Source organism: Amycolatopsis sp. NPDC033938 (assembly GCF_055575975.1).
In genome coordinates, this window is sequence record NZ_JBVIRO010000004.1 from 148,238 (window position 1) to 193,166 (window position 44,929).

Annotated in this window: 45 protein-coding genes; 25 read left to right on the top strand and 20 right to left on the bottom strand. The window is 67.6% G+C overall.

Translation table 11 applies throughout. From position 1 onward, the window contains the following. Positions 1-162: 162 nt before the first annotated feature. Positions 163-1,350 (bottom strand): beta-1,3-glucanase family protein, encoded by a 1,188-nt coding sequence (locus tag ACZ5ZX_RS13505; protein WP_465502289.1) that lies wholly within the window; start codon positions 1,348-1,350, stop codon positions 163-165. Positions 1,351-1,652: 302 nt separating this feature from the next. Between ACZ5ZX_RS13505 and ACZ5ZX_RS13510 the strand changes: the two genes are divergently transcribed. Then, positions 1,653-2,279, top strand: a complete 627-nt coding sequence (locus ACZ5ZX_RS13510; protein WP_465502290.1) for a sigma-70 family RNA polymerase sigma factor — start codon at positions 1,653-1,655, stop codon at positions 2,277-2,279. Between the two features lie 271 nt (positions 2,280-2,550). Beyond that, positions 2,551-3,465 (top strand): LysR family transcriptional regulator, encoded by a 915-nt coding sequence (locus ACZ5ZX_RS13515; RefSeq protein WP_465502291.1) that lies wholly within the window; start codon positions 2,551-2,553, stop codon positions 3,463-3,465. On the opposite strand, the gene ACZ5ZX_RS13520 is transcribed toward ACZ5ZX_RS13515, so the two are convergent. Then, positions 3,447-4,439 (bottom strand): small ribosomal subunit Rsm22 family protein, encoded by a 993-nt coding sequence (locus tag ACZ5ZX_RS13520; RefSeq protein ID WP_465502292.1) that lies wholly within the window; start codon positions 4,437-4,439, stop codon positions 3,447-3,449. The genes ACZ5ZX_RS13515 and ACZ5ZX_RS13520 overlap by 19 nt on opposite strands. Positions 4,440-4,589: 150 nt before the next feature. Between ACZ5ZX_RS13520 and ACZ5ZX_RS13525 the strand changes: the two genes are divergently transcribed. Both ACZ5ZX_RS13525 and ACZ5ZX_RS13530 read left to right on the top strand, forming a co-directional pair. Continuing rightward, positions 4,590-5,003: a YciI family protein gene (locus ACZ5ZX_RS13525; protein ID WP_465502293.1), complete on the top strand. Its 414-nt coding sequence runs from the start codon at positions 4,590-4,592 to the stop codon at positions 5,001-5,003. A 30-nt stretch (positions 5,004-5,033) separates the two neighbouring features. Next, the gene (locus ACZ5ZX_RS13530; RefSeq protein WP_465502294.1) at positions 5,034-6,317 is read left to right on the top strand and encodes an RNA polymerase sigma factor; all 1,284 of its coding nucleotides are present in this window, start codon (positions 5,034-5,036) and stop codon (positions 6,315-6,317) included. Here ACZ5ZX_RS13530 and ACZ5ZX_RS13535 read toward each other — a convergent pair. From ACZ5ZX_RS13535 to ACZ5ZX_RS13560, 6 genes are all read right to left on the bottom strand, one after another. Continuing rightward, positions 6,314-6,709, bottom strand: a complete 396-nt coding sequence (locus tag ACZ5ZX_RS13535) for a sigma factor-like helix-turn-helix DNA-binding protein (RefSeq protein WP_465502295.1) — start codon at positions 6,707-6,709, stop codon at positions 6,314-6,316. The genes ACZ5ZX_RS13530 and ACZ5ZX_RS13535 overlap by 4 nt on opposite strands. A 133-nt stretch (positions 6,710-6,842) precedes the next feature. Next, positions 6,843-7,715, bottom strand: a complete 873-nt coding sequence (locus ACZ5ZX_RS13540) for a thermonuclease family protein (protein ID WP_465502296.1) — start codon at positions 7,713-7,715, stop codon at positions 6,843-6,845. A 94-nt stretch (positions 7,716-7,809) separates the two neighbouring features. Beyond that, positions 7,810-9,498: an L-lactate permease gene (locus tag ACZ5ZX_RS13545; RefSeq protein WP_465502297.1), complete on the bottom strand. Its 1,689-nt coding sequence runs from the start codon at positions 9,496-9,498 to the stop codon at positions 7,810-7,812. 1 nt (position 9,499) lies between these two features. Next, positions 9,500-10,282, bottom strand: coding sequence for an IclR family transcriptional regulator (locus ACZ5ZX_RS13550; RefSeq protein ID WP_465502298.1), 783 nt, complete (start codon positions 10,280-10,282; stop codon positions 9,500-9,502). Positions 10,283-10,562: 280 nt separating this feature from the next. Continuing rightward, positions 10,563-10,970: a CoA-binding protein gene (locus ACZ5ZX_RS13555; protein ID WP_465502299.1), complete on the bottom strand. Its 408-nt coding sequence runs from the start codon at positions 10,968-10,970 to the stop codon at positions 10,563-10,565. 34 nt (positions 10,971-11,004) lie between these two features. Continuing rightward, positions 11,005-11,577, bottom strand: coding sequence for a hypothetical protein (locus ACZ5ZX_RS13560; protein ID WP_465502300.1), 573 nt, complete (start codon positions 11,575-11,577; stop codon positions 11,005-11,007). A 130-nt stretch (positions 11,578-11,707) separates the two neighbouring features. Between ACZ5ZX_RS13560 and ACZ5ZX_RS13565 the strand changes: the two genes are divergently transcribed. Both ACZ5ZX_RS13565 and ACZ5ZX_RS13570 read left to right on the top strand, forming a co-directional pair. Beyond that, positions 11,708-12,505, top strand: coding sequence for a 2-keto-4-pentenoate hydratase (locus tag ACZ5ZX_RS13565; RefSeq protein WP_465502301.1), 798 nt, complete (start codon positions 11,708-11,710; stop codon positions 12,503-12,505). Further along, positions 12,502-13,263 (top strand): 2-keto-4-pentenoate hydratase, encoded by a 762-nt coding sequence (locus ACZ5ZX_RS13570; RefSeq protein ID WP_465502302.1) that lies wholly within the window; start codon positions 12,502-12,504, stop codon positions 13,261-13,263. The genes ACZ5ZX_RS13565 and ACZ5ZX_RS13570 overlap by 4 nt, the downstream gene beginning before the upstream one ends. On the opposite strand, the gene ACZ5ZX_RS13575 is transcribed toward ACZ5ZX_RS13570, so the two are convergent. Next, positions 13,244-14,128, bottom strand: a complete 885-nt coding sequence (locus ACZ5ZX_RS13575) for an alpha/beta fold hydrolase (protein ID WP_465502303.1) — start codon at positions 14,126-14,128, stop codon at positions 13,244-13,246. The two genes, ACZ5ZX_RS13570 and ACZ5ZX_RS13575, sit on opposite strands and share 20 nt — an antisense overlap. Before the next feature lie 32 nt (positions 14,129-14,160). Beyond that, the gene (locus ACZ5ZX_RS13580) at positions 14,161-14,352 is read right to left on the bottom strand and encodes a hypothetical protein (protein WP_465502304.1); all 192 of its coding nucleotides are present in this window, start codon (positions 14,350-14,352) and stop codon (positions 14,161-14,163) included. Positions 14,353-14,522: 170 nt separating this feature from the next. Here ACZ5ZX_RS13580 and ACZ5ZX_RS13585 point away from each other — a divergent pair, with 170 nt between their 5' ends. Further along, complete coding sequence (locus ACZ5ZX_RS13585) at positions 14,523-14,945, top strand: hypothetical protein (RefSeq protein ID WP_465502305.1); 423 nt, start codon at positions 14,523-14,525, stop codon at positions 14,943-14,945. On the opposite strand, the gene ACZ5ZX_RS13590 is transcribed toward ACZ5ZX_RS13585, so the two are convergent. Next, the gene (locus tag ACZ5ZX_RS13590; RefSeq protein ID WP_465502306.1) at positions 14,942-15,397 is read right to left on the bottom strand and encodes a cupin domain-containing protein; all 456 of its coding nucleotides are present in this window, start codon (positions 15,395-15,397) and stop codon (positions 14,942-14,944) included. The genes ACZ5ZX_RS13585 and ACZ5ZX_RS13590 overlap by 4 nt on opposite strands. A gap of 60 nt (positions 15,398-15,457) precedes the next feature. On the opposite strand from ACZ5ZX_RS13590, the gene ACZ5ZX_RS13595 reads away from it, so the two are divergent. Genes ACZ5ZX_RS13595 through ACZ5ZX_RS13610 form a run of 4 tightly spaced genes read left to right on the top strand, consistent with a single transcriptional unit; the run spans position 15,458 to position 20,687 of the window. After that, positions 15,458-16,012, top strand: a complete 555-nt coding sequence (locus ACZ5ZX_RS13595) for a TetR/AcrR family transcriptional regulator (protein WP_465502307.1) — start codon at positions 15,458-15,460, stop codon at positions 16,010-16,012. A gap of 38 nt (positions 16,013-16,050) precedes the next feature. Beyond that, positions 16,051-17,643: a 2,3-epoxybenzoyl-CoA dihydrolase gene (gene boxC / locus ACZ5ZX_RS13600; protein WP_465502308.1), complete on the top strand. Its 1,593-nt coding sequence runs from the start codon at positions 16,051-16,053 to the stop codon at positions 17,641-17,643. 5 nt (positions 17,644-17,648) lie between these two features. Continuing rightward, positions 17,649-19,070: a benzoyl-CoA 2,3-epoxidase subunit BoxB gene (gene boxB / locus ACZ5ZX_RS13605; RefSeq protein WP_465502309.1), complete on the top strand. Its 1,422-nt coding sequence runs from the start codon at positions 17,649-17,651 to the stop codon at positions 19,068-19,070. A gap of 18 nt (positions 19,071-19,088) precedes the next feature. Continuing rightward, entirely contained in the window at positions 19,089-20,687 is a 1,599-nt protein-coding gene (locus tag ACZ5ZX_RS13610; protein ID WP_465502310.1) for a benzoate-CoA ligase family protein, read from the top strand. 35 nt (positions 20,688-20,722) lie between these two features. On the opposite strand, the gene ACZ5ZX_RS13615 is transcribed toward ACZ5ZX_RS13610, so the two are convergent. Then, positions 20,723-21,172, bottom strand: a complete 450-nt coding sequence (locus ACZ5ZX_RS13615; RefSeq protein ID WP_465502311.1) for a MarR family winged helix-turn-helix transcriptional regulator — start codon at positions 21,170-21,172, stop codon at positions 20,723-20,725. Positions 21,173-21,271: 99 nt separating this feature from the next. On the opposite strand from ACZ5ZX_RS13615, the gene ACZ5ZX_RS13620 reads away from it, so the two are divergent. The 4 genes from ACZ5ZX_RS13620 to ACZ5ZX_RS13635 are packed head-to-tail and all read left to right on the top strand — an operon-like array spanning position 21,272 to position 24,428. Further along, positions 21,272-22,237, top strand: coding sequence for a ring-cleaving dioxygenase (locus tag ACZ5ZX_RS13620; protein ID WP_465502312.1), 966 nt, complete (start codon positions 21,272-21,274; stop codon positions 22,235-22,237). Next, positions 22,234-22,839, top strand: a complete 606-nt coding sequence (locus ACZ5ZX_RS13625; protein WP_465502313.1) for an alpha/beta hydrolase — start codon at positions 22,234-22,236, stop codon at positions 22,837-22,839. The genes ACZ5ZX_RS13620 and ACZ5ZX_RS13625 overlap by 4 nt, the downstream gene beginning before the upstream one ends. A gap of 36 nt (positions 22,840-22,875) precedes the next feature. Beyond that, positions 22,876-24,024: a dipeptidase gene (locus ACZ5ZX_RS13630; protein WP_465502314.1), complete on the top strand. Its 1,149-nt coding sequence runs from the start codon at positions 22,876-22,878 to the stop codon at positions 24,022-24,024. A gap of 38 nt (positions 24,025-24,062) precedes the next feature. Continuing rightward, positions 24,063-24,428, top strand: a complete 366-nt coding sequence (locus ACZ5ZX_RS13635; protein ID WP_465502315.1) for a LapA family protein — start codon at positions 24,063-24,065, stop codon at positions 24,426-24,428. 89 nt (positions 24,429-24,517) lie between these two features. Here ACZ5ZX_RS13635 and ACZ5ZX_RS13640 read toward each other — a convergent pair whose 3' ends face one another. Beyond that, a complete protein-coding gene (locus tag ACZ5ZX_RS13640; RefSeq protein ID WP_465502723.1) occupies positions 24,518-25,360 on the bottom strand; it encodes a maleylpyruvate isomerase family mycothiol-dependent enzyme in 843 nt (280 codons plus the stop codon). Between the two features lie 80 nt (positions 25,361-25,440). On the opposite strand from ACZ5ZX_RS13640, the gene ACZ5ZX_RS13645 reads away from it, so the two are divergent. From ACZ5ZX_RS13645 to ACZ5ZX_RS13655, 3 genes are all read left to right on the top strand, one after another. Next, positions 25,441-26,223 (top strand): Abi-alpha family protein, encoded by a 783-nt coding sequence (locus ACZ5ZX_RS13645; RefSeq protein WP_465502316.1) that lies wholly within the window; start codon positions 25,441-25,443, stop codon positions 26,221-26,223. Between the two features lie 7 nt (positions 26,224-26,230). Further along, the gene (locus ACZ5ZX_RS13650) at positions 26,231-27,475 is read left to right on the top strand and encodes a DUF445 domain-containing protein (RefSeq protein ID WP_465502317.1); all 1,245 of its coding nucleotides are present in this window, start codon (positions 26,231-26,233) and stop codon (positions 27,473-27,475) included. 191 nt (positions 27,476-27,666) lie between these two features. After that, positions 27,667-28,347 (top strand): transposase, encoded by a 681-nt coding sequence (locus ACZ5ZX_RS13655; RefSeq protein WP_465502724.1) that lies wholly within the window; start codon positions 27,667-27,669, stop codon positions 28,345-28,347. Between the two features lie 91 nt (positions 28,348-28,438). On the opposite strand, the gene ACZ5ZX_RS13660 is transcribed toward ACZ5ZX_RS13655, so the two are convergent. Then, entirely contained in the window at positions 28,439-29,695 is a 1,257-nt protein-coding gene (locus ACZ5ZX_RS13660; protein ID WP_465502318.1) for an HNH endonuclease signature motif containing protein, read from the bottom strand. Between the two features lie 259 nt (positions 29,696-29,954). Beyond that, entirely contained in the window at positions 29,955-30,326 is a 372-nt protein-coding gene (locus ACZ5ZX_RS13665; protein ID WP_465502319.1) for a winged helix-turn-helix transcriptional regulator, read from the bottom strand. Positions 30,327-30,451: 125 nt separating this feature from the next. Between ACZ5ZX_RS13665 and ACZ5ZX_RS13670 the strand changes: the two genes are divergently transcribed. The 7 genes from ACZ5ZX_RS13670 (at position 30,452) to ACZ5ZX_RS13700 (ending at position 41,051) form a co-directional block, all read left to right on the top strand. Further along, positions 30,452-31,435: a zinc-dependent alcohol dehydrogenase family protein gene (locus tag ACZ5ZX_RS13670; protein ID WP_465502320.1), complete on the top strand. Its 984-nt coding sequence runs from the start codon at positions 30,452-30,454 to the stop codon at positions 31,433-31,435. Positions 31,436-31,539: 104 nt separating this feature from the next. After that, on the top strand, positions 31,540-34,512 hold the full coding sequence (locus tag ACZ5ZX_RS13675) for a patatin-like protein (RefSeq protein ID WP_465502321.1): 2,973 nt from the start codon (positions 31,540-31,542) through the stop codon (positions 34,510-34,512). Positions 34,513-34,735: 223 nt separating this feature from the next. Next, on the top strand, positions 34,736-35,227 hold the full coding sequence (gene ectA, locus ACZ5ZX_RS13680) for a diaminobutyrate acetyltransferase (RefSeq protein WP_465502322.1): 492 nt from the start codon (positions 34,736-34,738) through the stop codon (positions 35,225-35,227). A 38-nt stretch (positions 35,228-35,265) separates the two neighbouring features. Further along, positions 35,266-36,516 carry a diaminobutyrate--2-oxoglutarate transaminase gene (gene ectB, locus ACZ5ZX_RS13685; RefSeq protein ID WP_465502323.1) on the top strand — a complete coding sequence of 417 codons (1,251 nt, stop codon included), beginning with the start codon at positions 35,266-35,268 and terminating at the stop codon, positions 36,514-36,516. A 34-nt stretch (positions 36,517-36,550) separates the two neighbouring features. Next, entirely contained in the window at positions 36,551-36,940 is a 390-nt protein-coding gene (locus ACZ5ZX_RS13690) for an ectoine synthase (RefSeq protein WP_465502324.1), read from the top strand. A 23-nt stretch (positions 36,941-36,963) separates the two neighbouring features. Continuing rightward, complete coding sequence (gene thpD / locus ACZ5ZX_RS13695; RefSeq protein WP_465502325.1) at positions 36,964-37,863, top strand: ectoine hydroxylase; 900 nt, start codon at positions 36,964-36,966, stop codon at positions 37,861-37,863. A 392-nt stretch (positions 37,864-38,255) separates the two neighbouring features. Beyond that, on the top strand, positions 38,256-41,051 hold the full coding sequence (locus ACZ5ZX_RS13700; RefSeq protein ID WP_465502326.1) for an AfsR/SARP family transcriptional regulator: 2,796 nt from the start codon (positions 38,256-38,258) through the stop codon (positions 41,049-41,051). Positions 41,052-41,261: 210 nt separating this feature from the next. On the opposite strand, the gene ACZ5ZX_RS13705 is transcribed toward ACZ5ZX_RS13700, so the two are convergent. The 5 genes from ACZ5ZX_RS13705 to ACZ5ZX_RS13725 all read right to left on the bottom strand — a co-directional run bounded on the left by ACZ5ZX_RS13705 (position 41,262) and on the right by ACZ5ZX_RS13725 (position 44,702). Continuing rightward, positions 41,262-41,912 carry a DUF4190 domain-containing protein gene (locus ACZ5ZX_RS13705; protein ID WP_465502327.1) on the bottom strand — a complete coding sequence of 217 codons (651 nt, stop codon included), beginning with the start codon at positions 41,910-41,912 and terminating at the stop codon, positions 41,262-41,264. Between the two features lie 161 nt (positions 41,913-42,073). Next, a complete protein-coding gene (locus ACZ5ZX_RS13710; RefSeq protein WP_143104888.1) occupies positions 42,074-42,958 on the bottom strand; it encodes a hypothetical protein in 885 nt (294 codons plus the stop codon). Continuing rightward, a complete protein-coding gene (locus tag ACZ5ZX_RS13715) occupies positions 42,955-43,431 on the bottom strand; it encodes a DUF6932 family protein (protein WP_061985089.1) in 477 nt (158 codons plus the stop codon). Before ACZ5ZX_RS13715 ends, ACZ5ZX_RS13710 begins: the two co-directional genes overlap by 4 nt. A 92-nt stretch (positions 43,432-43,523) precedes the next feature. Beyond that, the gene (locus tag ACZ5ZX_RS13720; protein WP_465502328.1) at positions 43,524-43,967 is read right to left on the bottom strand and encodes a hypothetical protein; all 444 of its coding nucleotides are present in this window, start codon (positions 43,965-43,967) and stop codon (positions 43,524-43,526) included. A gap of 6 nt (positions 43,968-43,973) precedes the next feature. Next, positions 43,974-44,702, bottom strand: coding sequence for an OmpA family protein (locus tag ACZ5ZX_RS13725; protein WP_465502329.1), 729 nt, complete (start codon positions 44,700-44,702; stop codon positions 43,974-43,976). Positions 44,703-44,929: the final 227 nt, after the last annotated feature.

The following is a 44,929-nucleotide window of genomic DNA, read 5'->3' on the forward strand; positions in this document are numbered from 1 at the left end:
GACTCCTGGGGTTATGGTGCGGCGCCCGGGGTTCGCATGGGTAATGTGGGGTCTTGTGTCGCTAGGGGGTTTAAAACCATAAGCCCCACTCACGACCACCTGTACCGACCCCCTAGACAGCGGTCAGACCACCCGCTCTAGACAGCGGTCAGACCACCCGCTCTAGAAAGCGGTCAGGACGATCCGCGCCGAACGCGGGTCACCGTCGTGCACCAGCGACTCGAAGTGCCCGACGTCGTCGAAGGCGAACCCGTACGCCTTACCGTCGACCATCTGCTCGTGCACGATCCGCGAGTAGTGGTCGCTCACGGACTGCTTGTAGAACTGGCCCGCGTCGTAGGTCGGCTGCGTGTGCAGGAAACCCAGGGTCGACCGGTGCAGCGCCGCGCACAACGTCCGCGCGATCGGCCCGACGACCTGGTCGTTCGGCGCCTGCAGCCGCCCGTCGCAGTTGAAGACGTCGCGGGTGCTCGGCTTGCTGAACGACGCCACCGTCGCCCCCGAGGTGTCCGTGAACCGCATGACGTCGTCCCCGCCGGTCCGGCCGGTGAACTTCTTGCCGGGCTCGGCCTCGAACGGGACCACGGTCAGCGGCGTCGACTTGTAGGTGTTCCAGGCGTTCGTGACGTAGCCGTCGAGGTAGTTCCCGCTGAACTTGCCGGAGTCGAGGCCCTTGCCCGGCGCGAGTACCCGCAGCCGGTTGTAGGCCAGGTTCGAGAAACCCGACTGCGCTTGGACGGCGTTGAAGATGTTCTCACGGCCGTTCGCCTTGAGACGACCGGCTTCCTTGTTCGCGCCGGCGCCGTTGGTCAGCCCGACCGCGTGCGGGACGCTGAACATGTCGACCTGCGAGCTGTTGATGAACAGGCCCGCGTTGTCGTAGGTGAATTCGCTCCAGTCGAACAGGATGTCGCGGTTCGGATCGCCGTCCGCCCACGGCGCCGGCTGCACCAGTCCGTCCGGGGTCAGGAAGAACTTGATCTTCTGCCCGAACGACATGTAGACGCGGCCCGAGAGCATCCGCGGGATCCGCAGCGTGGTCGAGCCGCCGTTGCCGGGGCCGGCGATCGCGACGTCCGGCGCCGGGCTCGGCGGGTTCGCGCCCGGCGGCCACGGGGTGAAGGTGCCGCCCGCGTTGACGTAGCCGAGCCTGCCGGTGTTGAGGTTCGTGCCGAGCACGTAGAGGTGGACCGCGTCGGAGCGGTTCGAATTGTTGGTGACGGTCAGCGGCAGCGGATCGGGACCGGCGGCGACCGCGGCGGGTGCCGAAAGCGCCGAAACCCCGGTGACCAGTGGGAGAACGACCGCCAACGCGGTCAAGACGCGCCGGATCTTCTGACGGATGCGCACAGTTCACTCCTCGGCTGAATCCCGCCGCGGAGCGCGAACACGCCACGGCGGTGCTTGCGGATGTCGGCAGGGGGCGCGTTCCCGGCCTGGCCGAGACCTTGGCGAGGGGTCTCAGCACGGAAAGTTACGTCCCGGGTACTAACTTGTCTAGACCAACAGTGGGGATCTGTCCGGTTTGGCGCCGAGGCGGACAATTTGTCTCGGACTTTCGTCGATTGAGGTGGGCGGAGCACTCGACTACCGTTGTCCGCGTTCCGTCCTGGACCCCGGCGGCCGGTTTTCTCATCCGTGGGGAGCGGGACATGGGCGACGGCGACGATTTTCCGGTGCGAAGAACCGGCGAGGGCGAGACCTGGATCTCCCCGGCCGATTGGGACGACCTGGCCAAGGCCGCGGCGGACGGCGAGCCGCACGGCATGGACGATCTCATGGCCGCCCTCTCGCCGTGGGCCCGGCAGTACGCCGAAACCCGGCTCGGCGGTCGCGACCTGACCTATCTCGAACCGGCCGACATCGCGCAGGAGATCTGCCTCGCCGTCCTGGTCGCCGTTCCCGGTTACGGTCTCCGCGGTGGTTCTTTCCTGTTCCTCCTGCGCGCCATCGCGGCGAACAAGGTCGCCGACGTCTTCCGGAAGGCGGCGCGGAGCAAACAGGTCCTGACCGGTGAACTCCCGGAGTATCCGGCCGTCGCCGCGGACGAGCCGGAGCAACGCGCTCTGCGGACCGACCTCGGTGTGCGGCTCGGCAGGCTGATGCGGATGCTGCCGGTCTCCCATCGCGAGGTGCTGGGAATGCGGGTGATCGGCCAGTTGACGTCGAACGAGACCGCGGCGGCGCTCGGCACGACGTCGTCACGCGTGCGGGTGACCAAACACCGGGCGATCAGCAGGCTGCGCGCCTGCGCTCAGCGCCAGGACGCCTTGAGCTGAATGCGGACCAGCAGCCGGAGAAAGAGATTCTCCCGCTTGGCCCGGGTTTCGAGAATGCGAACGCACATGGCCCCTCCAGAGCTCGCCGTCGGCGCCGTCGCCGAGGGCCGGAGCCACGGACGCCGATGCCAAGCCTAGGTGCGGATGGGCAGGCCGAAACCGGCTGAACGGACGATTGGCGTCCACCTGTTCGGGTCCGGTGGGGGAATACCGACCGGAACAATACCGATTCAGCGCTTGTTCGACCTCGATTGATACCTAGACTGAATAGGTGTTCTCCCTGGAGCAGCTGGTGAGTTTCGTCGCGGTGGCCGAGGAACTGCACTACGGCCGCGCGGCGGAACGGCTTTCGATGACCCAGCCGCCGTTGAGCAGGCGGATCCAGCTGCTGGAGCGCGAACTGGGGGTCGAGCTTTTCGACCGTACGCACCGCGCCGTCCGGCTGACACCCGCCGGACGGGTCTTTCTCGCTGAGGCAAGGAAAATACTGCGTTCGTCGCAAGAGGCGACGCTGTATGTCCGCCGGGCGAAGAAAGGTGAGGTCGGCGTCGTCACGCTCGGGTTCACCGCCACCGCCGCGTATTCGTACCTCGAACGCGTGCTCGCCGCGGCGAACGCCGAAGTGCCGGGCGTCGATCTGGTGCTCCGGGAAATGGTGACGTCGGCGCAGGTGGCGGAACTGCTGGCGGGTGGGATCGACCTCGGCATGATCCGGCCGCCGGTCACCGGCGCCGACATCGTGACCCTGCCGCTGTGGCGTGAGCCGCTGCTGGCGGCGTTGCCGTCGGCGCATCCTTTGGCGCGGCGCAAGAAGAATCCCGGCATCCGCGACTTCGACGGCGAGCCGTTCATCATGTATTCGCCGTCGGAGGGCCGGTATTTCCACGACCTGCTCGTGGCGGTGTTCCGCGCGGCGCGGATGCTGCCGGAATACCGGCAGTACCCCAGTCAGGTGCATACGGTGCTCGCGCTGGTCAAAGCGGGTCTCGGGGTCGCGCTGGTGCCCGCGGCGGCCGCCGCGCTGCGATTCGAGGGCGTCGTGCTCCGTCCGGTGGACGGTATCGAGGGCCGTCCGGTGGAACTCGAACTGATGTGGCGGCGCGGCAACGACAATCCGGCGCTCGGCGCGCTGCTCACCGTCATCGGCGGCCTGGCCCGGCGCGGTCATCAGTCCACTGTGGACTGAGCGGGCGGCCAGGCGTCGCCCCATTCCGCGTCACGGGCCACGCGGTAGGCCGCGCCGTGCCGTTTGGTGACGATCGTTTCGGTGAGTCCCTCTTCGGCGCACAGGGAAAGGCTGACCATGCCCTTGCGTTTGACCGGATGCCGCAGGATCCGGCCCGCGGCCCGCTCCGGCGCCGTCCGGGAGGCGACGACGTAGGAGAACTTCTCGTCCTCGAACCCGAGCGTTCCCGATTTCAGCTGGCGATGCAGGCCGGTGCGCGGGAGGCGGGCGGAGAAATGGCACCAGTCCTTGCCGCGCGGGATCGGGCAGGCTCCTTCGTGCGGGCAGGGCGCGACCAGGGAGAGACCGAGTTCGACGAGCCTGTCCCGTGCCTCGACGATCCGCTCGTAGCCAGCCGGGGTGCCGGGTTCGATCAGCACCAGCATCCCGGCCTTGGCCGCCAGCCAACCGACGACGTCGGCCCGGCGGGTCTCTGGCAGTTCACCGAGGACATAGGAGAGGGTCACCAGATCGGCGTCCGGCGCGGGCGCGTCCGGGTCGATCAGGCCGCGCTGCCAGGTCGAGCCGCGAACCGCCTGGCCACCGGCGTTCCCCGCGAGCCGCCGCCCCAACGCGATCGCGCCGGGAACCTGCTCGACGACCGTGCTGTCCTCCAGCGACGGCCACACGTCCGCGGCGGCCCAGATCGCGGCACCGGTGCCGCCACCGACGTCGATCTGCGTCCGCGGAGCGAACCCAGGAGCGCGAAGGGCGGCTTCGGCGAGAACAGCGTGGATGGCCGCGTAGGTGGCTGGCATCCGGTAGCCCGCGTACGCCGCGATGTCGACGTCGGAGGACAGGATCGGAGCCGTCGCCGGGTTGTTCTCGCGGTAGCGCGAGCTGAGCCGCTCGACGGACTGCGTCAGCCTGTTCGGCGGGTACTTGCCCAGCTCTTCGTCGAGGGCTGAGCGGAGATCTGGGGGGAGAGCGGCCACGGCCGAATTCTGGCATGGGCGGTTGACCTGGGATTTCCCGGCTGCTCGAATACTCGCGGAAAAAAGTTCGAGGACCGTGTCGAAACCCGGGATGCCCGATCGACGCGTAGATGTGGCAGGGACGAGCCCCGCCGGGAACGGAGACGCGAGATGCGGTTCATGGTGATCGTCAAGAGCAACGACGAGGTCGAGGCCGGTGCGCAGCCGAGCGCCGAGGACCTGCAGGAGATGGGGAAGTTCAACGAGGAGCTGGTCAAGGCCGGCGTCATGCTCGCGGGTGAAGGCCTGGTCAACAGCACGGACGGGGCCCGCATCCAGTACAACGGCACCGGCGAGGCCAGGGTCATCGACGGCCCCTTCGCCGAGACCAAGGAACTCGTCGCGGGCTTCTGGATCCTCCAGGCGAAGGACAAGGCCGAGGTCGTCGAATGGATGAAGCGCGCGCCGTTCCGCGAGGGCGAGATCGAGATCCGCCGTGTCGCCGAAATGGACGACTTCGACCACGCCACCCCCGAGATCGTCGAGCACGAGCAGAACCTCCGGAAGCAGGCGGAGAAGAACTAGTGGTTGCGGTCGTCGCGCCGACGATGTTGATTGGTCGGCGTGACGGCAACAGCAGACCCTCGTTCGGCGATCGACGCGGTGTGGCGGATCGAATCGGCCCGCCTCATCGCCGGCCTCGCGCGGATGACGCGCGACGTCGGCCTCGCGGAGGAACTGGCGCAGGACGCCCTGGTCGCCGCACTCGAACAGTGGCCTGAGTCGGGTGTCCCGAGGAATCCGGGCGCCTGGCTCATGACCACGGCCAAACGCCGCGCCGTCGACACCTTCCGCCGCAACGAGCGGTACGAGCGGAAACTCGGCGAGATCGGCCGCGAGCAGGAATTCGAGGAGGAGCCCGACTTCACCGCGGGTCTCGACGACCATATCGAGGACGATCTGCTGCGGCTGGTGTTCACCGCCTGCCACCCGGTGCTCTCGACCGAGGCGAGGGTGGCGCTCACGCTGAAGATGATCGGCGGGCTGCAGACGCACGAGATCGCGCGGGCGTTCTTGGCCAAGGAAACCGCCATCGCGCAACGGATCGTCCGGGCGAAGAAGACACTCGGCGACGCCAAGGTGCCGTTCGAGGTGCCGGAGGGCACCGACCGGGTCGCGCGCCTGGAGTCGGTGCTCGAAGTGATCTACCTGATCTTCAACGAGGGGTATTCGGCGACGGCCGGCGAGGATTGGATGCGGCCGGGGCTGTGCGAGGAGGCACTGCGGCTCGGCCGGATCCTGGCCGGTCTCATGCCGAAGGAACCCGAGGTGCACGGGCTCGTCGCGCTGATGGAGATCCAGGCTTCGCGGTCCGCCGCGCGCGTCGGGCCGAACGGTGAACCCGTGCTGCTCATGGACCAGGACCGCGCCAAATGGGACAGGCTCCTGATCGGCCGCGGCCTCGCCGCGCTGGAACTCGCCGAATCGCTGACGGACGGCGCTTTCGGTGTCTACGCGGCGCAGGCCGCCATCGCCGCCTGTCACGCACGGGCGCGCACGGGCGAGGAGACCGACTGGGGACGCATCGCCGTCCTGTACGAAGGGCTCGGGAAGCTGAACCCGTCACCGGTGATCGAACTGAACCGCGCGGTGGCGCTGTCGATGGCCTTCGGGCCGGAAGCCGGGCTCGTGGTCGTCGACAAGCTGACGTCGGAGCCCGCGCTGAAGTCGTATCACCTGCTGCCGAGTGTGCGCGGTGATTTCCTGGCGAAACTCGGCCGTCTCGACGAGGCCCGCGTCGAGTTCGAGCGGGCGGCGGAGATGACCGGGAACGACCGGGAACGCACCCTGCTGCTCAACCGGGCCGCCGAGTGCGCCGACGGCACCGACCGCGGTTAGGCCGGGGTGGGGCGCAGGGTGGTCAGGGCGCGGTGCTGGCCCAGCCGGACGGCCTGGACGGAGCAGCCGAGCGCCAGCGCGGTGTCGTCGGCGGAAAGCCCCACGAGTGACCGCAGCACCATGATCTCGCGCTGCTGCCCCGGCAGTATCGAAAGCGGGTTCGGCAGTTCGGCGGCCGTCCGGTGGAAGTCGTCGACCAGGCCGCGCGTGACGTTGTAGGCGAACGTGAGCAGCGTGGTCGCTTCGGCCGCACCGGCGAGGATCTCGCGGCAGCTGTTCGTCGCGACGGTGTCCGCGGTCTCGTAGCTACCCGCCCGCCGTCCGATCCGCGCCCGGCAGTAGCGCACGACAAGGACGCGGACCGCGTCGATGAGTTTCGAGGCTGTCTCCATCCGCCCGCCGGCCTCCTCCAAGCGCCGCGAACCGTGTACTCGCATCGGCTCCCTCTCCCACCTTTCAGATGAGCACGCCGGAGGGGGAGGGAGGTACGGTCTTTTTGCCCACACCGAGGTGTCGGGCGGCGGTTCAGGCCTCGATGAAGACGATTCGCTCCGGCTCGACCGTCAGGTTCACCGTCTGTCGCTTCACGCTCACCAGGGTCTCGAATTCCGTGGCGTGCCCGTCCGGCACGGTGAACAGCCGGTCGTCGCGGGAATCGAGGAAGTCGGAGAACCCGGTCAGCGAGACCCCGCCGCTCTCGTCGAGCGCGAGGTAGTCGACGAGCCTGCGGAACAGTTTCGGCAGGATCACCAGTTCGTCGGAGAGTTGCCGCCGGGAGGAGAGTTTGAACCCGGAATTCGTGACGTCCCGCGGCCACAGCCCGCGCCCGTCTTGGCGCGCCTTGCCCGCGGCTTCGGCCAAGGCGTCACGGAGATCGGGGTAGAGCAGTGAATAGAACGTCGGGTAGGCGAGGCCGTCCACGATCTGCCGGTAGTTGGCGGAGTTCTTCAGCGTTTTGACGTCGAGATGGACGCGGGAAAGGTCCGCCGACCTGCCCGGTCGTTGTCCGGGAAAGGCGAACGCCACCGCTCGTCCGTATTTGTCCGCGAATCGCGTCAGTATGTGGCCGGGTACCTTGGCCGGGGCCGACGAAGTGACCCTGCCCCGTTCATCGCGTTCGACCGTTTTGAACCCGAGCGCCTTCACCAGGTTCGCCGAGGCGGCGTCGGCGAATTCGGCGGGCTGATGCCACATCCCACCGGTTCCCCTGGCCTGGTAATGCGTTTCGAGCGCGTCGATCGCGTCGAGCCGCAACTGCATCCCGCCCCGCGAATTGAGCCGGACCTTGAGGCCCGCCTTCTTGGTCGCCTGGGGATCTTCGGGATAGAAGCGCACCGAATCGCCGTCCGGTGAGGCTCCGACAAGCTGGAACGTACCTTTGATCAGCGTCATGGGCATGGGACAACGGTAGTTCTCATTCCGGTGAACGGATGCGGTGTTCATCCATCCAGAGCAGTCACGGGTAAAGATCAGGTGACCATTGTGGACATACTCACGACGGGATCATGAATTCCAGCACGGTCGCCTGCAGCAAGGCGATGACCCCGACCACGAAGGTCAGCGCGACCGACCACAGGAACGTCTGCCGCAGCAGCGCCCCTTCCTTCCCGGACTGTCCGATCGCGGTGGCACCGATGGACAGATTCTGTGGCGAGATCATCTTGCCCATCACGCCGCCGGAGGTGTTCGTCGCGCCGGCGAGGATCGGGTCGACGTGCAACTGCTGCGCCGAAATCACCTGCATCGGCCCGAAGAGACTGTTCGTCGACGCGTCCGAGCCGGTGAGGAAGACCCCGAGCCAGCCGATGTAGGCGGAGAACAACGGGAACAGCACGCCGGTGGTCGCCAGCGCGAGGCCGAGTGTCTGTGTCGCGCCCGAGTAGTTCATGACGAACGCGATCGCGAGGATCATGAAGATCGTCGCCAAGGCCCACCGCATCTGATGCAGCGTCCGGCGGTAGGTGGCCAGCAGCAGTCGTGGTTTCGCGCCCATCGCGAAACCTGCCGCGATTGCCGCGATCAAGGCCACCGTTCCCGGTGAGTAAAGGAAGTCGACGGTCAACGTCGCCGCGTACGGCGTGTCCTTCGGCGTGATCGGCGCGTGCTGGACGACCTCCTTGTGCAGTCCCGGCCACGCGAACATCCAGTCGGCCTTGTGCAGCAACGCGGTCAGGTCCAGCCAGCAGGGCAGGTTCTTGAAGATCGTGCCGACGCGGGAAAGGAAGATCGCCACGATCAGGACGATGTAGGGCGCCCACGCGTACAGCGCGCCGCGTCCGGCCTTCGCCGCGCCGAGACTCCTTCCCGCCGCGACCGGTTCTTCGCCGTCGAAACGCCAAACCGTCGACGGCTGCCAGAAGCGGGTCAGTGTCCACAGCGAGGCCATCGCGGCGAGCGCGGCGACGACGTCGACGAGGCTCGGGCTGATGAAGTTCGAGGTGACGAACTGCATGACGGCGAACGCCAGACCCGCCGTCAGCACCGCGGGCCAAACCTCGACCATCCGCTTCCAGCCCGCGAGGACCACGATCAGGAAACCGGGGATGATCAAGGCCAGCAAGGGAAGCTGACGTCCGACCATCGACGAGAACAGCTCCGTCGCCTGTTCTTGTTTCATGCCGAGGATCGGTGCCGTCAGCCTCCCCAGCACGATGAGCGGATTGCCGAGGCCGCCGAACGCGACCGGAGCGGTGTTCGCCAGCAGCGCGAGCACGACCGCTTTGACCGGCGGGAAACCGAGCGCCGCCATCATCGCCGCGGTGATCGCGATCGGCGAGCCGCCACCCGCGATCCCCTCCAGCAGCGCGCCGAAGCCGAACGCGATCAGCAACGCCTGCAGGCGGCGGTCCTCGCTGAATCCGGCGAGGACGGCCTTGATGTCGTCGAACCGTCCGGTCGCCACGGTGACGTTGTGGAAGTACACGGCGTGGAACGCGATCCAGGCCACCGACCACACGCCGAAAACCAGGCCCATGGCCGCCGCGTCGAAGGCGAGCCCGGCGGGCATCCGGTACAGCAGTGTCGCCACCAGCAGCGCGGTGATCAGCGCCAACGCCGCCGAAAGGTGCGCGGACCGGCGCAGGACGCCCAGCGTCACCAGCAGCACGATGATCGGCAACGCCGCCAGCGCCGCGGACAGCCAGAGCCCGCCGGCGGGCTGGTAGTCCTGGAGCCAGCCCACGTCAGCCCCTTTGCGCCCGCACGTAACCGAGGCGAAGGGAAAGCGCGGCGGCCGTTCCCGCCACGGTCGCGCCGAGTTCGTCGGTCCGGCGGAGCACGCGGCCCGCCGGGCCCGCGATGCTGATCGCCGCGATCGGCCGTCCGGTGTGGTCGCGGACGGCGGCGGCCACACAGCCGACGTCGGGTTCGTTCTCGACCTCGTCGACGGCCCAGCCGCGACGGCTCGTCCTGGCGAGGTCGTCGAGCAGCCTGGCCGGATCGATGATCGTCTTGAGGGTGAGACTGTCGAGTTTCATCCGGCGGATGCGTTCGAGCCGGTCCTGTTCGGGCAGTGCCGCCAGCCAAGCCTTGCCCAGCGACGTGGCGTGCTGCGGACGGCGGGTGCCGAGACGGCAGGCCAGCGTGACGGCGTTGGCGCTGCGTTCGGTGGCGACGTAGACCATGGTGTCGTTGTCCGGGACGGCGAGGTAGGTCGTCTCCCCGCTCCGTTCGGCGAGCGACGCGAGATAACGCGGGGCGCAGCGGTGGAGGTCGGTGGCCGCCATCGCGCGGGCGCCGAGTTCGACCAGCCGGGTACCGAGCCGTACGCGGCCGGTGGCGCGATCGGCTTCGAGGTATTCGAGGTTCTTGAGGGTGCCGACGATGCGGTAGGCGGCGCTCCGGGAGAGACCCAGTTGCCTGGCGATCGCGTTGGTGGAAATTTCCTGGTTCTTGCCGACGTGCTCGAGTACCGCGAGTCCGCGCTCGAGTGTGCCACTGGAATCCAGGCCGCGTGGTGTACCCACTTCGCCCTCCGTTGGACCGGGGTACCGATGGCCGGTACCTGTTTCCGCTAAGCGGATTCGGACGTTAACAGCTCGGTCCACCGTTGGGAAGGTTTCTTAACAAACTGGCTCGTGGACAAGTTTTCCCAGCTCGTGGCCTTCATGTCAAGATCACCGGATCGGCCCAATCCCTTCGGCGGTTCCGATTCGGCGTATGACTTCAGGGGCCATTTTTCTGTTCACGGATATGAAAGAACCCCCGCCGGGAAAACCCGGCGAGGGTTCGGTCAGCGGTTCGTTTCTAACGTGCGGACAGGTTCGCGACCGCGCGGACGACCGCCGTGCAGCGATCTTCGACGTAGGCCAAGCCGCCTTCTTCGGCGATCCGGCGCGACTCGGCGGAGACGATGCCCTGCTGCAGCCAAAGTGCTTTCGCGCCGATCGCGACGGCCTGTTCGGCGATCGGCGGGGTGTCCGCCGACGGGCGGAAGACGTCGACGAGGTCGACCGGCTCCGGGATGTCGGTGAGCGAGCGGTAGACCTTCTCGCCCAGTAATTCCCCGGCCGACGGATGGACGGGGATGATCCGGAACCCGTGTGCCTGCAAAACGGCGGCGACTCCGTGCGAGGCCTTGGCCGGATCACGGCTCAGCCCCACGACGGCGATCGTCTTCGATCCGGCGAGGATCTCGGTGGCGCGATCGGTCATACCGGGTTCAACCATCGCGCCCGCGCGGGAATTCCTAGAGTTTCCACAGCCGCAGGCCGCGCACCCGGTACACCGGCCAGACGACGTGCCAGACCCGTCGCCGCAGGAAGACCGCGGAACAGGTCAGGACGTTGCGCGCGGACGTCGTCGCGACGTCGTGGCGGTCCGGCCAGGTCTCACCGTGCCGTCCGGCGGCGATCCGGAAGACGTTGACCAGTCCCCGGCCCTGCAGGTCGTACTTCGCGCCGGTGTCGCCGGAATCCGGGGTGAGGGAAGCGATCTCCGGGCCGAACGCGGCCGAGGGCGCCGGTCCGGCGTCGGCGGGCAGGTCACCGACCGTCGCCGAGATCGCCTTGCCGTAGAGACGGCGGGTGTACCGCGTGAGCAGCGACCGTTCCCACAGTGGCAGCACACGGCGGTGCTTGAGCAGTGCCGAACACTCCGCGTGCCCGATGGCGAAGATGTCGGCCAGCTCGTCGTAGGCGTTGTGCGCCGTGGGCCCGTTGAGGTGCACGCGCACCTCGTACCGGATGCGCGCGGTCAGCTCGTCGAGCTCCTCGCGGCGGTCGATCCTGGTCTTCGCCCGTGAGAGCGACCAATCGGACATGGGTGCAGGCTAGGTGAAGATCGCGGTCGCACAAGACACTTTCGGCCTAATCTCCTCGTACCGGCCAGTGGAACGGGCGTCTTGTGCGGGCCGAAGTGAGGAGGCAGAGTTCGGCTGTCGGAAGGAGCCCATGGACGCCAGCACGCTGCAGGAGGCCGCGGCCGCGCTGCTCAGCGCGTACGAGACCGGCAAGCCGATCGCGCCTCTGATCGAGACGTATCCCGCGGCGACGCTGGAGGACGCGTACCGCATCCAGCAGCGGCTCGTCCGCCACTGGGTCGAACGCGGCGACGACGTGCGCGGGCACAAGGTCGGCCTCGCCTCCGCCGCCATGCAGCGGCAGATGGGCGTCGACCAGCCCGACTACGGCCACCTGACCGCCTCGATGTTCCACCTCGAACACCAGCCGATCCCGATCGGCGGTTTCCTGCAGCCGAAGATCGAACCGGAGATCGCGTTCGTGCTCGGCTCGCGGTTGCGCGGCCCCGGTGTCACGGTGGCGGACGCGCTGCGGGCGGTCGACTTCGTGGTGCCGGCACTGGAAATCGTGGATTCCCGTATCCAGGACTGGAAGATCGACATCGTCGACACCATCGCGGACAACGCGTCCTCCGGCGGGGTGGTCCTCGGCAGCAGGCCGACCGCGATCGGCGACATCGACCTGCGGCTGGTGGGCTGTGTCCTGCACCGCAACGGCGGGATCGCGGCCACCGGTGCCGGTGGCGCGGTACTCGGCTCACCGGTGAACGCGCTGGTGTGGCTCGCGAACACGGTCGGACCGCTCGGTGTCGCGCTGGAACCGGGCCACGTCGTGCTGCCGGGTTCGATGACGCGCGCGATCCCGGTGAGCCCCGGCGACACCGTCGTCGCGACGATGGCGGGGCTCGGCAGTGTCACCGCGAAGTTCTCCGGGGAGGAACGGCCGTGAGCCTTGGGGTGCGGGAGGCGGCGGAAGCGCTGCTGTCCGGGGAAGAACGCGAGCCGCTGACAGACTCGTGGCCGGCTTTGGACGTCGATACCGCTTATGCGATCCAGGACGAGGCGTTGCGGCTTCGGCGGGCTCGCGGCGAGACCGTGGTCGGCGTCAAGCTGGGCCTGACCTCGCGCGTTATGCAGCAACGGATGGGAATCGACTCGCCGTTGCTCGCGTGGCTGACCGACGCGATGGTCCTGCCCGCCGGCGTGCCGGTGCCGTCGCTGATCCACCCGCGTGCGGAGCCCGAGCTGGTTTTCGTGCTGGGGAAACGACTCGCGGGCCCCGGCGTGACAGCGGCGACCGCGATGGCGGCGGTGGACCGGGTGCACGGCGGCATCGAGATCGTCGACAGCCGCTACCGTGACTACCGGGGCAAGCTGCCGGACGTCGTGGCGGACAACGCTTTCTCCGCGTATTTCACACTGGGCCCGGTCGGCGTCGAACCGTCCGCGCTGGATCTTTCGCTGGAGGCGACGCTTTTGGAGGTCGACGGCGCCATCGTCGACACCGCCACCGGCGCCGCCGTGCAGGGGCATCCGGCGGAGGCCTTGGCACTGGCGGCCAACCTCCTCGGCACCCGAGGTCTCGCGCTGGAGCCGGGGTGGATCGTCCTCACCGGCGGGATGACGGACGCCGTCGACCTTCGCCCGGGTTCACGGGTGGCCGCGCACTTCTCGCATCTGGGTTCGATCACGCTCGCCGGGTCTTGACCTCGGCGCGCTCCGCCGTCCGGAGCAGGCCGCGGACGAGCCGGGGCCAGATCGCGCGCGGGAGGTCGTGCCCCATCCCGGCGACGATGTCCAATTCGGACTCTCGCAAGGCGCGAGCCGTTGCCCTGCCACCGGAAACGTGCACGAGCGGATCCCTCGAACCGTGCACGACGAGTGCGGGCACCTGGAGTTTCCGCAGCGCGCGGAAGCGGTCCCGGCTCGACAAGATCGCCGCCAGCTGGCGTGCGGTACCACCGGGGTTGACGCCACGGTCGAAGGAGCGTTCCGCGCGCTCCCGCATCCGGGCCTCGTCGAAGGGATAACCCGGCGAGCCGATGACACGGAACGTGCGCAGCAGGTAGTCGACATACTGCTCCCGATCACGCGGCGGAGCCGAAAGCAGCATCGCCATCGCCTTGGCACTCGGCCGTCCGACGAACCGGTTGCCGGTGGTCGACATGATCGACGTCAGCGAGCGCACCCGCTCCGGATGCTCGATGGCCAGGGTCTGCGCGACCATCCCGCCCATCGACGCGCCGACGACGTGCGCGCTCTCGAGGCCGAGTTCGTCCAGCAGCGCGGCGGCGTCGTCCGCCAGGTCCTTCAGCGAGTACGGCGCGACGCGCAGGGTGTAGGCCAGCGGCAGGTTCACCCGTCCCGACAGCCTGCTGGAGCGCCCGGCGTCCCGGTTGTCGTAGCGGATGACGAAGAACCCTTCGGCCGCGAGGTTCTCGCAAAGTTCGTCGTCCCACCAGATCATCTGCGAGGCGAGGCCCATGATCATCAGCAACGGCCTGCCGTCCGGTGAACCGAACGTCTCGTAACACAGGTGGATGCCGTTCACCTCGGCGATCGTCTCCGGCATTCCGACAGTGTGACCGGTGACGGCCGAAACGGCTACGCGTCCTCGATGTGGACGGCCTCACTCTCCGGCCCGGCGGAGCGCTGTGTACCCGCATAGTCGGCGACCTCGTCCGATTCGGTGTCTTGCGGTTCACCGCCGTCGGGGGTCGTGAGCTGAACGGCCTCTTCGGACGCGTCCGCGGGGCCGGGACCGTCCGCTGCTTCGCGGTTTTCTTGGTCGGACACGATTCCTCCTGGTGGATCGGGGTCTTCGCCGACCGGTTACCCGCTGCGCGCGCGGTTACTCACCGCACAGTGCAAGGTTCCAGGCGCACCGGACGAAAGTCCCTTCAGCTCCCCAACGGCTTCCGCTACTCTCTCGCTAGAGCGATCTATCAAATCGCAAGGGGGCGAACATGGACGTTCTTCAGGGCCGAGGGCTCACTGTGCTGCGGCTGATCCTGACCTTCACGGTGCTGTCCACCACGCTGCACTACGCGCACAACGTCATCCGGGCGGCGGACTACCCGCAGATCGAGGGCATCCCGGTCGGTGTCGCCGCCACCTTGGTCGTCGTCGCCTACGTTCTCTTCACCGCGTTCGGCTTGCTCGGCTACCGCGATTACCTGCGCGGACGCTACTGGCGGGCACTCGCGTTCCTGATGGTCTATTCGCTGTCCGGGCTGGCCAGCCTCGGCCACTTCCTGGTCGCCGTGCCGCGGATACCGGCCTTCTGGTTCGCCACGATCTACACCGACACGGCGGCCGCGCTGCTGCTGTGGGCCTTCGTGACTTGGGCCGCGACGAAGCTCAACCGGGTGCCCCTGCGCACCGCCTAGCCGCTGTAAGTGATGTGGTGGGGCGCGGCGATCTTGGTGATCTTCTCCGGATCGATCGCGCCCTCGGTGAAGACGGCCGGTCCCGCCTCGAACAGGTCCTCCAGGTAGTGCTCCCAGCCACCGGGGGAGGAGATCTGGAGGACCCGGGGCGGTGCGGAGACCCGGCGCAGGGCGTGCGGGACGCCGCGCGGCAGCAGGACGAACGTGCCTTTGGTCGCGACATGGCTCTCGTCGTCGAAATCGATCCCGAGTTCGCCTTCGAGGACGTAGATGCACTCGTCGGCCTCGTGATGCACGTGTCGCGGGATGTCCAGGGCGAGGGTGACCTCGAGTAGCGAGAACCTCGTCTCGGTGTCCTCGGTCATCGCCTTGACGCTGAACGCACTCGGCAACGGCACCCGGCCAGGTCGCGCCTCGCCGGGTTTGAGCAGCAGGAAACGGTCCTTCGACATGCTAGACTTCCCATCATTCGGAAACGGACTCCGTTTCCACTTAATCGCGAGGAGGTCAGCTTGTCAACCAAGCCGCGTGCGGACGCGGAGCGCAATCGGGCGCGGGTGACGGAGGCGGCGCGTGCGTTGTTCGCCGAACGCGGCGACGACGTGCAGATGCCGGAGATCGCCCGCGCGGCCGGCGTCGGGGTGGGGACCGTGTACCGCCATTTCCCGGATCGTCAGGCGCTGGTCGAGGCGGCCGCGGAGCATCGGTTCGCGGAGATCGAGGACTACGCGCGGACGCACTGCTTCGGCGAAGATTCCGGGCTGGAGCGCTACTTTCGCCATGTCGGCGAGCTGCTTTCCGGCGATCGTGGTCTCACCGCCGCCATCGACGCGGCCCGGGGGCGGCCGGGGAGTGAGCCCCGCGGCACCGCTCGCGGGAGCCTCGAACGGGTGGTCGCGGAGGTCATCGCCCACGATCGGGCGGCGGGTCTCGTCCGGCCGGACTGCACCGTTTCCGACGTCTATCTGCTGGTCGGCGCCCTTTCGTCCGTTATCCGCGCCGGTTCCGACTGGCGCCGGTTCCTCGACCTGGTCCTTCCTGCTCTCCGTGACCAACTTTCTACATAACATTGACGCTCAATATCGAGATGTAGACAATTGGTGGGGTGACGCGGACCACATCGGTGACGTTCGAACGTCATCCCAGCGGCTACCGGCATTGGAAGCTGGACGTCGACGGCGACGTCGCGTGGCTCGAACTCGACGTCGACGCCGACGGTGGTCTCGTACCGGGTTACGAGCTCAAGCTCAACTCGTACGACCTCGGCGTCGACATCGAGTTGTACGACGCGACGCAGCGTCTGCGGTTCGAGCATCCCGAAGTCCGTGTGGTCGTCGTGACCAGCGCGAAGGACAACGTCTTCTGCGCCGGCGCGAACATCCGCATGCTGGCCTCGTCGTCGCACGAGTGGAAGGTGAACTTCTGCAAGTTCACCAACGAGACCCGCAACGCCATGGAGGACGCGTCGGCGAACTCCGGCCAGCTCTACGTCGCCGCGGTCAACGGCACCTGCGCCGGTGGTGGCTACGAGATCGCGCTCGCCTGCGAGAAGATCCTGCTGGTCGACGACAACTCTTCGACCGTCGCGCTGCCGGAGGTCCCGCTCCTCGGCGTCCTCCCCGGTACCGGCGGGCTCACCAGGCTGGTGGACAAACGCGGGGTGCGGCGGGATCTCGCCGACGTCTTCGCCACGCGTCCCGACGGCATGAAAGGACGGGCCGCCGTCGACTGGCGCCTCGTCGACGAACTCGTGCCGCGGAAGGGTTTCCGCGAAGCCGTACTGGCCAAGGCGAAGGAACTCGCGCGGACGAGTGATCGGCTCGACGGCGACGGTGTCGAACTGTCGCCTCTTACGCATCGTTACGTCGACATCTCGCTGGGCACGACCGAAGCGACGATCACCGTCAAGGGGCCCGAGGCTGACGGCGGCTGGCTGCTGGACGTCACCCGCGAACTGGACGACGCGATCCTTCGCCTGCGCACCAACGAACCCGAACTCGGCACCTGGGTGCTCCGCACCGAAGGCGATCCGGCGAAGGTTCTGGAGCACGAACGTGCCGTGTTCGACGCGAAAGACGTTCTGAACAACGAAATCGTCCACTACTGGAAGCGGACGCTCAAACGGCTCGACGTCACCAGCCGCAGCCTGATCGCGCTCATCGAACCTGGTAGCTGCTTCGCCGGGCTCCTGCTGGAACTCGCGCTCGCCGCGGACCGGCAGTACATCTTGGACGGTCCCCCGATCGACGACGAAGACAGTGAAGAACGTGCGTCGATCGTGTTGTCCGAAGCCAACTTCGGCAGGCTGCCGATGAGCAACGGCCTGTCCCGCCTCGAATCCCGGTTCTTCGGCGACCCCGATCACGTCATGAGGCTCGCGGAAGAACGCGGCAAATCGCTGAGCCCGGCGGAGGCGAACGACCTCGGCCTGGTCACCGACGCCCCGGACGACCTCGACTGGGAAGACGAGGTCCGGATCGCGCTGGAAGGACGGGCTTCGCTGAGCCCTGACGCGCTGACCGGAATGGAGGCGAACCACCGGTTCGTCGGACCCGAGACGCTGGAAAGCAAGATCTTCGGCCGCTTGGCCGCTTGGCAGAACTGGATCTTCACTCGTCCGAACGCATCCGGGCCGGAAGGCGCGTTGCGTCGCTACGGTACTGGTCAGAAGGCCGTCTTCGACAGGAAGCGGGTTTGAGTCCCATGCCCACCAAGATCGATTACGACGCCAAGATCCCCAACAACGTCGATCTCTCCGGGGACCGGCGGCTCCAGCGGGCACTGGAGGGCTGGCAGCCGAAGTTCCTGGACTGGTGGGGCGAAATGGGCCCCACACTGCGGACTCAAGGGGTCTACCTGCGTACGGCGGTCAGCGTCGGCCGGGACGGCTGGGCACATTTCGACCATGTCAACGTGCCGGACTACCGGTGGGGGATCTTCCTCGCGGAGCGCGACCCGGACCGCGTCATCACCTTCGGCGAGCACCAGGGCGAACCGGCCTGGCAGCAGGTGCCCGGTGAGTACCGCGCCGATCTGCAGCGGCTCATCGTCATCCAGGGCGACACCGAACCCGCGTCGGTCGAGCAGCAGAAACTGCTGGGGCTGACCGCGCCGAGCCTTTACGACCTGCGGAACCTCTTCCAGGTCAACGTCGAAGAAGGCCGCCATCTGTGGGCGATGGTGTATCTGCTGCACGCCTACTTCGGCCGCGAAGGCCGTGAAGAAGCGGAAGCCTTGCTGCTCCGGAATTCCGGAAGTCCGGACGCTCCGCGCATCCTCGGCGCTTTCAACGAAGAGACCGCGGATTGGCTCGCCTTCTACATGTTCACCTATTTCACCGATCGCGATGGCAAATATCAGCTCGGCACGCTCAAGGAAAGCGGCTTCGACCCGCTTTCCCGCACTTGTGAATTCATGCTCAAGGAAGAGGCGCACCACATGTTCGTCGGCACCACCGGCGTCGACCGTGTGGTCACCCGCAGTGCCGAGCTGATCCGGGAGCGCGACACCTTCGACATCGCCGGACACGGCGGGATCCCGCTCGATCTCATCCAGCGGTACCTGAACTTCCACTACACCGTCTCACTCGACCTGTTCGGCGGCGAGACCTCGACCAACGCGGCGAACTACTACACCGCCGGGCTGAAAGGCCGCTGGCAGGAGGGCCGCCGCAAGGACGACCACCGGCTCACCGACGCCGCCGGGTCGCTGTCCCGTCCCCGCGCCGACGGCACCTGGGAGAGCGAGGAACATCCGGCCATCCTGCTGCTGAACCTCGACCTGCGGGACGAGTACCGCGCCGACTGCCAGACCGGGGTCAACCGCTGGAACAAGATCCTCGACGAGGCCGGTATCGACTTCCGATTCGTCCTCCCGCACCCTGGATTCAATCGCGAAGTCGGCATAAACTCCGGCCACCATGTGACGCCCGACGGCACCGTAGTCGACGAGCGGACGTGGTTGGCCGGCAAACGCAAGTGGCTGCCCACTCCCGAAGACCTGACCTTCGTCCGATCGCTGATGCACCCGGTGTACGAGCGAGGAAAGATCGCGAGCTGGGTGGCGCCGCCACGCCAGGGCATCAACGGGAAACCGTTCGACTACGAATACGTTTACCTGAGCTGAGCCGATAGAAGGTGCGCCGTGACCGCTGCAGCTACCGGGTTCAACGCGGCGAGCTATCTGCTCGAGGCGCATCTGGCGGAGGGGCGCGGCGCCAAGCCCGCGGTCGTCTCGCCGAGGCGGAGCCTTACCTACGCCGAACTCGTGGCCGAAACCCGCCGGGTCGCGGCCGGGCTGCGCGCGATCGGCGTCCGCCCGGAAGAGCGGGTCCTGTTCTGCATGGTCGACGACGTCGAACTGCTCACCGGGATCCTCGGCGCGATGCTGGCCGGGGCGGTCGCGGTGCCGGTGTCCACCATGGTCACCGGGCTGGACCTCGGCAAGCTGCTCGCCGATTCGCGGGCCAGGGTCCTGTGTGTTTCCGGCGAGTTCGCCGCGCAGGCGACGATCGCGCTGGGACTGGCGCCCGAGGTCACCGACGTCGTGCTGGACAGGGCGAAGGCGGCCGAACTGCCGTCCGGGGTCCGCGTGCACGACTGGAGCGATCTGTCCACAGTGGACGAGCACGGTTTCGAACCGGCGACGACCTGGGAGGATTCGCCCGCGCTCTGGCTGTACACCTCGGGGACGACGGGTAAGCCGAAGGGGGCGATGCACCGGCACGCCGGCATCCGCGCGGTCTGCGAGACGTACGCGCGCGGCGTGCTCGACGTCGGCCCGAACGACCGGTTCCTTTCCGTCCCGAAGCTGTTCTTCGCTTACGGCTTGGGGAATTCGGCGTTCTTCCCGCTCGCGGCCGGCGGGACGACGCTGCTCGAACCGGCCCGCCCGGCCCCTGGACTGATCGCCGCCAGGGCACGCGCGGAGCGGCCGACGCTGCTCTTCGCCGTCCCGACCTTCTACGCGGCACTGCTCGCCAGCGACATCCCCGACGACACGTTCGCGTCGGTACGCCAAGCCGTTTCGGCGGGGGAACCGTTACCGGCCGTGCTGTACGAGCGGTTCCGCGACCGGTTCGGCGTCGAGATCATCGACGGGATCGGGTCGACGGAGGCGCTGCACATCTTCCTGTCCAACCGGCCGCGCCAAGTCCGGCCGGGCACCACGGGGGTGCCGGTCCCCGGCTACGAAGTCGCCCTGCGTGACGAGCACGGCGCGCCCGTACCGGACGGGCAGCCCGGTGAACTCTTCGTCGCCGGACCGTCGATCGCGACCGGATACTGGGCGCGGTACGAGACGACGAAGCGGGTCTTCCAGGGCGAATGGCTGCGGACGGGCGACAGTTTCGTGCGCAACGCCGACGGGACCTACACCTGCCTCGGCCGGTTCAACGACATGTTGAAGCCCGGCGGGATCTGGGTGTCGCCCACCGAGGTCGAGGAGCGGCTGCTGCAACATCCGGCGGTCGCCGAGGCCGCCGTCGTGGCCGCGTTCGACGCCGACGGCATCGAGAAACCGGTCGCTTGCGTGGTCGGCGTGCCCGGCCACCGGCTGGACGCGGACGAGCTGATCGACTTCTGCCGCGCCGGGCTGGCGTCGTTCAAACGCCCCCGAGGCGTCGTCGAGCTGGGCGAACTGCCCAAGACGGCGACCGGGAAGATCCGGCGCAACGTCATCCGTGACCTCGTCCGGGACATGTACGAGGTCCGGGACCCCGCCCCGCCGCATTTAGTCCTCTGAACGCGCGTCGCCTTTAGCGGGCTAAACGCGATCAGTCAGGTGCCGTTGACGGTGCGGAGGGTGCGCATGGCCTCGGCCAGGGCGTGCGCGTCGTCACCCAGTGGAGTCAAAACGATGCGCCGCAGGATCTCCGCGCACGCCTCGCGCGCCTGCAGGGCGACGTCGAGGCCGTGCTCGGTGAGCGCGGCGAAGGTGACGCGCCGGTCGTCCGGACTGGGTACCCGGCAGATCAGGTCCGCGGCGACCAGCCTGTCCGCGACCTTGGTGAAGCCGCCGCTGGACAGCGCCGCCTCGACGGCCAGCCGCGTCATCGGCATCCGGTGCTCCGGCGAGCGCACCAGCCGCAGCAGGATGTCGAACGACGCGGGCGCCAGGCCGAACCGCTCGGCGATCTCGCCCATCAGCCGGTTTTGCGTGGCCAGGTAGCCCTCGATCACCAGGCCCCACCACGTGACCACTTCGTCGTCGCTCGGATCCGCTGTCACGGGCGCGAGCCTACACCGGGAACTCTTTCAGGAATATATCTTGCGCGCGAGAGGTTCTGGGGTTAGCTTGTTCTCACCGGCTCCCAGAGGAGGGGCACCATGTCGATCAAGACCTCCGGCCTGCACCACGTCACCGCCATCGGTGGCGACCCCCAGCGCAACGCGGACTTCTACACCAGGGCGCTGGGCCTGCGGCTGGTCAAGACCACCGTTAACTTCGACGACCCCGGCACGTACCACCTCTACTACGGCGACCAGTCCGGCAAGCCCGGCTCCCTGATGACGTTCTTCCCGTGGAAGGACGCGCCGAAGGGCCGCCACGGCACCGGCCAGGCGACCACGACGTCGTTCTCCGTGCCGGAAGCCTCGCTCGGCTGGTGGAAGTCGCACCTCGCCGAAAGCGGCGTCGAGACGAGTCAGATCCGCAACTCCGACGGGGAAGAGACGCTCACCTTCCTCGACCCGGACGGACTGAAGCTCGCGCTCGTCGCGCATCCCCAGGGTGATCCGCGCGACCCGTGGGACACGAAGCTCGTCCCCGCCGAACACGCCATCCGCGGGCTGCACTCCGTCACGCTTTCGGTGTCCAAAGAGGACGCGACGGCCGGCATGCTGACCGACGGCCTCGGCCTCACCTTCCAGCACCAGGAAAGCAACCGCCTGCGGTTCTCCGCCGGTGAAGGCGGCCCCGGCGCGCTCGTCGACGTCCTCGTGACGCCGGACGCCCCGCGCGGGCTCGTGGCGGCGGGCACCGTGCACCACGTCGCGTGGCGCGCCCCGGACGAAAAGACCCAGGCCGCCTGGCGTGACGAACTGATCGACGACGGCGTGAACGTGACGTCCATTTTGGACCGTCAGTACTTCCGTTCGATCTACTTCCGTGAGCCGGGCGGCACCCTGCTCGAAGTCGCGACCGACGAACCCGGCTTCGCGATCGACGAACCGCTGCTGGAACTCGGCCGCGCGTTGAAACTGCCGCCGTGGCTGGAGCCCAAGCGTGACGACATCGAGGCGATGCTGCCGAAGCTGGACCTCCCGAGCGAGAACAACCCGGAAGCACGATGACCGGATTGGACCACAAGTACGTCGAAGGTTCACCGGACGAGCCGGTGCTGTTGCTCCTGCACGGCACCGGCGGCGGTCCGGACGATCTGGTGCCGCTCGCGCGACGGCTGAGCCCGGGGTCGGCGCTGCTCGCGCCGGCCGGGCCGGTGTCGGAACACGGTGCGGCACGGTGGTTCCGGCGCCTGGCGGAAGGCGTTTTCGATCACGAGGACGTCGTCTTCCGCGCGAACCAGCTGGCCGATTTCGTGCTCGCTTCGCGTGCGGCCTACGGCATCGAGGGCAGGCGGCTGGTCGCCATCGGATTCTCCAACGGCGCCAACATCGCAGCCGCGGTGACGTTGCTTCGTCCGGACGCCGTTCGCGAGGCGGCGCTGTTCGCGGCGATGTCCCCCGTTCCTTCGCCGCCACAACACGATTTGTCCGGAACGCGGGTGTTCCTCTCGAATGGCGAACAAGATCCGATGGCGCCGCTCGCGTCGGCGGAAGCACTCGTCCGTGCCTTGCGCGAGCGCTCCGCGGACGTCGTCGCGCACCGCCATCCCGGTGGACATCAGGTGACGGACAACGGTTTGGTCGCGGCCGCGGAATGGCTCAACCCGTAGCGTGAAGAGCAAAGTAGACGGACGTACCATCGCCCGATGACTAATGGCGACCTGGTTCGCGCCAAGGCCCTGCTCGAAAGGGTGCTCCTCGCGGACGGGCACAACGATCTGCCATGGGAGCTGCGGGTCACGACCGGACCGGATCCGGTCGAGGCCGCGGCGGGTACGGATCTCACGGTCCGCCAGCCGCATCTGCACACCGACTTCCCGAAGCTCGCCGAAGGCAGGCTCGGGATGCAGTTCTGGTCCGTCTACGTGCCTTGTCAGTACGAAGGACACAGCGCGGTCACGGCGGTGCTCGAACAGATCGAGATCGTGCACCAGATGGTCGAGCGCTACCCCGATCGCCTGACGCTCGTCGACACGGCGGACGAAGCCGAAGCCGCGTTCCGCGACGGCAAGATCGCCTCGCTGCTCGGCGCAGAGGGCGGCCACAGCATCGCCGAATCCCTTGGCGTGCTGAGGATCCTGCGCCGCCTCGGCGTCCGCTACATGACGCTGACGCACAACTACAACACCACGTGGGCCGATTCCGGTACGGATGAGCCCGAGCACAACGGCCTCACCGACTTCGGCCGCGACGTCGTCCGTGAGATGAACAAGATCGGCATGCTGGTCGACCTGTCGCACGTCGCGCCGAGCACGATGCGCGACGCGCTGGCGGTCAGTTCCGCGCCGGTGATCTTCAGCCACTCCTCGTGCCGCGCGGTCAACGACCACCCGCGCAACATCCCCGACGACGTCCTGGAAACCCTGGCGGCCAAGGACGGTGTCGCGATGGTGACCTTCGTGCCGGGCTTCATTTCGCCGAAGGTCGCCGAGTGGGACGACCAGCTGCGCCAGGACATGGATGCCGCGGGCCAGGACTACCGGAACCTCGACCAGCGCACCAAGTTCACCGCGGAGCGCGGCGGTCCCGAGAAGCCGAAGGCGAGCATCGGCGACGTCGTCGCGCACATCGAGCACGCACGCGAGGTGGCCGGTGTCGACCACATCGGCCTCGGCGGTGACTACGACGGAGTCGCGACCTTGCCCGAAGGCCTCGAAGACGTTTCGAAGTATCCGGTGCTGTTCGCCGCGCTGCTGGAGCGCGGCTGGAGCGAAGAGGATTGCGCGAAGCTGGCCGGGAAGAACACCTTGCGCGTGCTCCGCGCGGCGGACGAGGTCACCCGTTCGGACGCTTGAGGGCGCGATCAACGACACTTCGGCGGACACTGTCCTGCATGACGCAGCCGCACGAGGGTGCCGCCGAGGTTCCGGTCGAGCCCGTCACGCCGCCCGAAACCGCTGGCGGCGCACGCCACAGCGGTAAGTTCGACGCCGTCCCGAAGCTCAAACGCACGCGCGTGAGCGGGACCTGGATCGCCGTCATCGTGGCGCTGGTCGTGCTGGTGTTCCTGCTCGTGTTCATCCTGCAGAACCAGGACACCGCGACGGTGCACTTCCTCGGTATGTCCGGGAGCATGCCGCTGGCCGTCGCGATGCTGTTCTCCGTGATCGCCGGCGGCGCGCTGGTCGCGCTCGTCGGCGGCGCCCGGATCCTGCAGTTGCGCAAGCAGGCCAAGAAGTCCCGGCACCTGCAACGCTGAGCTGAGCTGAGCTGAGCTGAAGGACGCTTTCCCCGCATGCGATGCGAGGAAAGCGTCCTTCACCGCGTCTTATGCGGCGATGGGCCCTTTCAGCTCACGACGATCGACGTCATCCCCAGCACGAGGCCGCAAACGTTTTCGTCCCCCTTGGCGGTGACCCGGTCCAGGTCCGCGGGGTTCCGGGTGCACAGCCGCCAGAAGGTGTCCGCGTCCGTCGTCACCGAGGCCAGCGGCGAGCGTGAGGTCGGGGAGACGCGGTCGATCTCCCAGCCCTCGGCGGTCCGCTGGGCCGTCCACTTCCCGCCGCCCTGGCCGGCGACGGTGTAGACGACCTGCCTGCCCGGCCGTGCGTCGACGTCACGCAGGGTGTGCGGCAGTGCCCGCATGAAGGTGTCGACCACCGGCCCGCGGAACTCGCGCTCGTCGAGCGTCCGCGCGCCCACGGCCTCGCGGATCTGCTGCTGGTGCACCCAGAACTCGGTGTACTCGCGGGCGACGTCGAGCCAGACCGGCGCCGGTTCGTGCCCGGCCCAGCTCACCGGCTCGCCGAGGGCGTCGAGGTCGGCGCGGCCCCACATCTCGGCGATCTGCGAGGTGCTGTCCACGAGCATGGAAAAGAGCACTTCGGGCGACAGCCGACGGCACGCGACCACCCATTCGTCGTTGATCCGGTCGAGGAACCGCCCGAAGGGCTCGCCTTCGCGGGGCGCCGTCGTCCGGTAGTCGTCGCGATCACGGGAGAGCCTGCCGAGCTTGTCGCCCAGGATGTGGGCGGCGAGATCGTGCACCGTCCAGCCCGTGCAGACCGTCGGCGCGGCCCACTGCTCCGCGTCGAGTCCGGTCAGCACGTCGAGCAGGGCCTGCTCCTCCCGCGCGAACAGCGGGAGGACGTCGATGGGTGGTCCCCAGCGAGTGAAGCTCATACGGACCATCCAAACACCCGCGTCGATCACAATTTCGGCCATTCGGCCTACTCGCAGGTAGCATCAGCGCGAACGCGAGGGGAGTGCCCGTGAGCAACGATCGACCCGCCGGTGACGACCTGGCCGCTTTCGCCAAACGCGCGGGACGGCTGGCGGGCTGGGCCGCCCGAACGGGCATCGAGTACACCCGCAAACTCCCTGGTGTCGACATCGCCGAGCAGGTCATCAAACAGGGCGAGCGGCAGCTGCTTTCGGAGCTGCGGCGCCGTCTCGACGAGGTCGACGACCCGTATCACGCGGCGCTCACCGCCGCGTCCGCGATGAACCGGCCCGACGCCGACGGCTCCCGCCCGGTCGAAGCGACCATCACCCTCGTGCACACTCGCGCCCACCTCGAACCGCTCCGCGCGGCGATGGCGGAACTGCTCAACCACTCGATCGGCTTCGGCCGCGAACGCGCCCGCGAGTACCTCTACGCCATCATCCTGCGCCAATTGACGCCGGACGAGGCCCGCATCCTTTCCGCCCTTTCCGACGGCTCGCCGTTCCCCGCCGTCGACGTCGCCGAGCGGACCAACCTCGGCGGTGCCGGACGGTTCGTGCTGCGCAACGCCTCCACCGTCGGCAAGGCCGCCGGGGTGTCCCTGCCCGATCAGGTGCCCGGTTATCTCACCCGGCTGATCGGGCTCGGCCTGGTCGAGCTGGACGAAGAGGTGCCCTCACTCGACACGCAGTACGAGATCCTGCTGACCGACGAGACCGTCCGCGAGGCGGAGAAGTCGGTCAAACGGGCCAAGTTCGTCAAGCGCACGGTGCATATTTCCCGGCTCGGCGCCCAGTTCTGGCAGGCCTGCGACCCGAGCGCGGGCTGACCCCGGCATGGGTGCGTTCTTCGAGGGGATCCTCGCCGACTTCGCCCAGCATTGGCCGATCTACGTCTCCATCCCGATCGTCGCCGCCTTGATCGGGTACACCACCAAACTCGTCGCGATCCGGATGATGTTCCAGCCGGTCGAGTTCATCGGGATCAAACCGTTCCTCGGCTGGCAGGGCATCGTGCCCAAACGCGCCGCGCGGATGGCGAGCATCGCCTGCGACACGATGACCGAGCAGCTGATCAAACCGGCGGAGGTCGTCGCCAGGCTCGATCCCCAGCGCATCGCCAAGGAGATCGAAAAACCACTGCAGGCGGCCGTCGAGGACATCGTGCGCGACGTCGCCGCCCACTATCAGCCGGGGCTGTGGGAATCGCTGCCCGTGCGGGTGCAGCGGCTGGTGATCCAGCGCGTCCAGGCCGAGACGCCGAAGATGGTCGCCGCCGTGCTGGAGCTGATCAAGTCCGATGTGGACAGTGTGTTCGACCTCAAGGGCATGGTGGTCACCGCACTGGTCAAGGACAAACGGCTGCTGAACCGGATCTTCCAGGAGGCGGGCGACAAGGAGTTCAAGTTCATCGCCCGCTCCGGCATCTTCTTCGGCGGGCTGATCGGCGTGATCCAGATGGTCGCGTGGGTGCTGTTCAAATTCCCGCTGATCATGCCGCTGTTCGGCCTCTTCACCGGCTGGTTCACCGACTGGCTCGCGCTGCGGATGATCTTCTACCCGCTCGAAGAGCGCCGGTACTTCGGCGTGCGCTGGCAGGGCCTGTTCCTGAAGCGGCGCGGCGAGGTCGCGGAGGCGTACGGCGCGCTGATCGCGAAGGAGATCATCACCCCGCACAACGTCATCGAGGCGGTGCTGCACGGGCCGCTGTCGGATCGGGTGCTCGGGCTGATCCAGCGTCAGCTCGACGCGCAGCTCGGCCGCCGCGTCGGGGTCGGGAAACCGCTGGTGGTGTTCGCCGTCGGCAGTAGGCGATATCAGGACATGAAGCTGAACATCGCCGAGAAGATCATGGACAAGCTGCCGGAGACCATGCGGTACATCGAGGACTACGCGAACGACGCGATGGACATCCGGAACGTGCTGGTGACCAAGATGAAGGAGCTGTCACCGCGCGAGTTCGAAGGCTTGCTGCGACCGGCGTTCCAGCAGGACGAATGGATCCTGATCGCGACCGGCGCCGTCCTCGGCTTCGCAGTCGGTGAGGCCCAGGTGCTCCTCCTGGAACACTTCGCCGCCTGACCCCCCGCCCCTCCCGCGTTTCGTCCTCTCAATGCCCAGTGTTTGAGGGCGACGAAGCTCTTAGAGCCTGTCTTTGATGCCGGTTGTGGGTATGGGGCGGGCCTCTGCTAGTGATCTAGACACCACATCAAGATCATTCCCAGCAGAGGCCCGGTCTCCCTTTGTACTCGATCACCGATCGGCCCACGTCAGTGGGCTGTCGTACCCGCCGCTATCCCTCGGGCACTACCGATGCCGAGTGGGCGTTGTTCGAGCCGTTGCTGCCCCGGCCCGCGTGTGAGGGCCCGTCGGGTGGCCGTCCGGAGAAACATCACCGCCGCGCGATCGTGGACGCGTTGCGGTATGTCACCGACAACGGCATCAAGGCCGCCGAAACCGTCGGCAAACCCAGCCGAGGGTACGACGGCGGAAAGAAGATCGACGGCCGCAAACGCCATATCGCCACCGACACCCAAGGACTGCTGCTGGTAGTCCTGATCACCGCGGCCAGCGTGCAAGACCGCGCCGCCGCCCGAGACCTGCTCTCGGCGCTGCACACCGCCTACCGCGGCACCACCTGGGTCTGGGCCGACGGCGGCTACACCAGCAAAGCACTCGCCGACTGGGCCAAAGACACGCTGCGTCTGACCTTCGACATCGTGAAGAAGATCCTCGGGCAGACCACCTTCATCATCCTGCCCCGGCCGCTGGGTCGTCGAACGTACCTTCTCCTGGATCACCCAAGCACGCCGCAACGTCCGCGACTACGAACGCCTCACCGACCACTCCGCAGCATTCGTCAACAACGCCATGATCACTATGATGACCAGGCGCCTGACCCGCCGAAAAACGCGAGCCAGGACCACCTGACCAAGTTCCAAGACAGGCTCTGAGTCGACAACCGACCTACCAGGAGCTTCGCCACGTTCACAGCGCCGACACACCTACCCCATCACCAGGATGAAAAAGGCTCATTGTGTCGGTCTATGTCCTGAGGTGCATGGTGTTGCGTCTCGGAGTTCCGGTGGGGTCGAGATAAGCAGGAGGGGTGAATTCGGGGAGTCCGTCTTGGGCGATCTGGACTTTCCATTCGCTGTGGTGGATCAGCCGGTGGTGCTTGGTGCAGAGGAGCACGAGATTGTCGATCTTCGTTTCGCCGTGGTGCCGCCAGAAAACGATGTGGTGCGCGGTGCAGCGGGGTACGGGCATGTCGCAGCCCGGGAAGGCGCAGCCCCCGTCGCGGAGGGTCAACGCGTACTTCTGGGCCAGCGACACCGTCCGTTTCGACCGGCCGATGTCGAGGGGTTCGCCCGCGGTGCCCAGAACGCCGGGCCGGACGCGGGCATCACAGGCCAGGATGCGGGCGTCGGTGGCGCTGATCGGCCCGACCAGATCCAGATGCGCCTCACCAAGGTCGTTGATCAGGTCGTCGTAGGACATGGTGACGAGGATGTGCGTGGCCTCGCCCGCCTGCCCAGGCAGGTTCCGGCTGGTGGTCTTGAGCCGCACGTAGTCGGTGAAGGCGTCCCCGTAGCGTTCGTCGTGGGTGCGGGAGTCCCGGACCCCGTCGATGGCTTTGTGTGGTTTGGCCATCGGGTCGAGGTCGGACTTCAACCGCGCATACGTCTCGAGATCCAGCCGGGCCTTGAGCCCGAGGGTGCCGTCGCGGTGTTTGACGAACCGTAACTCCGGCCGGGTGTCTTTGGGGTCTTCGTTGCGGGGTTCTTTGCCGTCGGGATCCAGCTTGTCCAGCAGGCGTCGTCCGGCGCGGGCGATCTGCCGAGGACCAGCACACCGGGCCAAGTCGACGAGGATCTTCTCCCCACCCCGCACCGCCTCCTCCGACACCGTGGACGGAATCCGGGCGAGAGTGCGGATGATCGCGTCGATCTGGCTGCCGCCGATCGCGCCCTCCGCGGCGGCTTCCGCGGTCAACGGCGCCAGCGGCGGCTCAGGATCTCCACCGATAGACGGCCCCGGATGCAACGCCAAGACCCGGTCGGCACGGGCCCCGGCTTCCGCGTCCGTGACCTGAAAGTCCTCGAAAATCATCGCCGCCAATGTGGAATGGCCGGAGCAGCCGCGGATACCGCGGGAATTGATTTCCGCGAGGATCGCGTACTGCTCCGCTTCCAACTGCCGTTTCAAGACTTCGATTTCCTGTTTGCGGGCGTGCAGCGTCGCAGTATCGGCGCGCCACCACTCGGAGCGCACCACCTGGGAACTGTTTTCGCTGGCCACGACCCCAACAATACCCGTGTTCGAACAGGTGTGCTATCGCATATTCAGACTATAAGGAAGCAAGCAGCGGCCGAGAAAACTGCGCAGAGCGGCAACTTACAAGACGCGTAGGGCGCGTAGGCGCCTTCGCGACTGGGAAAGATTGTGAAGGTCGAGTTCGCCCGGCTGAGGTGCGTGAAGCCTCCTCGCACCGGCCCTTCCCAGTCTCAAGACGTCCTCCCGGCGCGGTAATGCATTGAGAGGACGAAATGCGTGGGGCTTACGAGGCCTTAGTGGCGTCGTAGGCCCGCCGCGCCTCGCCCACGATCGCCCGGTGCTTGGCCGCCCACGCCGAGAGCGCGTGCAGTGGCGCGTCGAGTTCGGCGGCGTGCGGCGTGATGTCGTACTCGACGCGCGGGGGGACCTCCGCGTAGACGGTGCGCGTCACCAATCCGTTGCGTTCCAGGTTCCGCAACGTCAGCGCGAGCATCCGGCGGCTGATCCCCTCGATGCCGTGTTCGAGTTCGCTGAATCGCCGCGGGCCGTCGGTGAGCCGGACGAGGATCTGCATCGTCCACTTGTCGCCGACGAGTCCGAGCACCTCGCGCAGCGAGCAGGGCTCCTCGCCGGAAAAATCTTCGACTTCGCTCATCGCGCTGACCTCGTTCGTAACAGGCTTGTTCCGTCGTCACACAAAAGTGCCGTCTTCCAGCGGGTTCGATCGTGACAGACGATGTCCCCCGTTACAAGTCGTAACGAACTCTCCAAGGGGATGACATGAGCAAGGCAGTACGTTTCCGCGCCGAGGGCGGGCCCGAGGTGCTGGAGGTCGTGGACGTCGAGATCGGCGAGCCGGGACCTGGCGAAGTGCGGATCTCCATCGAGGCGATCGGCCTGAACCGCGCCGAAGCGATGTTCCGCGGCGGCTACTACTTCGAGCGCGCCGAGAAGTTCCCGGCGGGCCTCGGCTACTCGTCCTCCGGGGTCGTGGACGCGGTCGGCCCGGACGTGACCGGCTTCGAACCGGGTGACCGGGTCACCACGATCGCCGGCTTCTCCCAGAAGGAGTACGGCGTCTACGGCGAGCAGGCGATCGTCCCGGCCGCCGCCACGCTGCACCGGCCGGAGGGGCTCGGCGCGGTGGACGCCGTCGCGATGTGGGGGTCGCTGCTCACCGGCTACGGCGCGATCATCGACGAAGGCAAGGTCCGCGCCGGCGACACCGTGCTGATCACGGCGGCCTCCAGCGGGACGGCCCTGGCGGCGATCGAGGTCGCGAACCACATCGGCGCCACCACGATCGCGACCACCCGCACACCCGCCAAGAAGGAACGGCTGCTGAAAGCCGGTGCGGCGCACGTGATCGTCACGACCGAAGAGGACATCGTCGAACGTACGAAGGCCTACACCGGCGGCCGCGGTGCCGAACTGGTCTTCGACGCGATCGCGGGTGAAGGGGTGCGCAAGCTTTCCGAAGCCACCGCGGAAGGAGGGGCGATCGTCGTCTACGGCGCACTCGACACCAAGGAGACGCCGTTCCCGCTGTGGTTCGCGCCGACCATGCGGATGTTCAACGCCTTCGGCATCACCTTGAACCCCGAACGACTTCGCCGCGCCGACGCCTTCGTGCGCGCCGGTGTCCGGGCGGGTTCGTTCCAGTCCCGGGTCGATCGCACGTTCCGGCTCGACGACGTCGTGGAGGCGCACCGGTACCTGGAGTCGAACCGGCAGTTCGGCAAGATCGTCCTCACCGTCGATTGACGCGCTGCCCTTATGGGCGAACGAATTTCGGCACCAACGGCGGTACACCGGCTCGTCCGTCCGGTCTAGAGTGCCCCCTGCACAAAGCCTTGGGGAGGGCGCATATGGCCGACGCGGGGAGTCCGTGGCCGCAGGAGATCCGGCTGGCGATGACCATGGTGGGCGGGGCGAGCCTCGCGGTCTGGATGGGCGGGGTCGCCACCGAGACCTCGCATCTGCTGCGGGCGTCGAGAACGCCGGAATCGACGAGTCCGTACCGGACGCTGCTCGATCTGCTCAACGCCACCGTTTCGCTCGACGTGCTCACCGGCACGAGTGCCGGCGGCATCAACGCGGCGTGCCTCGGGCTGGCCGAGGCGTTCCGGTCGAGTCCGGAGGTGTTGCGTGACACGTGGATCAGCACGGGATCGCTCGACAACCTGATCCGCGATCCCGGCGAGAAGGAGCCGCGGTCGTTGCTGAACGGCGATCGCGTGCTCCTGGGGGATCTCAAGGAAGCGCTGCACCGGATCACCGACAAGGCGACGGTGAAACCCGACTGCCCCGACATCACCGTGCTGCTCACCGGCACGATGATCGACGGCGAGACGACCAGGTTCGACGACGCGCTGGGAAACCTTGTGCGGGACACCGAACATCGCCTGCTCTTCCGGTTCGATGGTCCTTTATGGACGGACGACGTCGTTGGCCCGCTCGCGCTCGCGGCGCGTTCCACCGCCTCGTTTCCCGGCGCGTTCGAACTCGCCCGGATGCCGATCGGCGAGAAGACCGGCCCGCTGCATCCGGACATGAGCCGCTACACCGACGTCACGCGGTCGCATTGGCTGACCGACGGCGGTGTGCTGCTGAACAAACCGTTGCGTCCGGCGTTGCGGGAGATCTTCGAACGGCAGTCGCATTCGGACGTCCGGCGGCTGCTGCTCTACGTGGTGCCGACGGCGGAACGCGAAGCCGAACGTGTCGAGGTCGATCCGGAACGGCCGCCACTGCTGGGCAGTGCGATGAGCAAGGTCGTCGGCACCGTGCTGAGCCAGACGATCAGCGCCGAGCTCGAAGACCTGACCAGGCACAACGACGCCGTCGTCCGGACCAGGGGGACCCGCGTTTCCCTTGCCTCGATGGGGGTTCGGGGCGGCCCCGAGAAGCTGGTCGACCCGCGGCTGATGAACGACTACCGCGACCGGCGGGTCCAGGAGGACGCCACCGCGCTGGTCCGGGAGGCGACCCGCAGGCTTTCACTGTCCGATGTGGAGGATCCGGCCCGGCAGTGGGCGTCCGGGATGGCGGCGCAGCTGCGCGCGGCCGCGGCGTCGGGATTGCGCGACGGCCTGCCGGCCGAACCGCCGAAGGACACTTGCGAACTGGAGGATCTGGTCGCCTTCCGTACCACCGCGCTGGATGATTCGGTGGCCACCGGTATCCAGCTGGTGAACGCGGGTTTCCGGCTCGATCCCACGCCGGATCAGGCGCTGCAGCTCAACCGCTGCCGGGTGCTGCTGCACGAGGCACGCCACCGCGCCGCGCGGGGCATGCGCCTCGCGAGCTGGGTCGCCGATCAGGAGCCGCCATCGGCCGACGTCACGTTGGCCGCCTGGATCGAGGGACTCGCCAAGGAATGGGCCGCACTCGGCCGTTCGGACACGCTGAAGGAGGCATGGCCGATGGTGGTCGCCGCGCTCCGGCAGGCGACGCCGATCCTTTTGCCGCTGGCCGAAGCGAAACCGGATACCGAGGCCGCCGACACGGTCGGCACGCTGCTGGCGTGGACCGGGCTCACCTCGGACGACAAGAGTGCCGGGGATCCGATCGTCACCTCCCGCCTGGTGCGGCTGCACATCGCGACCCGTGGGCTGCTCGCGCAGGCCCCGTCGGTCGACCAACGCGTCGATCTCGTCCAGGTGAGCGCGGATTCACGGACGCTCATGGACATGAAACGGCGCCGCTCCTGGGACAAGCTCACCGGGATGCAGGCCGACTACTTCGGCGCGTTCTACAAGGCGTCGTGGCGGGCCAACGACTGGATGTGGGGCCGTGTCGACGGCGCGGGCTGGCTGATCCAGTGCCTGCTCGATCCGAAACGCCTGCGGCTGCTGCGCGACGTCGTCGGGCCGGAGGCCTTCCGTGCCCAGGTGCGGGACGCGTTCCGGAAGATCGGCTGGCGGCAGCCGGGTACCGAGGACGGGCTGTCCCAGGAGGAAGCGGAAGTCTTGCGCGCGCAACTGGCCGCCGAACTCGCTTTCCTCGGCCTCGACGGCGAACTCGGTGACGTGCAAGGGGAAACCACCTTGCCGATCAGCATGCCCGTGACGGCGATGGTGCTCGCCAGGGCGCGGCAGCTGGAAATCGCGCGCGAAGAACTGCCCTGCGTCGGCCTCCACTGTGGACACGACGCGAAAACGGCCAAGGGCAACGGGAAGCCGTCGGAACGGTTCCGGCGACTGATCGAAAACGAACCGGAGACCGACGAGCAGACGCAGCGCGCGTTCCAGGCGTGTCAGGTCTCGGCCGAGCGGTTCGAGCACGAACGCGGGACGATGCTGCTGACGAAGACGCTGGTCAAGGCGGGTGCCGCCGGGATCAACGCGGCGGCGGGGGCGACGAGGGTGCCGAAATCGGTCCAGCCCGCCGCGACCTTCGCACAGGCCGCCGGACGCAGCGCCTGGTGGATCACGCGCGGCGCTGCCACCCTGCCGTCCCCGTGGAACGTGCTGGCCGCGCTGATCACCGTGCTGGCCGGATTCGTCATCGGCGGACAGGGCGGCCCGGTGCTGCAGTGGGTCGGGGTCCCGGTTGCCGCGGGCGCCATCGTGTTCCTGGTGGTCAGCCTGATGACGCTGCGCAAGACGTGGCGGATGGTGCTCACGGTGCTGGGTGTGCTGGCGGGAGCCGCGTTGCTGTTCGCCGCGTTCCTGCCGCCGGTCCGCGACCCGCTCTTCGGCTGGCTCGGCGACGTCGTCGCGGGCTGGCGGCGAGGTGAGGCGCCGGTCTGGTGGCTGGTCGTCTGCCTGCTGCTCCTGCTGCCCGCCGTTTGGACGCCGCTCGGTTCGATCGCCGGTCGCAGACGGCGGCGTAAATAGCGTATTCGGGCGGCGAATCGCGCCCTGACCCTGCGACGACGTGGTAACGGTTGGTATCGTCACGTGCAGTGAGACCGCATCGAAGCGGCCTTACCCACAAGTGCTGCGCTTCAAACGTTACCGTTACCTTTGTCACGTGTGTTTCGGGGTTGTTGCAGGTAGCCGCGCTGCCGCTCACCGCTTGATCTGACCGCGCCCGAATCCTCCGGTACGTTTCTTGGACATGTCCGGAAAGCACTTGATCGAATCCCCGACCAAGGCCGACGGTGCCGAGCTCTGGAGAATCGCCCGCGATTCGAAGAAGCTCGATCTCAACTCGTCGTACGCCTATTTGCTGTGGTGTCATGATTTCGCGGACACCTCGGTGGTCGCCAAGGTCGACGGGAGCCCGGTCGGCTTCGTACTCGGCTATCGGAAGCAGGACACCGGCTTCGTCTGGCAGGTCGCTGTCGACGCGTCTCAGCGCGGAAAAGGGCTGGCCGGGGCACTGCTCGACGAGCTGTTCAGCCGTCTGGTCGCCCAGGGCGTGCGGTACCTCGAGACCACGATCACTCCGGACAACGAGGCTTCGATCCGGTTGTTCGCCTCGTTCGCCAAGCGCTGGAACGCCACCTTGGAACGCCGGGATCTGTTCTCCGCGAACGATTTCCCGGCCGAGGACGGAACGCATGAGCAAGAGGATCTGTATCGAATCGGTCCGCTCAGCAGTCACTAGGACGTAAAACCGGGGATCCCAGGGAGAAAGAAAACGTGATGAGCATTTTCGAGGAACTCGAATCCGAAGTACGCAGTTACAGCCGTGGCTGGCCCGTGGTGTTCGACAGGGCACAGGGGAGCTACCTGTACGACGAAGACGGCAAGGCCTACCTCGACTTCTTCGCCGGGGCCGGCGCGCTGAACTACGGGCACAACAACCCCGCCCTCAAGCGCGCGCTGATCGACTACATCGCCCGTGACGGCGTCACGCACGCGCTCGACATGTTCACCGTGGCCAAGCGGGACTTCCTCCAGACGTTCAAGGAGAAGATCCTCGCGCCGCGCGATCTGGACTACAAGGTCGTCTTCCCCGGCCCCGGTGGCGCGAACGCGGTCGAGGCCGCGCTGAAGCTCGCGCGCAAGGTGACCGGCAAGGAAGCCGTCATCAACTTCACCAACGCCTTCCACGGGATGACGCTGGGCGCCCTCTCGGTGACCGGTAACTCGATGAAGCGCGGCGGCGCGGGTGTCCCGCTGGTGCACGCCACCCCGATGCCGTACGACAACTACTTCGACGGCTCCATCCCGGACTTCCTCTACTTCGAGAAGCTGCTGGGCGACTCCGGCAGTGGCCTGAACGAGCCCGCCGCCGTGATCGTCGAAGGCGTGCAGGGCGAGGGCGGTATCAACGCCGCGCGCATCGAGTGGCTCAAGGCGCTGGACGACCTGTGCAAGAAGCACGGCATCCTGCTGATCCTCGACGACGTCCAGATGGGCTGCGGCCGTACCGGCCCGTTCTTCAGCTTCGAGGACGCGGGCATCAAACCCGACATCGTCTGCCTGTCGAAGTCCATCGGCGGCTACGGCATCCCGATGGCGCTGACGCTGATCCGCCCCGACCTCGACGTCTGGGAGCCGGGCGAGCACAACGGCACCTTCCGCGGCATCAGCCCGGCGTTCGTCACCGCGACCGAGGCGCTGCGCGTCTACTGGAGCGACGACGAGCTGGAGAAGTCGACCAAGGCCAAGGGTGAGCGCATCGCCTCCGCCTTCGAAGGCATCGTCGAGGCGTACCCGGACGCGAACCTGCTCGCGAAGGGCCGCGGTCTGGCCAGGGGCCTCGAGTTCGCCAACGGCGACCTCGCGGGCAAGGTCTGCGCCGCCGCCTTCGAGCGCGGGCTGCTGATGGAGACCTCCGGTCCCGACGGCGAGGTCATGAAGCTGCTGCCGCCGCTGACCCTGACCGACGACGAGCTCACGAAGGGCCTGTCGATCATCGACGAGGCCATCGCCACCGTCCTGAACTGACCGTCCTCACCAGGAAGAAAGAAGGAGTTCTCCGTTGCTTGTCAGAACACTCGACGAGGTCACCGACACCGACGCCGACATCAAGACCCCGAACTGGCGCAGCAAGCGCATCGTGCTGGCCAAGGAGGGCGTCGGCTTCTCGGTGCACGAGACCACGCTCTACGCCGGGACGGTCAACGACTTCTGGTACGCGAACCACATCGAAGCGGTCTTCATCACCTCCGGTGAAGGCGAGCTCGAAAACACCGCGACCGGCGAGGTGTTCCAGCTGAAGCCGGGCACGTTGTACCTGCTGAACGACCACGACAAGCACCAGGTCCGGCCGAAGACCGAGATCAAGTGCGTCTGCGTGTTCAACCCGCCCATCACCGGCCGTGAGGTCCACGACGAAAACGGCGTGTACCCGCTCGTAACCGAATCCTGAAATCGCTCGAGGAGGCGACCGCTTTGACGCTGACCGACACCCGAGTCGACGACAGTTACCCGACCCGCATCACGGGTAAGCCCGAACACCTGCCCCGGACGCACCCCACCGTCTGGGGGACGGAAGCCGATGGCCCCCTCGACGGGGCCACCCTCGCCAACCACGAGGCCCGCGGCTACACCGTCGTCGACCAGCTGTTGTCGCCTGGCGAGGTCCAGACGTACTGGCAGGAACTCGTCCGCATGTCGTCGGGGGACCACCGCGACGACGAGCGCGTCATCACCGAGGCCAAGACCGGTGAGGTCCGCTCCATCTTCGACGTCCACGAGACCAGCGAGCTGATCGCGGAACTCGTCCGCGACCCCCGCGTGCTCGACCGGGCCCGGCAGATCCTCGGCTCCGAGGTCTACATCCACCAGAGCCGCGTGAACTACATGCCCGGGTTCAAGGGCACCGGGTTCTACTGGCACTCGGACTTCGAGACCTGGCACGCCGAGGACGGCATGCCCGCCCCTCGCGCGGTCAGCTGCTCCATCGCGCTCACCGACAACTACCCGTTCAACGGCGGGCTGATGGTGATGCCGGGATCGCAGCGGACCTTCGTCCAATGCGCCGGGGAAACCCCCGAGGACAATTACAAGAGTTCACTGAAAGAGCAGCGGGTCGGTGTTCCCAGTGAGGAAGACATCACCAAACTCGCCGCGGAATACGGAATCGATCAATTCACCGGGCAGGCCGGTTCGGCGCTCTGGTTCGATTCGAATGTCATGCACGGTTCGGCGAACAACATCACGCCGTACCCGCGGTCGAACATCTTCGTGGTGTTCAACAGCGTCGAGAACGCGCTGCGGGAACCGTTCGCCGCGATCGAGCCGCGTCCCGCGTTCATCGCCGGCCGCGACTCGACTCCGCTGACGCGCTGACAAAACCGCAGGTAGCGAAGGCCATGACGGGGCGCCTGTAGCTCTTGGTGTGCGCCCTGTTACGTTGTCGCCACGTGAGCGGGCCAGTGGGCTTGCTCACGTAGGTGTTGTCGACGACCGAACGGGTTCTTCGCTCGGGGTGAGCCCACCCGGACGGACGTGGACGCCGATGTCCGGTGTGGGTCGCGCCCCCAGGCGGCCCAAATCGGACATCCCCCGGCTCCGTGCCCATCAGATCGGGACTGATGGGCGCGGAGCCTTTTTGATCTCGTGAGTGGTAATCACGGTTCTAACCGTCATCACCACTCACGAGGCTTTTCTGGTTGACGGCGTCTTCGCGCGGTAGGTTGGCTACTCCGGTAAGGGGAGAGATCGGGGGAGGGGGGCTTGTCATGGGCGAAAGCGGTTCCCCTGCCCGCTTCCAGCTTCTCGGTCCCGTGCGGCTTCTCGACGGCGACCGGCCGGTTCCCGTGGGCGGGCCCGGTGTCCGAGGTCTTCTCGCGCTGCTGGCTTTGAAGGTCAACAAGGTCGTCGCGCTCGACGAGATCATCGACGCGCTGTGGGGGCACGACCCGCCTGCCACCGCCCGCACGATCGTCCACGGCAACGTCTCCCACCTGCGGCGGGTGCTCCGCGACATCCAGGGCGACGATCCGCGCGGCGCCCAGATCCTCACCGCTCCGCCCGGCTACCAGCTCACCGTCGACCCCGACCGGATCGACGTCCATCGCGCCCGCTCGTTGCTGGACCGGGCGTCCACCGAGGAGCCGGAAAAGGCGTCCGAACTGCTCGCCGAGGCCCTCGCTCTGTGGCAGGGGCCCGCACTCGCCGGGGTTCCGGGTTCGGTCCGCGCGCCCGAACTGGAGGATCTGCGGCTCGCCGTCCACGGCGCCAGGGTCGACGCGGATCTCGAACTCGGCAGGCACGCGGAGCTGATCGTCGAACTCAGCCCGCTGGTCCGGGCCAAGCCGCTCGCCGAGCGCACGGCCGGACAGCTGATGCGCGCCCTGTACCACGCGGGGCGCCGCGGTGACGCGCTCGAGCTGTACCGCACGGTCTCGCGCGCGACCCTGCGCACCCTCGGCGTCGAACCGGGCGCGGACCTGCGCTGGCTGCACGAACGGGTGCTCAACGACGACCTGCCGGTCAAGGTCGTCGCGGAACCGAAGGCCGAACAGGCCGCGACGCCGGCGCAGCAGTTGCCGCCTGCCGTGCCGAATCTCGCCGGCCGCGAGGCCGACCTCGCCTGGCTCGACGAGCTCGCCGACCGCGCCGAAGCAGGCGAGACGGCCGTCGGCGTGGTCAGCGGGACCGCCGGGATCGGCAAGAGCAGCCTGGTGGTGTGGTGGGCCCATCGCGCCGCCCGCCGCTTCCCCGACGGCATCCTCTTCGCCTCGCTGCGGGGTTTCGACCCGCACCACCCGCCGCTGGAGCCCGCCGAACTGCTCACCCAGTTCCTGCTCGGGCTCGGCGTCCCGGCCGAGGGCATCCCCGATCAGGTCCACGAACGCATCGCCCTCTACCGCTCGATGATCGCCGGGCGCCGGATGCTGGTGCTTCTCGACAACGCCCGCTCCGCCGAGCAGGTGCGGCCGCTGCTGCCGCCGGGATCGCGCTCGATGACGCTGGTGACCAGCCGCTCCAGACTCGACGGGCTCGCCGTGTCCAACGCCGCCAAACTGCGCGTCCTCGGCACGCTCGCCCCCGGCGACGCCGTCCGGCTGATCGAGGAACTCGCCGGGCCGGCCGGATTCGATCTCAACCACGCGCTCGCCCGGCTCTGCGGCTATCTCCCGCTCGCGCTGCGGATCGCGGGCGCCCGGCTCGCCGCCAGCGCGCAGTGGTCCGCGCAGGACCTCGTCGACGAACTCGGCAACGAACGGACCAGACTCGCCGCGCTCGACGTCGAGGGCCCGGACGACGGGGTCCGCGCGGCCTTCGACGTTTCGTTCCGCGGGCTGCCCGCCGATGTCGCGCACACGTTCCTGCGGCTCGGCGTCGTCCAGTGCCTTTCGGCAGGCTCCCATCTGACGGCCGCGATCCGCGGGATCACCGTCGCCGAGGCGCGGCGGCATCTGCGGGTGCTCGCCGCGCACAACCTGCTCACCGAAACCGGTCGCGACGCCTTCGCCTCGCACGACCTCGTCCGCTTGTTCCTCCGTGAACTGGCGGAGAACGAACTCGACGAGGCCGACCGGGACGAGGTGCTTTCGCGATCGGTGCGGTATTACCAGGCCGTCGCCGACCGGGCCCGGCGCAGGATGCTGCGGATCGTCGACCCACTCGACTTCACCGGCGTACTCAGCGACGCGCAGATGCCGCCGATCGACACCTTCGACGAGGCGCAGGACTGGTTCGCCGCCGAATGGGGCAACCTCGTCGAGGTCCTCGAAGCCGCCGGCGCCGCCGGTCGCCATGGTGACGTGTGGCGGCTGGCGAGGGTCGCGCACACCTATCGTGCGGTGTATCCGCTGCTCGACGAATGGACGCGGCTGGTCGAGATCGGCCTCGCGGCCGCCGAGCGCTCCGGCGACGTCCTCGGCCGCTGCTGGATGCTGATCTCGCGGTGCGCCATCGCGCTCACCTTCGAACTGCCGCAGGGCTGTCTCGCCGACGCCGAACGCGCACTGGAACTCGCGAGCGCGATCGGCGACAACCGGTTGATGATCTCGGCGAACATCCACCTCGGCTCCGCGCTGACCCTGCTGGGCCGCCACGACGAGGCCATCGCGACCTTGCGGCAGGCGGTCGAGGAGACCGCCCGGACCGGCGATCTCGAACTGCGCGGGCAGGCGCTCAACAATTGCGCGGAGGCCGAAAAGCGGGCGGGGCGGTTCATCGAGGCGATCGGCCATCAGGTCGCTTCGCTGGAGATCGACCGGACACTCGGCGACGAAAGCTACGTCGTCGTCTCGTTGAACAACCTCGCCGAATTGAGCATGAAGATCGGTGAACTCGCCGCCGCCGAGCGATACGTCTGGGAGGCAGTGGACCTGACCATCAGCAGACGTTTCGTCCTCCAGGAGGGCGTGCTGCGGCTGACCCTGGGCAGGGTGCTGCGGGCCGGGTCGGATGTGGACGGTGCCCGCGAGCAATTCGCGCTCGCGCTGAAGATCCTTTCCGACGCCAATCCCAAGCTCGCCGCCATGGTCCGGATGGAAATCGCGGATCTCGGCGATGGCCGGTGAGTGATCCTTAGCGGATTCTTAGTGGCCTCGGTACTCGCGCGCGTAGGGTCCGGTTCGGCGCCGGTCGAGCCCTAGGGGAGGGGCACGCGACAGGGATCGGCGCCCGGGCGGATCCGGATTCCGGATCCGTCTGAAGAGCCGCCAGGAGCGGCTCGTGGCGGTCCGGCCGGTGGAGGTGGGGGCGATACCGGCCGGCCGCCAGGCGGCGCGTCAGCCGGCGTTCGCGGTGCAGAGCGCGATGGTCTGCCCCTTGTTCTCCGCCACCTTCCGGCCGTTGACCAGGATCGAGCAGGCGATCTGGTTGCTGACCGACGAGTTCCGGGTGTCCGCGGTGACGGTGAGCAGATAATCGCCCGAATTGAAGGACGCCGTGCCACGCCATTCGTCGGTGCTGGCAGGGGTCGTTTCGCTCCGCTGGTCGTGGAGCGAGCCGTACCGGACGGTCGCCCCGCCGGAGGCGCTCACGACGAACTCGACGCGGTTCTTGTCACCGGCGACAGCGGGGACGTGCAGTCCCGACTCACCAGTAGCGAAGAAGTTGGTGTAGACCAGTAACCCGCTCGCGGCCAGCAAACCCGCGATGGAAAGCGCGAGTCCCGCTATACCCATTCCCTTCTTGTCTGCTTCGCCCTTCTTGATTTTGATCAAACCGATCACGGAAAGAGTCACCCCGATCACGGCGAGCGGCCATGCGGCGAGCCCGGCGACCGGGACGAAGGCGACCCCGAGCGCGGCGAGGCCGACCAGGAAACCGGCGATGACCAGGCCGTTCTTGGGCTTTCGGTGCCGGGTCCCGTGCGTGGCGAACCCCGGGCCGTAGCGGGTGGCCGGTGGGTGCGGGAGTGGTGGATCGGTCGGCATACATGCCCTTTCGGAGGCTTCCGTCCGAAGACGTTAACCCATCGTTCGGGGCAATGGCCGAAATTGTTACCTGCTGGAAAAAGTCATCATTCAACGATGATCAAGCGATTATCGATATTTTCTGACGAGTATTGTGGCATCGCCGAATGTCGGAAACCCGATCACTGATCGAACAGGTTGACTTCGGGGGTGATCTCGAGCAGTTCGTGCACCGGGCGGCCGCGGCGGCCGTCGATGGTCGTGGTGCGCACGACGCGCAGCCGCGCGGTCACCGGCCGGTCCAGGTTCTCCTTGATCTCGTCGAGCAGATCCGGCGCGACCGCGCCCTGGATCGTGCCGCCCGATTCGCGTTCGAGATAGAAGATCCGGCGCCGGGTACGGACGCCGTCCAGCCTGCCGCTGACCGTCTCGTAGCCGACGGCCTCCCGCGACTCACGCAGGCTCCCGGACAGGATCCTGGCCTGCTCGGTGGTCATACTGCGGGTCAGTTCTTCACCGGCTGTCGGGGTCAGCGCCATACCGATCCCGGCGTGCTTGCTGACCGCGTTGACGATGTCGCTGACCGCGTTGCGGACGGTGTCGCGCTGCAGCAGCACCGCGTCCAGCGCGCCGTCGTCGGAACCGTTGGCTGGCAGGAAATCGCACAGTTCCTTGACCGCGCGTTCGGACAGCGACTCGAGTCCGTCGTGGATGAGCGCGTCGTCGAGCGCCGGTTCGGGGAAGCCGAAGAAGATCGCGTTGCCCGCCTGGCCGCGCTGGATCAACGGCGCCTTTTCCCGGTCCGCGGGCTGGACGATGGTCACCTCGCCCGACGGGTTCCGGATGATGTGCCCGATCTTCGCCGTCGCGTCCTGAAGCGCGCGGCTGATGTCGGAGAAGGTGTACGCGTCGAGATGCGACTCGCCGATCACGGACACGCGAAGCAGCGGCGAACGGGCCGTCCGCTCGAACTTCGCGTACGCGGCCATCGCCGACGCGCGGGCGAGGTCGTCGAGCCAGGTGCCGCCGGGGATCTCGTCGGCGATACGCCGGAATTCGTTCCTCACCAGATCACTTCCGGAATTCCCCTGCCACCTGAAGCCCATACTTCCTCCCAGATCTCCTCGTCGCCGGGGCGGCAGAGGAAGCCGTCGAGCATGCCGCCGACGGGCTGGACCTGGTCGAGGTACATGGCCGGCTGGCCGACGATGACCCCGCGCAGCGTCAGCAGCCCGTACAGCGCCGAGCGTCCGGCGTCGTCGAGCCGTTTGAGCGCGCCCCATTCGTCGGGGATCAGCACCACGTCGAGTCCCTGCGGCGCGTGCGGGGTCCTGGCGGTGAGATCGCCGCCGATCCACGCGCGGCCGGTCGGCATGATCCGCCGGGCGACACCCAGATAACTGTTCAGCGCGCTGAACAGGATTTCGCGGTCGTTCTGATGCGGTGCGTCGAAGACCAGCCGCTCATAGACATCGGCGAGATCGGCCGGATGGCGGCCCGGAGGCAGCAGGTTGTGCGGCGTCCAATAGGGGAGCGCCAAATCGGAGCCTCCTTCGTGTGCCGGGGCTCCCGATCGACGAAATGTACCCGGCGTCACGCTCACAGTGCGTAGCCGAATTTACCAGGCGGGTGTCAGCCGCCCTGCCCCGGCCGGTACTCGGGGGTGCGGCCGCCGGGCGGCCAGTCCTCGTCACTGGGCCAGACCGGCTCGGGTTCGTGGCCGTGGCCGCCGTTCCGGCCTGCCGGTTCCGGCTCCTCCGGGTGGTAGACCTGAGCCGGGCGCACCGGTTCCGGGGTGAGCTGGCCCTCGCGGTGGCCTTCCGTCTCCTGGTCGTACGGCTCGTCGTCGTCATGGATCCGCGCGGGCGGGATGAACTGCGTCTGCTCGGCCGCCAGCGGGACGGGCACGGGGTCAGGTTCGGCGTAGGCCGGAGTGGGCCGTTCCGGCTCGGCGGCCGCCGTCGCGGGAGCCGTGTGCTCTCGCCGGTCGCCACGCGTCATCAGCCAGGTGACGCCGCAGCCGAGGGCGAAGGAGATGAGCAGCCAGAGCCAGATCTGCCCGAATAGCCAGAGCATCAGCCATCACCTCTGTGTCCGCTGTTCGACCGTGATGTCGACGCGGCGGCCCTCGCCACTCGCACCGTCGGAGTTCTTGCGTTCGGTGGAGTAGGCCTGATCGCGTTTGACCCCGTTGCGCTCCAGCAGCCGTTCCACCGTCTTCGCCCGGTTCAGGGACAGCTTCTTGTCCGAACCGGTCGCCACCTGTCCGGTGATCCGGAACCGCAGTTCGCGCGGAGCGTCCGTGAGCAGCTTCGCGATCTCCAGCGCGCCGCGCTCGCCGTCCACGGTCAGTTCGGTGGTGTCGGGTTCGAACGTGATCGGCGTGGCCGTCAGCAGGCGGTCGATCTCGGCCTGGAAACCGGCCTTGTCGGTCGGCTTGACCGACGTCGTGGCCGGGCTGGGCGGTGAGCTCGGCGGCGAGGGCGGCGGGCTCGACGGCTCACCGCTCGTCGTCACCGGACCGGGCGGGGCCGTGTCGCCGGAGATCTCGACCGTGCGGACCCCGTCGATCCGCTGGATGGCGTCCATCGCCTGCGCGGCCTTGTCCGGCGGGAAGCCGCTGAGGTTCGCGTCGCGACCGGAGAAGCTCACCTGACCGCCGGAGACACCGACGTCGGCGAGCGCGTTCTTCGCGCGCGCGGACAGTTCGGCCTCGATGTCGTCCGAGGTCGACCAGACGGAGATCGCCGTCAAGGCGAGCGTGACCAGCAGCGCTGTAGGCAGCAAGCGGCTCCAGCGTGTACCGGGCATGAAGGGACTGTAAGCCGCGCCCCGCCGGTTGGCGAACCGGCTTTCGGCCCAGCTGCACCGGGCGGTCAGTACATGACCCTTGTGGGTGACACGGCGGGCGCGTGCCGGTGCCGCGTGGGTCGGGTTGGTCGTGAGTGGCGATTCGGGGTTTTAAACCACAAGCCACAAACAAACAACCGGAAACAACCCGGGGAGCAAACCGGGTGGGGGTTAGTACGCACGGCCGG

Excerpts from the sequence above, each read along its gene's own strand:
- ACZ5ZX_RS13510 (WP_465502290.1), top strand. The coding sequence starts at position 1,653 with ATGGGCGACGGCGACGATTTTCCGGTGCGAAGAACCGGCGAGGGCGAG.
- ACZ5ZX_RS13525 (WP_465502293.1), top strand. The coding sequence starts at position 4,590 with ATGCGGTTCATGGTGATCGTCAAGAGCAACGACGAGGTCGAGGCCGGT.
- ACZ5ZX_RS13535 (WP_465502295.1), bottom strand. The coding sequence starts at position 6,709 with ATGGAGACAGCCTCGAAACTCATCGACGCGGTCCGCGTCCTTGTCGTG.
- ACZ5ZX_RS13540 (WP_465502296.1), bottom strand. The coding sequence starts at position 7,715 with ATGCCCATGACGCTGATCAAAGGTACGTTCCAGCTTGTCGGAGCCTCA.
- ACZ5ZX_RS13555 (WP_465502299.1), bottom strand. The coding sequence starts at position 10,970 with ATGACCGATCGCGCCACCGAGATCCTCGCCGGATCGAAGACGATCGCC.
- ACZ5ZX_RS13560 (WP_465502300.1), bottom strand. The coding sequence starts at position 11,577 with ATGTCCGATTGGTCGCTCTCACGGGCGAAGACCAGGATCGACCGCCGC.
- ACZ5ZX_RS13565 (WP_465502301.1), top strand. The coding sequence starts at position 11,708 with ATGGACGCCAGCACGCTGCAGGAGGCCGCGGCCGCGCTGCTCAGCGCG.
- ACZ5ZX_RS13575 (WP_465502303.1), bottom strand. The coding sequence starts at position 14,128 with ATGCCGGAGACGATCGCCGAGGTGAACGGCATCCACCTGTGTTACGAG.
- ACZ5ZX_RS13585 (WP_465502305.1), top strand. The coding sequence starts at position 14,523 with ATGGACGTTCTTCAGGGCCGAGGGCTCACTGTGCTGCGGCTGATCCTG.
- ACZ5ZX_RS13590 (WP_465502306.1), bottom strand. The coding sequence starts at position 15,397 with ATGTCGAAGGACCGTTTCCTGCTGCTCAAACCCGGCGAGGCGCGACCT.
- boxB (WP_465502309.1), top strand. The coding sequence starts at position 17,649 with ATGCCCACCAAGATCGATTACGACGCCAAGATCCCCAACAACGTCGAT.
- ACZ5ZX_RS13620 (WP_465502312.1), top strand. The coding sequence starts at position 21,272 with ATGTCGATCAAGACCTCCGGCCTGCACCACGTCACCGCCATCGGTGGC.
- ACZ5ZX_RS13625 (WP_465502313.1), top strand. The coding sequence starts at position 22,234 with ATGACCGGATTGGACCACAAGTACGTCGAAGGTTCACCGGACGAGCCG.
- ACZ5ZX_RS13630 (WP_465502314.1), top strand. The coding sequence starts at position 22,876 with ATGACTAATGGCGACCTGGTTCGCGCCAAGGCCCTGCTCGAAAGGGTG.
- ACZ5ZX_RS13635 (WP_465502315.1), top strand. The coding sequence starts at position 24,063 with ATGACGCAGCCGCACGAGGGTGCCGCCGAGGTTCCGGTCGAGCCCGTC.
- ACZ5ZX_RS13640 (WP_465502723.1), bottom strand. The coding sequence starts at position 25,360 with ATGGTCCGTATGAGCTTCACTCGCTGGGGACCACCCATCGACGTCCTC.
- ACZ5ZX_RS13650 (WP_465502317.1), top strand. The coding sequence starts at position 26,231 with ATGGGTGCGTTCTTCGAGGGGATCCTCGCCGACTTCGCCCAGCATTGG.
- ACZ5ZX_RS13665 (WP_465502319.1), bottom strand. The coding sequence starts at position 30,326 with ATGAGCGAAGTCGAAGATTTTTCCGGCGAGGAGCCCTGCTCGCTGCGC.
- ACZ5ZX_RS13670 (WP_465502320.1), top strand. The coding sequence starts at position 30,452 with ATGAGCAAGGCAGTACGTTTCCGCGCCGAGGGCGGGCCCGAGGTGCTG.
- ACZ5ZX_RS13675 (WP_465502321.1), top strand. The coding sequence starts at position 31,540 with ATGGCCGACGCGGGGAGTCCGTGGCCGCAGGAGATCCGGCTGGCGATG.
- ectA (WP_465502322.1), top strand. The coding sequence starts at position 34,736 with ATGTCCGGAAAGCACTTGATCGAATCCCCGACCAAGGCCGACGGTGCC.
- ectB (WP_465502323.1), top strand. The coding sequence starts at position 35,266 with ATGAGCATTTTCGAGGAACTCGAATCCGAAGTACGCAGTTACAGCCGT.
- ACZ5ZX_RS13700 (WP_465502326.1), top strand. The coding sequence starts at position 38,256 with ATGGGCGAAAGCGGTTCCCCTGCCCGCTTCCAGCTTCTCGGTCCCGTG.
- ACZ5ZX_RS13705 (WP_465502327.1), bottom strand. The coding sequence starts at position 41,912 with ATGCCGACCGATCCACCACTCCCGCACCCACCGGCCACCCGCTACGGC.
- ACZ5ZX_RS13720 (WP_465502328.1), bottom strand. The coding sequence starts at position 43,967 with ATGCTCTGGCTATTCGGGCAGATCTGGCTCTGGCTGCTCATCTCCTTC.
- ACZ5ZX_RS13725 (WP_465502329.1), bottom strand. The coding sequence starts at position 44,702 with ATGCCCGGTACACGCTGGAGCCGCTTGCTGCCTACAGCGCTGCTGGTC.